This window comes from bacterium, from assembly GCA_037143175.1.
Taxonomy (GTDB): Bacteria; Verrucomicrobiota; Kiritimatiellia; order CAIKKV01; family CAITUY01; genus JAABPW01.
The window spans coordinates 56,326-102,615 of the sequence record JBAWZF010000006.1 but is presented as its reverse complement, the minus strand read 5'-3'; the positions used below and the strand labels follow the sequence as shown (position 1 = coordinate 102,615).

The window sequence follows — 46,290 nt, the reverse complement described above, 5'->3', positions numbered from 1 at the left end:
GCGAAGCGGACGCTTCATGGGTGAAAGTTGGAACAATAAGCGGCGATCCGAACGGCCCTTTGAAGCGCCTTGGGTCCATAGGGTGTCAATAGAGAGTCCGGAGGCCGCGTAGCGTAGCTGACGGCGCGGCACCTGGCCTTTTGAAGCAGGTGCCGTGACGGAGGCGTAGCGTAGCGGTATGGTCATTGAAAAGACAATAGAGTGACCGAAGGCCGCGTAGCGGTTTGAGCGCCGGTTCCCGGCGCGCTGAGATGGAGCGGTGTTGAATCCGACCGGGGCGAGATCAGCGCGGTACGCGCCTCGACCCGGACGGATTGAACCCCGCACACCGGTTTGTATGGCGGAGCGCATGGAGAGATGGCTGTGGGGGAGTGAGGACGGCATTTTCGGTTCCGACGATAGGAGGATCCGGGAATGACGTCCGAACGGCGGAACAGACAGCACTCCTTGCGCGTAGCTTTCCGCACCGGCTGTCCGGCGCGGTGTGATGGGGCTGCCTTGGTGTGACCGGTCCGGGTGGGGAGCGAGGAACGAGCGGAGACCCGGAACGGGCACACGAAGGCAGCACTCCGGTTTGTATTGTATGGCGGAGCGCAATGGAGTGGTGCTTGGGCTGGAGCGAGACGGGCGGCCAACCTGACGAAGGAAGGTTGTACGACCGGCGCGCGGAGGCGCAAGTGACACTCGATGCGCGTAGCGGTCAATAGAGAGTCCAACCTGGATCGAAGATCTATGGTCAATAGGGAGTCATGTGCTGAGGGCGGTCTGCGCCGGCCGCGTAGAGGCCGTCGCTGGCCGTCCGAAGCGGGTCCGGCAGGTCGTATTCACGGCGGAGGTAACGTGGTCGCCGGCATAGCCGGTGTCCGCGTTGCCGGATCCGTGTTGGACCACAGCGACCCCCTTTACGGGGGGAGCGGTTTATGTAAGGAAGCGTAGCGCTTCCGGTTGAGCGGAGCCCTGGCGCGGAACCTGGCCTTTCAAAGCAGGTTCCGTGTCAGGGCGTAGCGGTATTCAATTCGGATTTATCATCCACAGAAAAACAGTAGACCGACACTTTATCTTGGCATTATAGTGCCGACAAACCCAAGGCATTGTGTCTCAATGTTGTTTTGAATTATGAAAAAGGAAGAAGAAATTAGACGGCAAATTCTGCGGGAGGCATGCAAAATAGCTGAAGGCACCGCCCTCGGTTATCATGAAGACCGCTTGGCGAATGAACTTGCTGTTGAGTTGCTTGCGAAAGGCCTGGTGATGGGCTCAGTTTCCGAGTACGGCACGGCATGCATTACTGGCATTCGCGACGCAGGCCGTGAGTATATTGATAGCCAAAAACCGCACAAAAGAGTTCTCGCAATCAGCAAGAAGATTTTTTTCCTTCTATACTCGATCTTGCTCGTGGCGTTAGGTTACATCTTGAACTTGGACTCGGTAAAGGGGTTCCTGTCCGACACCATTGGCAAAATGCTCAAATGAACAATGTTCCGGCCGTCTGACCGCACACGCTAAAGCGTACCGGTCAACATCAAAGTTGTGCAAAAAAATGAATCCGATGAAAGCAACACACCACAGCAATCTGGTCTCAATCATCGGTGCAGCATACCTCCAACCCATTGCAGAACTTTTGGACACACTTTTTTCAAAGCCGAGCAGAAAATCCATCAACCAAGTTCAGACCAGCGAGTCCGAAAACGGATACTCGACGGCTATCTGCCTTCTCATGGTCGCCTGTTTCGAGTCGTATTCGATGCGTGCTAGGTATCTCAACCGCAACACCCCAATCGCTAATGATCCGGCAAATCGACATGCATTGAAGTTCCTGCATGCTTTGTACCCCACTTTCAGATGCTTTACAGCCCTAACCGAGGTTTATGTACTTAGGGATTGTATCATACACAACCATCTTTGGGAAATTGACTATTACTGGAATGACCTCACACCAATGGCTCTGACGAGTGCAAAGAAGGCACCATTCAGTGGCGACAAAAAGAGATACCCGCAGTGTGTCGATGGAAGAACGCGCAGAACAATAAACTTAAAACTTCACGTCGTGCCGATTCGAGTCGATCGAACTGATGTTCTCAAGGTTTTGGACACGGTCTGGCAAGGCCTGCAGTTCCTCGAACAGCAGAATCTGAACCAATGTCAGGTTTCAGAATGGACCGTTGGGTTCCGGGGCAAACATGTTTTCTTCGTGGATCTGATCCGAAGGATGAAGAGACAACAGACGAAATGAACTTCGGCACAAAAACGCGTCGATCCCAATTTGCAGTTCGGAACCGGCTGCTCAAGGAAGAACGCCAACGTTGGGCACATTGAAAGATAGAGACATAAATGGATACATTCATTGACATCATCGGGAAAGTCGGGGGAATTCTGGCGTTCATGGCAGCCACGCTGGGGTTCATCTTCCGTGAGTATATCAAGGCGCGGGTTACAGACGTGTTTGCCAAACGGATCGAGAAGCGTCGCCATGCACGGGAAGATGCCTTTCTTCTGTCAGAGGTAATCGCGCACACGCGCGGAGCAGTCGTGGAAAAGCTGGTGGATGCTCGTCTCAAAGCAATCGAGAAAATGGCGGAACGCGCATCGTTACTGAGCGAATCCGCGACATCGCTGCACTCATCTCGAGGAGTTGCAGACAAATTCGGCCCACCAGGCGAGAAGCAGTACAACGAAGCCATTCTGGCATCTAACGCAGCCTATGATTCCTTTTCTCATATCATCGCTTGCAGCATACCGCATCTACCGGAATCCGTGGTCGACCGAGCCCGTGAATTCCAGAGCAAAGCGATTGCTTTGATCAAGAAGTTCGCGGATGCGTCACAACCTCACGCCCCGACAGACTTCTCGGAAATGTGGTCCGCTGAACATGCCCTTCATGAGGCATTGAAGACGGCGCTCTTGTCAACCATCAACATGCCTGAGACGATCGCAACACAACACACGGGGAAGTTCACGGTGGGCGTTGGGTAAAAAAGTAATGGAAAACTATGGATATTTTCTAAGCCTTCATAGGTACTATATTTGGGCAACCCGACTGAAAGGGTTGTTCACGGAGGCAATCAATAAAAACCAAGTGACGGACGAGATCACTTGGGCGAGCGATCTGGGGCTCTTCATGTCCCATTGGTATGGAGCACTCTTTGTCGTCGTCGAAGGTTACCGGGAGCTTGGGCTCCATGATATCAAGGTCGATAATCTGCTTAAGTCAGAGAACGTTGAGTTGCTACGTCGTTTTCGTAATGGAACTTTCCATTTCCAGAATAATTACTACGACAACCGTTTCGTTGATTTCTGGAGGGATTCACAGGACACTGCGCAGTGGGTCCATAATCTGAATCTGGCGCTCGGCGAGTTTTGTTTGAAGAAAATCGAGGAAGAAAAAGAAAAAAGGGCACACCAAGGGGGATGAGAGGAATGATCGTAAACTCGCGACCCTTACCGCCCGCGCAGGTTACTCAGCGCCCGTATTAGTTCCTCAGTGTTGGTCATCTGCATGCATCCACCCGCAAATTGGTAGGCGAACCGCCCATTTCAATTGCAAAGGTGCCCCAAAGAATAGCCAACAACCTGTTCGCCCTCCCGTTGATTTTCACCCATCTATCAGATGGCGTGATGAAATATACAACAAGGGTGGATAATGATTTTCGAATCAGGACAATCAGGCAACCCCGTAGGGCGACCCAAAGGGTCGTATGGCGGACGTATTATGGCTCTGGCGAGCCTGGATAAGTTGCTGGCCAAGAAAAAGAACCAGAAGGCGCTGATGGACGCGCTGGAGAAAGATCTGCTGAAGGATCCGGTGTATTTCTTCAAGACGGTGGTGATGCCGCTGCTCCCCAGGGAGGCGAAGCTGTCGCTTGACCGTGAAGGGGTGATCCAGTGGAAGAGTCTGCTCGGCGTGTTGCCGGTCAACCCTCACCCCAGCCCTCTCCCCTCCCAGGGAGAGTGTGCAATCATTGACGCCAAGGCCGTTGAATCCACAAAGGTGACATAACCTATGGCCTTCGTGTTCAATTATCTCCCCCACCCTGCACAGCAGGCGATTCATAGGGCGCGTAAGAAAAGGTTCCGGACGGTGTGTACCGGGCGGCGGTTTGGGAAGACATTATGTCTGGCGGCAGAGTTATTGGATCGTGGCGGGTGTGAAAAAGCCGGTGATTATGGTTGGATCGCACCAACCTATAATGTCGCCGACCGTGGGATTGAGGCGTTTCGTACCATTGCCGATGGATTTATCCAGATATCCGGTCGTGCCCCGACACGGGTTGAGTTTACCGGGCATGCAGGGCCGGTCCGGATCTGGTTTCTGTCCGCCGATAACCCGGATAATATCCGTGGGTTCGGATTCCAGGGTATTGTAATTGATGAGGCGGCTATGATTTCGCCGGATGTGTGGAATTATGTGCTTCGTCCAACCATTGCCCAGACCTTAGGCTGGGCGGTATTTGTCAGCACGCCGAAAGGCCGTAACTGGTTTTATGACCTATACACCCGGGGCATGGATCCCCATGAAGAGGATTACGCGAGTTTCACGTTCCCGAGTAAGGAATCACCATATTTTCCGGCAAAGGAATGGGATGAGGCACGCCGGACCCTGCCAGAAGATGTATTCCGACAAGAATACATGGCTGAATTTATGGAAGACTCAGCAGGCGTCTTCCGGAACGTCGACGCCTGCACAGTGGGCAGTGAACAGTGGGCACTGGACAGCAAGGCGTATCACCGGCATGTGGTGATTGGCTGCGACGTGGCCAAGCATACGGATTGGACTGTCCTTATTGCCATGGATGCAGAGACGGGCCTATGTTTCGCGATGGAGCGGTTTAATCAACTGGACTGGCCTATCCAGAAAGAACGGATACTAGGCTTCGCTCGTAAATACCGGGGCCGGTTGATTTTAGACGCCACAGGCGTCGGGGATCCGATATATGACGACCTGAAACAGAAGTATGCTGATATTGAGGGGTTCAAGTTAACATCGGCAAGTAAGACGGCGATAATTCAGCGATTGATTGTCGCAGTTGAACAAAGAAAAGTTTCCTGGTCGGGACCGAGAAAAGAGTTTGCACGAGAAAACGCGAAGGATTGGGATATTCTTACAGCCGAAATGAAGCGGTATGAGTATGAAATCTCACCGTCAGGCGGGATCACATATAATGCCCCGTCGGGGTATCATGATGACTGCGTGATGGCCTTGGCCCTGGCTAACCATGGCCGGTGGGAGGCGGAAAGTAGTGGGAAGATGATGGCGATTGGCGGTGGGCGGATTAGGGCAAAGGGAAGACAGCGGGAGCGGGTGTTGGTTGGGTGAAGGAGAAGATTCAATGAAACTGAGGGACTGCATTGGCGGAGAAGTCATGATCCACGCAAAAAGCGGACGGTCAGTCCGTGTCGCTGCACCGCGCAAAACGCATGGATCGCCGTCCGGGGTGAACGTCATGTACTGGCACACCGACGGAAGTAATTCTGCCGCGCTGTGCGACGGCGAGTTGAACAAGGCGACTATACGACAACAGCGCGACTTCTGGCGCGAGGCGTATGAGAACCTTGCTGAGGAAGTCTGTCGTCCTGCGTGAGCCGAGATCCACCAGCCACGGGAGGCAAGTAGACATCACACACTTGTTCGCACCTGTCTTCATTCTGGCGCTGCGAGCCGCGCGAAAACTTCCTTTGCCTCGAAATGCGCAAGCACCTTTTTCAACTGAGTCTTGAACAACTCCGGATCATCGTCCTTTGCTGAGTGAATTGCATCGCTCAATGCACAGTAGACCGGCTTCAGAGATTGGTAGCGCGCATTGAAGTCCGCATGGATCGTCTTTGCGTAGGCGTCCGTCAATTCGTCGCCAGTCATCTTTTTATCTCTGGCGTCGACTGCACTGCGCATTTGTTGCTCAATGGTCGTGCGAAGCATAAAGATCGCGGGCAGGTGTGCTCCGCAGTTGAAGGCGAGCACGGCACCCCTGTAGAACTTGCGGCACTCCTTTGGAACGAATCGTGGTACTTCGATCTCCTCGATGGGAGATCGACCGGTTAGGGAAAGTTTCAAGCCCTCTCTCTTAACGAGGAAGGTGACGGGGTCTTTCTTGCAGTTCTGACACTGATAGCGAAGAAGAAACACCTGATGCAAGTCCGTCCCCGACAGGGACGCAGGAATGAGGACGGATGGATCATGACAAGGATTGTGAGGCCATAAGCCACCGCACCCTTGGTGAGAGCAGAACGTCCTGACAGTCTGCACGGAAACTACGATATTCGCCACTCGATTGGTATCTGGCTTGCCGAGCGGATTGGTTTTTTCCTGCATCATCAGGTAAGGAAGCCGACGCAGACACCCTTCCGCTTGATGCGTGAACTCACGGATGATCTCTTCCTTGGACTGCGGTCGCGAAGTTCTTCCTCCGCCCCCTAGCGAAGGCATAACTTGGGCTTCCATTTTCCGTCGCTTCTGTGCCAATTGTTCGATGAAGTCGGACATATCCGCAACGGCGAGATCGACCGACTGATACAGGTGCTTCTCCTCAAGTAACGTCTGGAACGCCTTCTCGATTAGCGGCACTACGGCTGACTCGAATCGCGCTAGTGCCTCTCTTACGTCGTTCATATCATCTCCCATATCCGAGCATATATTGAGCGCCATGACGGGATTTCCGGAATCATAAACCAAAAGACCGTCCGGCTCTTGTTTTCATCAGACATCTGCCTGACTGAATGTAGTCTAGAAATCGTCTTCGTTGCCGTCAATGCTTTCCCTTTAACTATCATGTGACTGTGTTGATGAAGTCAGAGTGGTTACGGCCTTGTCGGGGTAGCATGATGACTGTGTGATGGCCTTGGCGCTCGCCAACCATGGTCGGTGGGAGGTGGCGAGTAGCGGGAGGATGGTGGCGTTTAGTGGGAGGTGTGAGGCGACAAGGGTACGGGTGGGGCAAAGAGAGAGGATGTTAGTGGGGCGATCGATACGCTAAAAATGCGCAGTTGCGTTTCGTGGCAGACCGTTTGGGCAGTTCTGATATTCACTCAACAGGGACATACCGGAGAGGCCTACCGTCGCCCAGATTACCACGTAACTGCCCTGCGACGGCCTTTTCATTCGCCGCTTTGTCAGCGAGATCGACATACAAGAAAACGGGATAGGGAGCGAACCTCGACGGTGGAATGCTCACAGAGAACTGATGGTTAGAGGGCATACCGTTGTACTCAGCGAAGTAACGGGACACGATGTTGGTAGCGAAACCCGAGTCGTCGGAGTATAGGGCTGTCACGATTCCATTCGTCTCAAACCGCAAAATTTTTGGCGGGGGCCTACGAGGCGCCGTGAACGGCGATTCGTTGAACATAATTGTCTGCGACCACGACCCCGCTATGTAACGTCTGATCTCATCGGTGCGAGCATCTGGCACTGACGATAGACTCGTTTTCACCGCAGTTTGGGTTTCCGGGGTGGTTGCCGGAGGTGCGACATACGGTCGACCATTACTTGCATCTGGCACTGCCGCCTGGCTTGTTTCCTTGGCAGTTTGGGTGGTTGCGGGAGGCACGACATACGGCCTTCCATTACTTCTAATCACGATTCCGCCCTGACGCAGACTGTCGATAATCTCCTGTTTCGTTTGACTGGCATGACCACCGACTTCTACAAGAGGGTCTCCGTCACTTTCCCCCTTTTGGATTTTGCCTACTGAACCCGTAGGCCGTGAATTTCGCATTGCCGTTGTACTAGTTTCCTTTCTTGTTTTCATGGGGGGTAAGTCACCTCTTGGAGGTGTCGTTTGAGGTTCTTTATAACCATCAACGGTGGCTGCGAGTTGGCGGGCGTAGCTCGGATCGCGAGGTGCTATTTCGGCAATAATGCCGTGTTGTAATGCCCCTATTCCGGAGCTAATCTCGGTGGATGGAAGAAGCCGGATATCGGAAAGCATTTCCATCATTCGGCTCAGTTGTGCTTTTATAAAACGTGAATTTTGCGAGGAATTCCACTGAGACGCCATTGAGCCAAGTATGACTCCGGCAAAGATGACTGTTGCTGCCGCTGTTTCCCATCGGATTCGTGTGCTGCCGATTATGAAGTCGGCCTTTCGGCGATTGATCCAACTTGCCACAAAGGACGTCAAAGCGGCGGATGCAATGATAGCTACCCAGTATATTATCATATTTGGCCCAAATACTTCATTTTGGTTTCCTATTTAGCACCTGCACCCGGAATGACTAACTCAGGAGAGAGATAGCAGACCGATTACACAAGGTCAATCCGACTTGATCTCGTCTGTGATTAACGATAGATGGTTTATTGGGCTTTCTTCTTGCCTTCGATTTACTTCCCCCCGTTGATTCCCACCCTTTCTTGGAGGACATCAACATGAAAACTTATCTATTCGTCGGTCTATGTTCCGGGTTCTTGGTTTGTGGTGGGTGCGCGTCAGCCTTCAAGAAGGTGGACGTCAATAAGGGGCTGGACAGTTATTACAGTCAACCCCGGACGGTTGACTTGGTCACGATCAAAGGATCGAACATGACCATTTCTGCGACTGGGGTCAATGAGATGAAGGTATCGTCTATCCTGCCGCCGCTGAATGCGATCCCCAGGGAGCCGGGGGTGCTGGAGAAAGCAATTGGCGGAGCGACGGATGTCGCCAAGTTCGGACTCGGGTTCTACTACGGGAACCAGATGCTGGGCAAGGCGCTGGAACAGCCCCGGACGGTAAGCCCGGAGATTGTAAGGCCGGAAGTGATTCAAGCCAGTGGGCAGTAAGCAGTTTGCAGCAAGAAAGCCAGTAGGCAGTCAACAGTGATCACGGCCTACTGGCTACACCAGCGTGGAGCAGCACTGATCATTGAGCCAGTGTTGAGTTTCGGTATTTTCGGCGTCCGCGTCCGTAAGTAATGATCATGCTACTTTAGGTTCTCGCACCTCAACGGCAAGTCGAAGTCCGATATTTTTCAGGATAATTGCGAGGCTGGACAGTTGGGGATTGCCCTTTCCGGAAAGCATGCGATACAGGCTCACCCGATTCAGGTGAGCCTTCTTGGAAAGCCGTGCCATGCCCTTGGCGTCTGCGATATCCCGAAGGGCCATCAGAAAGACCTCTTGAGACCCCTCTTCGAGCGCAGCATTGAGATAGGCTGCCGCTTCTTCAGGGTCGGCAAGGTCCTTCATCAGCCCCTCGTGATAACTGGTGGTTATTTTGCTCATGATGTCCTCCGTTTATAAGATTGCCAATACTGTTTCGCGGTCGCGATGTCCCGCGATTGGGTTCGCTTGTCACCGCCACAGAGCAGAATGACCAGTGTGTCACCTGCCTGCCCAAAATACACCCGGTATCCTGGCCCGAAATCCAGACGAAACTCCATGACACCCTCGCCCACTGCCTTGCAATCGCCGAGGTTACCGAGACGCACCCGATTAAGCCTGACGCGAATCCGCGCACGGCCCTGCACATCCCGCAGGGAGTGAAGCCATTCCCGGAAGGGGTTATGCCCCGCCTCTGTCAGATATTCTCGGAGTTCCCGCTCTTTCATTGGTTTAAATGTAGCTTATACGCTACAAACTCGCAAGAAAAATACAGAGGCTGTCACACTGCCCCTGCTCACTAACTCAAAGCGTTGATTTTTCAACTATCTCAAAGGAATTATGATCACGGCTTACAACATCAAAAACCATACTTGGCGGGATCAATACAATCCCCTGCGGGGATTGAGCCTGCCAAAGTTGATTTCTCTACTGGAGGCCGGCGAACGTGGCGCCTACGCCGATCTGCAATGGTTTTACCATTACATGGAGCGGTCGGATGCCATGATCCACGCGGTTATTCAGCGCCGGCGGGCAGCGTTGCTGGCATGTGACTGGGATATCCGCGTCAACGCGGATGAGTGGATTGACAAGAGCCTCGCGAAGGAACAGGCCGCTTTCCTGCGCGAGGCCTATGACCGGATCGACAATTTCCGGGACGCGGTGTCTTTTATATTTTCCGGGTTATTCAGGGGGTATGCTCATCTGGAAAAGCATATTGCGCCGTCGGGCATGGTGACACGGCTGGAGCCGGTGGAGCAATGGTTCTGGGTTCGTGATGGGTTATTTGGGGCTTGGGAGTACAACCAGGATGCGAAAAGTGGGGTTGGCCGGGGTGAGTCCGTTGATTTTCAGAACTTTCTGATTTTTGAATCCGTGCCCTTGAATAGGATGCTGGCGGTGCTGTATTTACGGAAGAATTTGAGTCAAAAGGACTGGGATTCCTTCCTGGAGGTTTATGGGATCCCGTCCATATTTCTGGTCGGGCCGCCGAATACACCGGAGACGAAGGAGGCGGAGTACCACGCCGTCGCCCAAGAGATCATGTCGAATGGCCGGGGGTACCTGCCCCACGGCAGTGATGTGAAATTTGTGAATGGTGGTGGGAATAAGCCTCCGTTCCTGGAGCACATTGATTATATCGACCGTCAGATTACCCTGGCCGCCACAGGTGGCCTGTTAACGATGTTGGCGGAGTCGGGATCCGGCACCCTGGCCGGCAATGCTCACTCGGATACCTTCCTCCAGATCGCCCGGAGCGATGCGGCGCTGCTGAGCGGGTTATTCCAGGAGCAATTCGATACTCCGTTGCTGAGAGAGTATTTCCCCGACCAGCCGATCCTGGCCTATTTCGAGTTTGCCCCGCCGGCTGCAGATGAGGTGTCACGGGTGGTCAAGGATGCTGTGGAGTTGGCGAAGGCGGGGGTGAGGATGGATGTGGAGGAACTGTCCGAAAAGACGGGTTATCGACTCGCACATACGGCAGATTATTTCCCGAAAAATGAAACGATTCCCACCCCAACATGAAACGATTATGGAACGATTATGTGAGTCAAAAGAGTCATTTATTAGGCGTTTCTCAATCTTCTCAATCTGCGCAATGAAATCAGAATTTGAAATCAGAATTTGGTTGCGCATTTCTGCCGAGTAACGCATCATACTTTCCGTCGGGTGAAACATTGAGTTTGATGTGGTGAGCCAAGCCTGACAAAAATTAAAAAAGGTCCCGCCTTGATGACAAGAACCCATGGGGTTCTCCCGCGAGGGTAGTCAAGGCGGTCGTTTTTTCAGGATCCAGCATTTACCCCTCTGACGCAAATTGCCGCTCATGGCGAATAAGCCGCTGAATCGTATTATGACTTCTGGCGTCGCCAGACTGCCATTTTCGATAGATCGCCCAGTTGCAGTAGTCGGCGACCTGTAGTCCCATACAGGATGCCGAAGAGTGATGATAAATGCGGTAACGTGTTCCCGCTGATAATGCTGCTGCGAGTGTCTGCTTGATGCCCTTTTCAACCGCTTTGCGGCGTCTATCCACCGGCAGTGTATCCGTGATCACTATCACCTCTGCATAAAGCCCAAGGTTATAGTTGGGCAATACCAGTTCTTTCAATAACTGGGTAAGCGCGACCGGATATAAATGTTCTACCTTTTTCATGCCGTCGGGGAGTTGTGTCTTGTCCACAATTATGGAATCCACATGAATCTGACCATTGTGGGCAAGAATTGACTGAAACACCTGATCGCGGACAACTTGCCGATCCTCGGCGGCATGAAACCGGGGCATATCGAGCCCAGACTCAATTAGGTCGTACCGCAGTTCAATCAATGGCGGATCAAAGAAAAAAGGGCGGACGGTAGAAATGGAACTGAGGGATAGATATTGAGTTCCACTAGGGGAAAAATCAAGATTGCCCCCCTCATCAAGAAATACATACAGGCACGGTCGCCTTGTCGGCAACAAGTCACCATTGTCCGGCAATGTAACACTATCAGTCATGTTCCTCTTTCCTGAAAATACCCACGATATGGATCGTGGAACTCTGCTGCCCAATCCCCGTCATGTTTCGCCTTGAACCCTACAGTTCGAGAAGGCGCGGGCAATAATTCGCGCCGAGTATTGCAAAGCTTTTCAAGGTCGACAAGCGGAAGCGCAACTACTTTTGACCGGCAAGCCGTTGATTTCCGCCCATCTATTGGAGGCCCATGAATTATTTAATTTTGAATCGAGATTATCGACTGCCCGATGACCCATGCTACGCTCAGAGGGCTTCCGCCGTCGCCAAGGCTATGGCGGACAGGACGCAGGGCAGGCGGGTGGTTTCATGAATACACTGATCCTCAATCGGGCCTATGCATTGCCTGAAGATGGTTGGTACCAAATTGCGCCACTTGGCGAATTCCCCCATGCCGGGGCCGGCATAACTCAAGTAATTGACCAAGAGGCCTGTATTGCCATGGCCGCCCGGTTTGCCGCAGATGCCAATACCCCCAACTTCCCTGGACTGTTGATTGATTTTGACCATTTCTCCCTCGATGGGGAGAAACGGTCAGAGGCTGCGGGATGGATTCTGGGCCTTGAAAGCCGGGGCCAATTCATTGACCAAGAAGGTGGCCCGGCTACGCCCGTTGAAGGGGCTACGCCGCGGCACAATCCGGCTGCTGCCGGATTGTGGGCACAGATTCGCTGGTCGGATTTGGGCGAAGAGGCCGTAAAGGGCGGGCGGTATCGGTTTCTGTCACCGGTTTGGGCACGGTCGGACTGCGTTGACCTGGGTGACGGCCGTGTAAGGCCGGTCCGGATCCTGAACGCGGCGGTGACAAATGATCCGAATCTCAAGGGGATGGTGCCCTTGTCGAACAGTGGGCAGTCGGCAGTGGGCAGTAAGCAGAAAATCGAAGAACCCACCCCCACCCCCTCCAAGGAGGGGAGCAATTTCAATTCCGTTGATTTTCAAACTATGAATGTACGGGCGAAAAATCATCAGGGAGCAAACATGAAAGCAGTGATTGAAAAGTTGGTGAATCATTTGGGGTTGGCGGCGGACGCCACTGAGGCGTTGATTCTGGAGAAGATGGGCGGATTGCTGACTGCGGTCGCAGTAACTGAGTTGCAGAACTCGCTTACGGCGCTCCAGGGGAAGCATGACGCTCTGGTGACGAACCTGAAAGCGGTCGAGGGTGAGCTGGTGAACCGGCATCTAGCCGATTTCGAGGGAGTTATCAGCGAAACGGCAAAGCCGTTCTGGACTGAACAGTTGATTCAGAACCGGGCGGGGACCATCGCCGTACTCGGGGACCTCGTCCGGCTGAATGATGAAGGTAAAAGTATGAATGATGAAAGGAAAGAGACACCTCAAACCCGGAAGCCGTTGCACAACCGGGTGACGGCCCGGCCGGTGCCGCCTAACCAAGGTGGCCAGACCGGGGCGGATGGCGACAGCAAGGCCGTGAAGATCAGGAACCGGGCTCATGAGATCGTCGCCGCTGAGAAAATTCCGTTCGGGGTGGCATTCAGGCGCGCGGAGCGGGAGATCATTGGCCAGTAGGCCGGGTCAGTGGGTGTGATTAGGATTACGATTAAGATTACGATTACGAAAGGGATAAAGACATGAGTCAAAGTAATACGAGGGTTGGGGATATTCGGGTTAAGGCTGGTGGAGATCTGACGGGGAAGAATGGGTTCCTCGCAAAGATGACGGATGTATTTGGACCGGCGGTTGATCTCGTTAAATTTGCGGGTGAACGCCCGTTGTACGTGGTGATTGAAGGTGTGGCGCCTTCGCAACTCGCGTCTGTTCGCCCGCTTGAACCGAACCGAAATGTTCGGCTGGTTCTGGTGGGTACCTGCAACCCGGGGGACACCTTGGTTGCCATGGTGGGTGCAGGAGCGAACAACGGCAAGGTTCAGGCGTTGCCGGCGGAGGCTGGGACGTATCTCGGGGTGGCGGTCGCGGAGGAGGCGGGGGTTGACGGGCAGCTGGTGCTGGCCCGGCCGGCAGCGATCGGGAATGTCGTCATCGCGGTAGCGTAACGAGTCAGTGGGCAGTTGGCAGTAGGCAGATAAAGAGGGAGTCGCGGCACGGAGTGCCCCTCCCACATTGAAGAAAGAAGGAGTGAAGGATGAGCAGATTAAGTGATTTGAGTGCGTCCCCTACCCTGCGGGAGTTTGCCCAGGGTGCGGCGCAGAGTGCGATTATGCCGGTGGCGGATTTTCTGGCGCCGACGATCGAAGTGGCAACGAGTGTGGGCCGGTTCAAATCCTACACGGAGAAGAATCGGTTTCATCTCCCCAATACCCTGCGGACAATGGGTGGTCGGGCGTCGGAGTTGAGGTTCGAGGCAACCGATGCCACCTATAACTGCGAGCCGCATGCCTTGGATTATCCGGTGGATAATCTGGAGCAATTGGAGGCCGAAGGGCTTGAGAATATGCTCCGGGAAGGCGCCACAGCGGTTGCTGAAGTGGCAGCTCTTTCTCATGAGAAGGCCGTCATTGATGCGGCCCTGGCGGCCGTAGGAGCAGGAACGGGGTTGACTTGGAACGACGCTGCGGACCCGATCATGGACGTGGATGACGCTATCCTGTCGGTGATCAAGGCGGCGAAGTACGGCAGCCTCATGGGGGTCGGGATCCTGTTTGGGGCGGCTGCCTGGAAGATCTTTAAGAATCAGGCCAAGGTGCGGGGACGATTCGTCGTGGGAAATGGACGCAGTAAGAGCGATCTGGGTCTGGCGGTACCGACGGAGCAATCGGCAAGTCAGATGTTCATCGGAACGCCGGATGTCCGCACATCCTACATGATTTATGATGCCAACCCGGCGGGGAAGGCGGAGGACATCAACTTCCTGCTGGACACCGCAGTGTTGATCTTCGCCCGTAAGGATGCGCCGAGTCGCCGTGATCCGAGTTTCATGAAGACGTTCCGTCTCATGAACAAGTTCATGGTGCCGGGCTCCTACATGCGGGACGACGGCCGTGTCGAGGTGGCAAAGTTCGACTGGTCTGAAGACGTGAAGGTCACGAATAGCGCGGCTTGCGTGCGCCTGAACGTTGCCGCGGCGTAGGCGGCAACGAGACTTCAGACCTCAGACTACAGACCATAGACCGGGAGAGGAAAGCGACCCTCACCCTGACCCTCTCCCCTCCCAGGGAGAGGGAAAGGCAAAAACAGCAAGCGCGGGGGCTCGGGTGATGCCGAGTCCCCGATTTTGTTTACGGGAGTGAACAATGAGCGGGTGGAAAGAATTGACGAGCGAGACGGTGCTGAATGCGTTGCCCACTGATATGGGCAACCTGTACCGGTCTTGGGTGGATGCAAACCCGACCAAGACAAACCGTCTCGGCGAGATCGTGGCTGAAACCGTCAATATGTTCCGCGAGGTCATTGAAGTCTACCCCTGGTATGTGATGGATCCGGATCTCACCAAGGTGCCGGTGTCTGGATTCCGGCACGCCCTCGACATGGTGATCTTCAATCTGGGGATGGAGATGGGGGTCCAGTTCGCGCCAGAGGTCTACAGCCTCATTACCCAGGCGAATGTTTGGTTGCGGATGGTGCAGACAGGGAAGATCCGGGCGGTGGATACGATTGGAGATGGAGGAACGCCGCGGTTTCAGCCGGCGGCGGAGAGAGCGATAGAGGATTAATAGCGATGAACGTGAGGGAAACGGAGTTTTGGATGAAAGTCAAATTATTGGCCTTGTGCCTGGTGGTTGCGTTCGTAAGCGGTTGTCTTGCTGGGTGGCTGAACCCGACACAGCAGGGATTTGTGATTCAGACTTTCACGACTTATGAGCCTATGAGCGGGAACAATAGCGGAACCATTGTCACGAATGGAAATTCCTACCAATTTGCCGGGGACAATGCGGGCTGGATGTGGATTGGCGGGCCGGGCTCGCAGTTCCGGGGGAAAAACGATGGGCAGATATTCCTGAACGGCGAAGGGGCCTTCATCCTTGGTTCCTTCGGGCCGCTGGCGACCGTGACGAACCGGGGAAAAGGCTCTCTTCTCCTGGGGAACCTATCGGGCGGGCAGAAGGCGGTCATCACGGATGTCGCCCACGCATCAATCCTCCTGGGGGCCGGGACAGTGAGCAATAGTCAGTCCATTGTGGTGGGTGATGATCTTGGGTCGCACGGGACGAAGTCAGTAACGGCTGGCGCGTTCTGGGCGATGGGTGATGGATTCTTCGGAAATGCGTCAGGATTGACGGGTATTCCCCTGCCCTTTGGATACGGGGTAACCGAGGAGACCACTGCGCTCGGGCGTGAGGCTAACGGGTCAGAAAGCGGCACAGCACTGGGCCTGATTGCCGATGGATCCTCTTACGGGGTAGCGGTTGGTCAGGAATCCGTTGGAGCCTTCTCCGGGGCAGCCGTGGGGTATTCCGCCGACGGCACTGCCGGCGCGGCGATCGGTTATGGCGCCCTGGGGGCATATGGCGCTGCAGTTGGTTCCTTTTCCGCCGGCAGTGCTTACGGCGTGGCCGTCGGGGTCTCGGCCAGTGGGTATTCCTACGGGGTCGGGATCGGGGCTTATGCCGTTGGTAACGGCCTTGGGAATGTCGCCCTGGGCGGAGGTGAGGAAGGCGGGGTGGTTGCCGCCATACCTGCGGGCTTTACTGACACGGTTGAATTGGGCCGGGGAACGGCCGTCAGCAACGGGTGGCTCCATTTCCATGGGCACCCGGTAGTCGACGGCAACGGCGGAATCTATCCCGGCGCCATCAAGGGTTTTGTCTCCACGAACGATGCACGGTACCGGGCCACCGTCACAAACGGGACTAGTCCCGGTTTCCAGACCGTGACCGCGAATGAGTATGCCCTGGGAGCGGTTGGCAAATTCGTAATCTTGGGCGGAACGCAGTTGGTTTTCGTGGCCGGCAGCGTGACAAACGTGCTGGATCCGGATGTTAGCCGGCCGTGAGGCGTTGATTTCTGTTTTCTATTGGAAGGCCGGTCATCGGCAGGAGGCAAAATGAAAAACAGCATCATCGCAATCTTGGGTTTTTTGTTCTTAACCGGTGCAGCCTACGCGGCACCCTGGGCGCAAACCTATCCCCTGAACGGCTCTCTCATCATGCTCACGAACCAGCAGGTTAATACTGTATGGATGCCCGTGACGGTTCTATGGAAGTTTCCATCGAACACGAACGCAACCCTGACGGTTTCCCGGGTGAGCCAGGGAAACACCTACCTGATTGGAAATCTCCCTGTAACGAATGCCAGTACGGTCATCTGGGTACCCGAAGTTGAATACCCTTTCGAATTCGGGGATGTCCTGCTGTTAACCAGTTCGGTGACAAACGCCCAGGTGCAGATCATCAGGAAAGGGAACTGACGTGAAATACGCGGCGTTGATTTTTGGCGGACTGATTCTCGCCTCGATTCTTTGCTTTGCGGAAGCCGGCAAAAAGCCCAAGCAGGAACATTGGGTGATCGATGGCGCACCTGCAGAATGGGCGAGCGATTCGATCTCATTTAACTGGCTCACCAACCTTCCAATCCGGGCCGGCGAGAATATCAGAGTGACATCAACCCCGACGGGTACCGTAGTGGCGGCGACCCTGAGTGGCGTAACGAACCATTACTGCTGGATCCCGGCCGACTATCTTTACTCCTGCCCGAAAGAGACGTTGACCAATCCAAACGGTCAGGCGGTTTTCACAAAACATGACAAGACCCGCACTGACTTTGCCGGGCCGATCTCAAGCCCAACGCCCCAGGGTTATACCTCGAACATGACTTTCCGGTGGTACACATACCACACTTCACCCGGCACCTATGCCATGGCCTGCCGGTGGCGTGCGGGTGGTTTGAAAGCCTGGACAAGTGTCACGAGCGGATTATTCCAAGCCAGTACCAGCCTGACAAACCTCTCGACGGCTACCCTTACGGCATATGTTCCCGCTCCGGATGATTGTCTGATCGACATGGAATACTGGGTAATTCCCACCAATGCGCCCGGAGGGGGCACAGCGGGCGGCATTGGATATGTGAGGGGAATGAGGTTCGAGTATGAGGCTCGATTTTAGGAGGGCATGAAGATGATAGGAAAAATTGAAGCGTTAGTGGCGGGCGGTGCGGCATTGGGGGCGACCACGGCGGCCGCCCTGCCCGATTCCGAAAGCCTCGACGTGATCGGTCGCTGGCCGCTGGTGGCTATCCTGGGCGCCGTGTGCTGTTTCTGCGTCTGGATCATCTACTGCCAGGGCTGCCAGTTCGGGAAACGGCTGGATAAATTGTCGGACGCCATCATGAAACTGGCAGCCAACCTGAAAGAGCGCCCGTGCATCCGGCATAAGGAGAACGATTAAGGAAAGGATGAAGAATGAGTTATGAGGGATGAAAACAAATCATGTGGATGCGGGGGCAAAAGGAAACAGTGCCAAGATGCCACTGGCGGGGCGAAAGATGGCGGGTTGAACCGTGCGACCGAGTATCACCGCATTATCGAATCCTTTGATGTTCTGAGTGTTCCCCATGACATACAGGTCCTGATCCGGGAAGCCTTGGATTCAAAGCAGTGGGACTGGTTTGAAAAATGCGATGGCTGCACCTGCGTGTCCGAAATGTACTGGCCAACGAAATACTTTCCGCCCTGCCTGCGGCATGACTTCGACTGGCAAACCGGCAACGGCGGTTGGGAAGCAAATGCCCGGTTCTACAGAACTCAGCGCGCCTACCGGATGTCGGCCCTGCAGGCAGGCACCCGGTTCATTGGCGTCACGGCCTCGTGGTACACCTGGTTTAAGTGGTGGCAATAGAAGCAGACCGGACGAACGGAACATCGAATGAGGTCGCAGGAAAGAAAGAATCAATGAAATTCACCTTATCAACAATTGAAATCATCAAGGCCACGGTAAAGGCTGACCCCCAAGCAACGCCAGCCGACAGAGCCAACCTCCTCGCCTTCTTGCGAAACGGCGGGAACGTTGAAACCACACCTGCCGCACCAGCGGAGAATCGGTTATTGAGACGAGTTGAAGCCGCCCGACTTCTGGGGCGCTCGGCACGAACAGTGGACGAACTTGCCCAGCAAGGGATCCTTTTCAAGGTGAAGTTGCCCGGCCGCAAACGGGCCGCGGGGTTCCGGTACACTGATGTTGTGGCACTGATTGCCTGAGTTCGGGCAAAGCCCTGCACTCAATGAGTAGATCAAAGTAGATCATAGTAGATCATGGTAGATTGAAACCGAGATCTTTTCTTATGGTTACTTTATGATTACTTTGTCGACCTCAAAACGTACTCCCCGGAAAAAGCGGATAAGAGCGAAAAGCGGCGAAAGCCAAAATCCTTCAATCTCGCGAAACTATTGATTTCATTGATCAAAATGCATGTTCAGAAGGGTTTTTAAGGTGGTGCCGGAGCACGGACTTGAACCGTGATACCCGTGAAGGTGGTAGATTTTGAGTCTACTGCGTCTGCCATTTCGCCACTCCGGCCTCGAAGAGAGGGGGACTTATATACTACTGGCTCACCTTGTTCAATCTGAATTTTGACAAAATTTATTCTGTCTCTATAGTAACCCCATGAACTTCTTTGAATATCAGGAAGCTGCGCGGCGGCAGACAAGCCGCTTGATTGCGTTTTATTTGCTCGCCGTGGTGCTCATCATTGTTTCTCTCTACTTCATCACGGCCTTTATATTTCATTATGACGCAGCCGCCGTTCCTGATCAACCTTTCAATTGGATGGCCCTTTGGGATCTCAACTTGTTCGGCATCGTGGCTCTGGGCACCGGGGCCATCATTCTTTCCGGCAGCCTCTATAAAATCGCCTCCCTGTCCGCAGGAGGTGCGGCCGTGGCCGAAATGCTGAACGGCCGACCGATCGCGCCTGACACCACGGATTTCCAGGAAAAGCGCCTGCTGAATGTTGTCGAGGAAATGGCGATCGCCTCCGGCACCCCGATTCCCAGGGTATTCGTCATGGACGGAGAAGAGGGAATCAATGCTTTTGCCGCAGGCTTCTCGACCAAGGATGCCGTGATCGCCGTGACCCAGGGTACCCTCATGCAACTCAATCGAGAGGAATTGCAGGGAGTCATCGGCCACGAGTTCAGTCATATTCTTAACGGCGACATGCGCTTGAACATCCGACTGATCGGGGTGCTTCACGGTATTCTTCTGATCGCCATAACAGGCTATTTCATGTTCCGGATCCTGGGCAGCACCACTTCACACGGCAGTTCCCGTGATAAAAAAGGGAATCCCCTCGTCGTTCTAGTGCTTCTCGGGCTGGCCATGATGATCATCGGCTACATTGGCGTCTTTTTTGCCCGCCTCATCAAAAGCGCCGTGTCGCGCCAACGGGAATTTTTAGCCGACGCCAGTGCCGTTCAATTCACCCGCAATCCGACCGGTTTATCGGGCGCACTGAAAAAAATCGGCGGACTTGCCACAGGCTCCCGATTAGTCGCCCCCTCAGCGGAAGCCGCCAGTCATCTCTTTTTCGCCAATGGCATCGCGTCCCCATTTCTTGGCCTGCTTGCAACCCACCCGCCCCTGGCGGAACGTATCCGGCGACTTGACCCCCAGTTTACAGGCGAACTTACCAGACCTTCCAGCGACGCCCAAAACGAGACCATCTCCGCCTTCAGCGCTTCTGACTCGGCACTCCCCGCTCTCAACTCCCCGCTTCCTACCCCACCCCCGCTTCCGCCCATGACGCCCGCTCAGATCGTTAAGCAGGCGGGGACACTTTCCTCTATGAGCCTGATTCATTCCACTCAAGCACTCGACGCCATCCCAGCCACCTTGCGAACAGCCGCCCATCAGCCCACGATGGCTCAAGCCGTGATATACGCCATCCTTCTGGATACCAAGCCGGAGATACGTCAGCAGCAGCTCGTTTATCTGGCTAAACGGATTCCGACTGAACTCAATTTTGACATCGAAAATATGGAGGGAGATTTAAGAACGCTGTCGACCGGGTTGCGTCAGCCACTCGTGGAAATTGCAGTTGGCAGTCTTAAGCATCTGGATCTTCCTCAATATCGGTTCTTCCGTGAGACCATTATGGAACTTGTGGCGACAGACTCCGAAGTCTCTCTTTTCGAATATATGTTACTTCGCATGGTTCTGCGTCACTTGGACACACAATTCGGCCTGGCCAAACCGTCAAAGGCGCGCATCACTTCTTTTAATACCCTAACCAACGAGGTGACCACCGTCCTGTCCGCCCTCGCCTGGTTTGGGTCCACCACCCCCGCGATGGCGGCGCAGGCATTTCTGGCAGGCTGTCAAGAACTGGGCGCCATGAACCTTCGCCTTCTTCCCGCCGACTCAGCCTCACTTAAAGATATGGACAAGGCTTTGGACCGACTGGTTGACACCATCCCGCCGGTGAAACAGAAACTGGTAGCCGCCTGTACCGCTGCTATCAACACCGACGGGACCATTACCACCGATGAACGCGACGCACTGCGGGCCGTCGCCGATGCCCTGGATTGCCCGCTGCCGAGGCTTTGAGAAGAAAGTTACTGGTTATTCGTTCATGGTTATTGGTGTCCTCATAACAAATAACTTCATAACTGATAACCTTGGATTTTTCTGACGCTATTCCCTTGCATCCCGCTTTCTTATCTCTATAATCATAAACCGTTTTTGATTCTAATCATGGCTGAAAGCTAAGGAGAATATTATGCGATACATTGTGTGTATCAAACAGGTGCCGGAAACGACGGATGTAAAAATCAATCCGGCCACAAACACCTTGATGCGTGATGGTGTTGTTTCCATCATTAACCCTTTCGACATGTACGCCATTGAAGAAGGCTTACGGCTCAAAGCCCTGCACGGCGGCACGGTCACCGTACTTTCCATGGGGCCGCCTCAAGCCGAGAACGCTTTGCGCGAAGCCATTGCCATGGGTGCTGATGACGGTATTCTGGTCTCTGATCGCGCCTTCGCTGGTAGCGATACCTGGGCCACCAGCTACACACTGTCCATGGCCATCCGAAAGATCGGCACCTATGACCTGATTATCTGCGGAAAACAAGCCTCCGATGGCGACACCGCACAGGTGGGCCCCGGCATCGCCGTCCATCTGGATCTCCCTCAGATCACCTACGTCCGTAAAATTGAATCGCTGGACGAAAAAACCATCGTGGCGGAACGCCTCATGGAAAATGGTTATGAAGTCATTCAGTCCCCACTGCCTTGCGTTCTCACCGTGGTCAAAGAAATCAACGAGCCGCGTCTGCCTTCCCTAAAGGGAAAGATGGCCGCAAAAAAAGCCGTGATTCAGACTTGGAAGGCCGCCGACATCAATGGCGACCCAAAGTGCCTCGGGCTGGACGGATCACCGACCAAGGTTGTAAAAATTTTCACCCCGGCGCCAAGGAAGGGTGGACAAATTTTTCAAGGAGACCCGGATGAGTTTATTCCGGAAATCGTAGCCAAAATGAAAGACGCCGTTTTAGGCGCCGCGCAGTAAGGACTATCATCATGAGCGATCCCATCAAAATTACCGAAAAATGCGTTTTCTGTGGTGCCTGCGTCAAAGCCTGCCCGTTTGGAGCCATTACCCAGGCCGAGCGAAAAACGGCCCCCGTCATCGACCTCCAGAAGTGTACCCTCTGCGGAGCCTGCGTGGTCGCCTGCAAATTTGACGCCATCTGGATGAAGGAAAAAGCCAGCACCGGCATCGACTTAAACGCCTTCAAAGATGTCTGGGTTTTCGCAGAACAACATGATGGCGATATTCAGTCCATCACCTACGAATTGCTCGGTGAAGGCCGTAAACTGGCTAACTCGCTGAACATGAAGCTCTGCGCCGTTCTTCTGGGAAGCAACATCCAGGGCAAGGCCCAGGACTTGATTGCTCGCGGTGCGGATAAGGTTTATCTGGTGGATCGTCCCGAACTGGCCTATTTCCAGGATGAATGCTACGGAAACGTCCTGATTGAATTGGTGAATCGGCACAAACCCAATGTCTTCCTGTGCGGGGCTTCGACCATCGGCCGCAGCCTGGTGTCACGTGTGGCGGTCAAGGTCAACGCCGGTCTGACGGCCGACTGCACCGAACTCGCCATTGACCCGAAAACCTTGAATCTGCTTCAGACCCGGCCTGCCTTTGGTGGCAACATCATGGCGACCATCGAGACGCCGGCGTCCCGACCCCAGATGGCAACAGTGCGGCATAAAGTCATGAAGGAATCCGTTGCGAACCCCACCCACAAGGGGGAAATCTCAATGGAAGCTATCGCCGAGGTGCTCCTCCAGTCGAAGGCACACCGCCTGAAATTCATTCCCGAAGTCGAATCGACAATGAATATCGCGGAAGCCAATATCATCGTGTCGGGTGGTCGCGGACTTCAGAGCGTGGAGAACTTCAAACTCTTGCGGAACCTGGCTGATGTGTTGGGCGCAGGGGTTGGCGCCTCGCGCGCCGCGGTGGATTCCAATTGGATACCCTACTCACATCAGGTCGGACAAACAGGAAAAACCGTGTGCCCTAAAATCTATTTTGCGGTCGGTATCAGCGGCCAGATTCAGCACCTTGCAGGAATGCAGTCCTCTGATATCATTATCGCTATCAACAAGGATCCGGACGCCCCTATTTTCAAGGTGGCAACCTATGGGATCGTTGGAGATCTGTTCACGATTGTTCCCAAGCTCACGGCAGAGTTTAAAAAAATCCTGGGCAAATAGGATTGCGTTCACGTGGCGGGATAGATAGATTTGATCGTATATGTATTTATGGAAGGTGCCTAACAATGAGAATGAATAAATTATTGAGTTCGGGTTTGATTTTGTTGGCCGTAGCGGCAACCAGTGATTGCGTGTGGGCAGGGTCCGCAACCCCGGAGTCCATTATGGTGGTACCCGCCCGCAAACGCATGGTCCAGTTGGCCTTCGAAATCTCCCGCTGTAAAGAGATCGGCCTCGTGACCTACAATAACAGTCCCTCCCTTCCCGCTCCGCTTCTTCATGCGTGGAATGGTCAGGAATGGATCCAAATCAGCATGGATGATTATGTGGAAGGGCGCTTCATGTCAGGCGATCCCAAACACGTCTTCCTGCTCGGTGACGCGTCCTCATTGCCACTCAAAATGATGGATGGTCCCACTTGGTATAAGGACCTCAACCGGATCACCACACTGGATATCGCCACCATTATCAACCAAGTTGGTAATGTGTTGCATTTCAGCACCTATCAATGGAAGTGGCTGGCCGAGACGTACGGGATGAAGATTGAGGACAAAAACACCGAACTCCGCCGCTATGGTCGCTGGGGTGCGCCTGGTAAAGAAAAGGATCTGGCACCCAACAAGCTCGAATCGGTGGTGCTTCCCCCTAACCCGCCAATCGCAGACCCCATCATGATCAAGGCCGAGGAACCCAAAGCGAAAATCGAACCTGTTAATTGCGAAATGCCCTTGCCACCTAAGGTGGATGTCCCTGTGGGCGAAAAGCCAGCGGTACCCGTGACCGTGACCATCACTCCTGCGCCCGCAAAGGTCGAGGCCCCAAAAGCTGAAGCACCGGTCGTGGCCGCCCCCGTTGCCCCAGAGCCGCCCAAAGTGGCACCGTCCGCGCCTGTCGCGACACCGGCCGTGAAGTAATAAATGTAAGGTTATTGGTCAGCAGTTATCGGTGATTGGAGATTTCCCTGATAACCTATAACAATTAACCAATAACCTGTTTCATCCCAATTTCCTGCACCGCACACCGCCCTCATGCAGCAGTGACCGAGTCTGAGTGCTAAATTCATACTCATTCTCGTAGACCACTTCCAGAATGCCAGCATTGATGATCATTTTGGCGCAGGTCAGACAAGGGCTCAAAGTCGAAAAAATGGTGGCGCCCCGTAATGCAATGCCGTGGTAAGCCGCCTGGGTGATGGCATTCTCCTCGGCGTGACAACAGATACAATCCCCCAAAGCAGTCCCGGAAGGCGCCGTCCCGGCACATCGTTCACAGCCCCCTTCAAAACAGTTCTTTACCCCCCGGGGCGTGCCATTATACCCAGTTGAAATAATGCGCTGATCCTTGACGATGACAGCCGCCACTTGACGCCGGCAACAGTTCCCGCGGGTGGCAACCACCTGGGCGATATTCATGAAATAATGATCCCAATCCGGACGAGAAAAAGAGTCTGTTTTCATGTCCATTAAAATGCCTGCCTCACCCCACTATGGTCAAGCAGATAGAATCCCAAAAATTTAATACAATAAATAATGCAATTATCCGTTTAGAGGTATATAGATCACCAATTCATGAATAATTATTTATCATTGAGAACTCTCTTTCTGCCCCTCCTGATCGTGGGAAATGCGTACTTTACAACTGGCTGTGCAACCGTAAAACACGCGCGCAATATTCAAAAAGGGGAAGGAGCGCTTCCTGGAGAACGTCTGCTGCAACCTGCCGAAGTCGGACTTTCGTCCAATACAACCTTAACCATGGTGCGCGCGCTGGAAATTCCCCTCACCTACCACCCCCAGATCTTTCAAGCCGAGCAAAGCCTTGCCGCCGCAACCGCCCGCGTCTATCAAGCCCGAGCCGCCTATTGGCCTAAAATCAGCACAGGCATAGGGGAAACCCGTTCCACAGCAAACACGACAGGCCAGCCGGGGAGTTCCAGCAGGCACAACTCATTTAATGGATCGGTGGGGCTCGACCTGCTGGTGTATGATTTCGGCAAAACCCCTGCGGTAGTCAGACAGGCCTATGCCAACCTGATCTCGGCTACAGAGAATCTGAGGGCAACACGAAGTGATATCGCCTTCTTGACCCGAAGCGCTTTTCTAAACCTTGGGAAAGCCCTCGAATTAGAACAGGTGGCCATTGAGGCCGTCCGCCAGAATCAAGTCCATCTGGATCAGGTCCAGGCATTCATAGAAGTCGGGCGACGCACCCGATATGATCTGACCAAGTCCGAAGTGGATCTGGGAAATTCGAAATTGACCCGAATCAAAGCCCATAATGAGGTTGTGACCGCCCGCGGTTCGCTGAACCGGAGTCTCGGATTGGCAACCGACCCGGGCTATAAAATCCTGCCGGACTTGTCTGGCATTTTTACAACCTGCCCCGCAGATCAACTCATGGGGCGCGCGCGGCAGTTCCACCCCCGATTAAAGGTTTTGCAGGCCAAGGAACGTGTTACCAGCGCAGCGGTGGATGAGGCCATTGCCGCTCTGTATCCTGACATCGGATTGCAGGCAAAATATGGACTCAGCGGTTCATCGTTCCCGCTGGTATGGAATTGGTCCGCCGCCTTGCAGGGCTCACTCCAGCTCTTTACGGGACGGCAGCAGACGTGGCGGATCAATGAAGTCGTCACCCAACTCCGTTCCGCACGAGCCCAAACGGTTGAATTTGAGCAACTCCTTTACGAAGAGCTCCAGACGGCATTAAGCCAACTCGACAGCTCACGGCAACTCCTCTCGCTTACAGATCTAATTGCCAAGCAAGCTGCGGAGAGCCTGGAACTGATCAGCGAACGCTACCGCCTTGGTGCCGCCTCTTTGGTGGAGGTCACCGACGCTCAGGTGGCCCTGACCAGCGCGCGCGCCGAACAAGTTAAGTCCAAATTTGATTATCAGGCGGCAATTGCACAACTCAAACACGCCTGCGGAGAGGAATAAGCATGAAACGATGGATCCTAGTAATAGTCGTCTTGTCGGCGATAACCGGTGGGGGTTTATGGTATTGGATACACGTAAAGGATAATAACAATAAAGCACATTATCGAACCACCACGTTGGAACGTGGCGACATCATCCAAACCGTCAGAGCCAGCGGGCTGATCGCCCCCATGCGATTGGTGGATGTCGGCACACAGGTTAACGGCCCCATCAATAAGTTATATGTGGACTTTAATTCCGAGGTTAAGGCCGGGGATCTGGTTGCTCAAATTGACCCCACCACCTATGAAGCCAAACTCGCACAAGATCAGGCGAATCTGATGGCGGCCCAGGCCAACGTGGAACAAACGACGGCGAAACTGGTTCAGGCTGAAAAGGAATTGACTCGCACTAAAAAATTAGCGGAACAAAAAATGCTCTCTGAGACCGATCTGGATGCCGCCATTTCCCTCCGCGATTCACTGGCCGCCCAACTCAAGGTGACCATGGCCTCTGTAGACCAGTCAAAAGCCGCACTCCGACTCTCTCAAGCCAACCTGGGATATACCACCATCCGCTCCCCTGTGGATGGCGTGGTCATTACCCGGAATGTCAGCCAGGGCCAAACCGTTGTGGCCAGCTTGAACGCCATGACGCTTTTTAAAATTGCCACCGACTTACATACCATTCAGGTGGAAGCCAGCATTCCGGAGGCTGACATCGGACGTATCCGGGAAGACCAGAGAGTCACCTTTACGGTTGATGCATATGACACGACGTTCACCGGTAAAGTCGCTCAGGTTCGGATGTCTGCAAGTACCATGCAAAACGTGGTCACCTACCCCGTCATGGTCACGGCGGAAAACCCTGACAACAAACTGTTCCCGGGAATGACCGCCATCATTATCTGCGAAGTCGCCCAACGCACCAATACCCTGAAGGTTTCCAACGCCACCCTGCGATTTAAACCGGTAGAAAAAATCACGGATAATACAGAAGTAAAAACGAAACGAAAAGGACCCCGGACGGAAACGAAGCCGAAGGTTTGGATCCTGGAAAGCGCAAATTCGGAACTCAAACCCGTCGTTGTGACACTGGGAATTTCCGACGGTGCTTTCACTGAAATTATGGAACCCTGTAATTTGACCGAAGGACAAGAACTGATCACGGGGATAGATGCCAGCAGTGCCAGCGAAAAAACTGTCAACCCGTTCGCTCCTCAAATGCCGGGGCGGTCCGCTCGCAGCGCCACCCGATAAAGCCATGCTTATTACTTTACGCCAGATTAATAAAGTCTACCACATGGAGTCGGTGGATGTGCCGGCCTTGAAAAATGTCTCCACCGACATTGCGGCAGGTGAATTTGTAGCCATCATGGGGCATTCCGGATCAGGGAAAAGCACGCTCCTGAATCTTCTAGGCTGCTTGGATACACCTGATAGCGGGAGTTATCATCTGGATGGCGAAGAGGTCAGCAAACTCGATAGCGACGCTCTGGCAAAAATCCGTAATCAGAAAATCGGGTTTGTTTTCCAGAACTTTAATCTGCTTCCCCGGACAACGGCTGAAGAAAACGTGGAACTCCCCCTCTACTATGGAGTCCACATGCGGAGCGCGGAGCGCCGTAAACGCGCCCGTGAGCTTCTGACCAGACTCGGACTGGAAGGCCGTATGCAACACCATCCCGGCCAACTTTCCGGCGGTCAGCAACAACGTGTGGCCATTGCACGAGCCCTTGTCAATCAGCCTCCTCTGATTCTGGCCGATGAGCCGACGGGAAATCTCGATAGCCGTTCTGCTGATGACATTATGGCGCTCTTTCAGGAACTTAATAAAGAAGGCATCACCATTGTCATGGTCACCCATGAACCTGATATTGCCCGGTTCGCCAAGCGAGTCATCCAGATGCGGGATGGAGAAATCGTATGAACGGGCTGATGACGATCAAAATCGCCCTGCGGGCGCTGGCCCGAAATAAAGGCCGCTCACTGTTGACGGCACTGGGAATTATTATCGGCATTGCCGCCGTCATTGCTGTAGTCGCCGTCGGCCAGGGGGCCTCCACCAACATGCGCGCCCAAATCAACAGCATGGGCAATAATCTCCTGATGATTTTCCCGGGAAGCCAGAATGCAGGTGGATTTCGGGGGGGCTCCGGAACTCAACAAACCCTGACCGCCGAAGATGGGGAAGTCATTCTGCGTGAGAGTCAATTTGTCGTGGCCATGACTCCACTGATACGGTCAGGCGGCCAATGCATCTACCGTGAAAATGATTGGGCTACAATGATTCAGGGTGTCAATATCCAGTTTCCCGAGGTGCGAAGCTGGGATATCGCTTCCGGTGATTTCTTCACAGAAGCTGATATCAAAAGTGCAGCCAGAGTCTGCGTATTGGGTAAAACCGTTGCAGATCAACTGTTCCAGGGTGAAGACCCACTCGGCAAAACGATTCGTATCAGAAACATGCCCTTCAGAGTGGTCGGAGTAATGGCCTCCAAAGGTTCTGCTGCCTGGGGGCAGGATCAGGATGACACCATTATCGCGCCGTGGGTCACCATTCGGAGGGTCTTGGAAAGATCCAAGTTTAATAATGTCAATCAACTGATTTTTAGCCTCAAATCGATGGACAACCTGCCCCTGGTCAAGGCAGAGGTTTCCGCGATACTCCGCCAACGGCATCGGATCGGCGGAAATGAAGATGACGACTTCACCATCATGGATATGACGGAAGTCACGCAGATGATCACACAGGTATCAAGCCTCATGACCATCTTGTTGACGGTTATCGCCTCCATTTCGCTTCTGGTAGGTGGCATTGGGATTATGAACATCATGCTGGTAGCCGTCAGTGAGCGCACTCGCGAAATCGGCTTGCGTCTGGCACTCGGCGCCCGGCGCCATGACATCATGATGCAATTTCTGGTCGAAGCCGTGGTGTTGTCAGGTGTGGGTGGCATTATTGGCATCGGGCTTGGGGTAACCGCAGCAAGCATTCTGGGGGCGGCAAACCATTGGCCAGTTCTGATTTCCCCGGCCGCCGTCCTCCTCGCCCTCACCTTCTCGGCAGGCGTCGGGATCTTCTTTGGTTTCTATCCCGCCTGGCGGGCCGCCCGATTGAACCCTATTGAGAGTCTGCGACGGGAGTAAGGGAGCAGAGTTGATAAGTTGTCAGGTTGCTGAGTTGTTAAGAAATAGGCACAAAGGCAGCTCCGGAACAACTCGACAACTTAACAACCTAACAACTTCTTCAGCGCGACAAGCAAGCGGTCAATCTCCCCATCCGTACCAACAGTTATTCGGAGATAATCGCCCGTTCGCGGACCTGGGAAATAACGGATCAGGATTCCGGCCGCCTTTAAGGTGTCAAATATCTCCCGGGCATCACGACTCTCGTGTCGCACCCATAGAAAATTGGCATCTGAAGGGCATACGGCAAAACCGAGCTGATTCAGCATGATCGTCAACCGATCTCGAGTCGCAAGAATTCGGTCCACATTAGCACGCATGTGGGCTTGGTCGGAAATGGCTGCGGTGGCAGCTACCTGAGTCATCCGGTCAAGATTATAGGAGTCCTTGATTTTGAATAACGTTGCGATCAAAGGCTTTGACCCCACGACATATCCGCAGCGCACACCAGCCAGGGAATAGGATTTCGAGAGGGTTCGCATGACCAGGACATTCGGAAGTGTCTTCGCCAATTCCATACAATGCTCATGGGCAAAATCCACATAAGCTTCATCCACCAGCACTACGCCGGGAAAGGACTGACAGAATTGCTGCACTCGTGCGGTGGCAAACAACATGCTGGTGGGAGCATTGGGATTAGCCAAAAAGAACAGCGAAGCAGGTTCAGGATCCTGTTCCGCCCATTCGAAAGATTCCGACAATTCACAGGGTACCCCCCGGACATTCCGGATGGCCGCTAAAACCGGGTAAAGAGAGTAAGAGGGGTGGAAATACCCGATAGTACCGTCATCCTCAACAAACGCGCGGGTGCAAAGCGCAAGGATTTCATCGGATCCATTCCCGGCGAAGACATGGTCAAGCGCGACACCATGCAAGTCGGCGATAGCCTGGCGCAACACCGAACTTACAGGATCCGGATAAAGCCTTAACGATTCCGGAGCAATGGCAGCCAATACCTCCGCCACTTGAGGCGAGGGCGGATACGGATTTTCATTAGTGTTAAGCTTGGTAAGCCCCTGCCGTTTCGGCTGCTCACCCGGGGTATATGCGTCCAATGCCTGAACAGATTTCCGGATTAATTTATTCATCGTTAAACCTCAAATCTTACCCGAGCGGCCCGGGCATGGGCCTCCAGACCTTCAACACGTCCAAAAGCCTCAATCACGGGAAGTGTTTCCTGCAAATCGGCACGGGTAAATGCCATAAAACTTGTTCGCCGCCGGAAGTCATCCACCGTCAGACCAGAGAACATGGTCGCGGTCCCCCCCGTAGGCAGAACGTGACTGGGCCCGGCCACGAAATCACCAACGGATTCAGGCGTCCACATGCCAAAGAACACCGCGCCGGCAGTCCTGACTTTTCGCAACCAACTCCGTGGCTCACGAACCATGATTTCAAAGTGTTCAGGTGCAAACTGATTGCATAGATCCATTCCTTCATCCAACGTGTTGACAATGACAAGCAATGTGCCTTTATCGAGCACTTTATGAATGGCATTTTTCCGGGGTAATGTTTCCGCCTGCGAGAGTAGTTGCTCCGACACCTTCGTGGCGAGCACACTTGAAGTGGTCACCAAAATGGCCTTTTCCAGGCCCGTTCCATGTTCAGCCTGGGAAAGGAGGTCTGCCGCCACACATTCAGGATGTGCCGTGTCATCAGCCAGAATAGCGATCTCGCTCGGGCCAGCCACAAGGTCCAGTGCGACCTCCCCGTAAACCAATTTTTTAGCAGCCGTCACATAAGCTCCGCCCGGCCCCACAATTTTCTGTACACGTGTAACAGTCTTGGTGCCATACGCCATCAACCCGATGGCCTGGATGCCCCCCACGCGATAGATTTCCGTAGCCCCGGCCATTTCAAGTGCGAAAAGAATATAGGGATTCACCTTGCCATTGGCATCAGATGGCGTACATACCACAATTTCCTGTACACCCGCTACCCGGGCCAGGGTAACGGTCATAAATACAGTTGAAACCAAGGGGGCCTGGCCGCCGGGGATATACACCCCTACCCGATCCAACGGAACAAATTGCTCGCCGAGTTCACCACCCTTGGGGCTGAAAATCTTCCAGTCTTTTTTCATCCCGGCACGTGAAAAAGTGGTCACGCGTTTATACGTTTCGCGGGCCGCACTTCGGAATTGGGCATCAACGGTTTCGCGAGCCTCCGCCAGTTCGGCCATGGTTACCCGCATTCGTGCGGCATTCAATGACACGCCGTCAAATTCCTTGATCGCTTTAAGCACAGCAGAATCCCCGTTCAATCGGATATCCTCAAGGGTGGCACGGGCAGCGGTTTCAGCACCGGGATCAAACGCCGGACGTTTTAAAAAAGAGGTCACGATGGCTGACGGTTTATCCGCCGCCCATTTCGCGATTTTGATTTCCATACCTTACTCCTTCTGAACTGGACTATTCTTCCAATAAAAAAACTTTACCTGCCCCCATGTGTTGGAGGTGCCAGGCTGCCCCCGGCCAGTACGCAATCCCCTTACAATCATCGAATCAACCCCGGAGATACCAGCTGGCTGTTCCAGCAGTACATGTTGCACCAGTCCCTGTTTATCAAGTTCAACAGCTGCCGTCACCATGATCGAAGCTTTATCATCCCCATTCGAAAACGCCATCTGCAAATCAGGGAACTCATACAGACGATAGCGTAACGGCTCCTGAATCTCAAACCGGAATACATTGGCGGCCCGGGACCCCGCATCCGGGGTAATCGATTTTTGCGATACCTCCGGATCAAACTCCACCGGCTGCAGGAAAGAAATCCGGGGCGAGGCTGATATCACCCCGTTTCCGGGTTCCAGAGTCATATAGACTGGCCCCGATATCTTGGGTTTCAACACTGAAACAAGGCTTTTATTGGGCAATTCTTTTAATGCCGCCTTTTTACTGAAGCCATCAGGAGTGGGCAGCGGCATTAATACTGGAGACCATGTCGAACCATCCAACCCCTGAGCGGCCCGGATGTACCTGAATATCGGAGGTGAATGCCGCTCCGTTTTTGCCACCGTCCGGTATGACGAGGGAAAAACCAGCCAGGGCACCAGCCACAGAGTAACGCCTGCAGCAAACACCAGCGTAACATTGCGCCAGGATAATGGGATGACGTATTGATTGCTCACGCCCGTTACCTCTGGGATGGCCTTGTCGCCAGGTTAACTTCACGAAACCCGGCCTCCGCCGCCATCTCAAAAAGTTTCACAACGGTGTCATGCCGTACCATCCGATCGGCCTCAATGACCATCGGTAGATTTGGTTTCTGTGTCCAGGCCGTGGCGAGGGCTCCGCGCAATGCATCCATCTCCGCCGGTTCACGCCCCAAATATCGCTGATCGTCAAAAAAGAAAATTTCGTCCCGTTCCGTCCGCCCCGCCATAGGCAGGGAAAGCACCGCCACATTATGTCCATAATGACGCCCATCCGAAAAGGGTGCCACCGGAAGTTGCAAAACCATGCCCGGTTGCAGAACATTCGGAGCTAGCAGATAGAGATATAATGCAATTAACAACGTGACACTCATCCAGGGTGCCGTTGCGACCAACCCCTTATTTAAACGGTTTTGAGGGTGGTAATGCCGGAATCCATGTACCGTCCAGCCAATCGCCTTGGGTTCCTCTCGTTTGATCATTCGTCCTTCTCCATTCCAGGATCATCATGAACGATAGGCATGCCAGACAGGAAGGCAATCATATCCGCGGCAGCGCGTTCCATATCGATAACAATTTTCTCCACCTTACCCGTGAGAAAATTAAAGGCCACATAACAGGGGGCCGCCACGGCGAGACCCACTGCGGTGGTGACCAAGGCCTGCATCAAGCCTCCCATCACGTCACCAGGCTGAACCAGGGGGGCCGCCGCCTGCATGATCTGGAGGGATTTAATCATTCCGACCACCGTCCCAAGCAGTCCGAAAATCGGAGCGACCTGGGCGATCGTTACAAAATTCGTCAACCGCCGTTCCATACGGGAAATTTCCGTGCGCCCGGCATTTTCCATCGCCGTCCGGATGGCATCCTTTTCGGCCCGCCGATTGAGAATGGCCGCCCGCACAATGACCGCTACCGGTCCCGGGGTATCATCACAAATGGCGAGGGCTTCATCAACGTTCCCCCGTCCCAGATTGTTACAAATCCCGGCAATGAAATCCTCGGATTTGATACGGGCCCGATGTAACATCAAAAGACGCTCCATGAAAAGCATGAAAGCAAAAACACCGGCACCTGAAATGATCCAGGCAATCAATCCACCTTCATTCAAAAGATCGAACATAATTCACTCCTTACCAAACCCAGTGTTCTGAACGGATCTGTTCAATTCGCTTACGGGCATCAGCACTGGCCGGTATCTGAGCCCCCTCAACCCGCTCCAGCACCTTCATGGCTCGTTTCCAATTTTTTTCCAATTCCAGAATATCTGCAGCAGAAAAAGCCGCCTTGGTAAACCAGACAGCGGCCGCGCTGTCCTTCTGCTTGTCCGCCAGATATCGGCAAACCACCCGTGTATAGTATTGCTCAAAGGCTTCGCTCAATTTTCCCATCTTATCGTAACACCGGCCGATTTTGTATTCCGCCTGAAGCTCGAGATCAAACGGTGTTCCCGGGGAACGACTGACCGCCCGATACGAAGTGATAGCCTCGGCATAGCGTTTTGGATCCGTTGCCCCCAGCGTGAAATGACAGTCACCACGACGTCCCCAGGCGGCGCTGACCAACGGCGAGTTTGGGAACTTTTCAATCAGTTCATCAAACACCAGAATCGCCCGTGAAAATTCCCCCAGCTCACTCAAGGCATCCGCCTGCAAAAACCGCGCCTCTGCCATGTGCAAACTAGTCGGATAGGTCCGTGTCATCCGGGATAACGACTCCACTGCCCGCAAGTACTCTTTCTGCATCATGGCTGACCGACCGGCCCAAATCAGTGACTGATCTGCCAGGGCATCCTGCGGCGATTTGTCGGCCAACTTGATAAACCGGGCTTCGGCATCGGCATAACGCCCATGATTGAACGCATACTCGCCGATCCAGAAGATGACACCCGGCGTCCATTCACTGTCCGGATAACGTTCGACAAAGGCCTTACAGACCTTGAGCGACTCCTCTTCCTGCCCGCGCATATAGAGTGCCCAGCCCCGCATGAAGTAAGCCTGGGGTGCGACCCGACTGCCGGGAAACTCCTTGACGACCCTTGAAAAATCGCTGAGGGCAACATCAATATCCCCCATCTGATAGGCCGCCAAACCATGCCGATGAAGCGCCTCTGCAAAGAGCGCCCCTGCCGGATAAACGGACATCACTTCAAGATAGGCGGCCAAGGCCTCCCGCACAAACGCCGGCCCCTGTTCCTCTTTCATCTCGGCAATTCTCATTAACGCCCGCTCGGCCAGTGGACTGGAGGGCATTTTGCGCACCAATTCACGGAAACGCCCCTCCGCCTCCCGCCGCAGGAGTTGCCGGGCAAGACATTCACCCAACTGATAGAGAACTTGCGGGTTCAATGCCGAGGCAGGGTATCGGGTTAAAACATTTTCGTAAGCGGCCTCCGCCAATGTATATTGGGCATTGGCAAACAACGCATCCGCCGCCTTGATCAGGAGGGGCTCACACAGGGCCGGATCCGTCACCAAGCCTGCCGCTTTCTCAAACATCGTAGCGGCCTCGGCATAACGTTGCAGTTCCCACAAGGCGAGCCCGCGCCCCTTAAAGGCCACCAAACGCCCGTCGGGAATCTTAAAAGTTTCCAGATAGTATTGGAATTCCTGGGCCGCTTTTTCGAATTGTTTCAAATCATAATAGCCTGCCGCCAATTCCAACTGCAGTTCGCCGGAAACCGGATCATCCGTGAGTTGAGCGATCACGGGACGCAACAACTCCGCCCCCTCGGCAATTTTCTTTTGTCGAAGTAACCACTTGCCCCACAAGGCTCGGCCTCTATTTTTAAGACCCGTGGTGGGCGCCAAATCAACGGCTTTTGACGCCGAGGTTACCGCTGCCGCATAATTAGTTTGGGCGGCATTCACCTCGCTGATAGTCAACAATGCCAACGCCCGCCGATCCAGTCGCACCATCGGATCGCCCGCCATCAGCGTCAGGATATTCCAGGCCGACTCCCATTTCCCATCCACCACCAGGGCTTTCGCCAGCAACAACTTGCCATCCTGAACAGACGCCAATTCTGCCTGTCGTGTAACCAATCTTTCCAAAATGCCCCGTGCCGCCGTGACGTTCCCAGAATCGAGCAAGGCTTGTCCCCAGTCCAACAAATTGTCAGACCCCTCGTCGGTGACTCCAAACTGGCGATCAAAGCGTTCGAATACCGCCAACGCTTCGGCCTGGCGGCCTTCCTTAAGATTCGCCCAGGCCTCGAGACGGGATGCTCTCGAAATCAAGGGACTGCCGGGGAATCGCCCTTCAAAATTGCGAAGTTCATCGAGTGCCAAACGGATATTGCCGGATTCATACTGCGCCACAGCATGCCAATAAACCATGGCCCCCGCCTGTGTAGCAGGTAAAGTCAGGCCAGCCGCTTCGATTTGTGCGGCCATCTCCTTGAACCGCCGTTGGCCATATAGAGCCCGAGCCAAAACGATCGTCGCCTCCCCCCGCAGTGAAGGCGGCAGCGCCTCATCTTTCAAAACGGCTTCAGCCTGCTTTTGAGCCAACTCGCAGAAGCCGTCTTCCAACGCGGTCTGGGCTGCACCCAGGGTATCAAAAGGAGAATTGGAGTGGGTCTGCACGGGGGCCGCCCCCCCCTCGGCCAACACCCCTCTCGCGACCAATACAAAAGCCACCACCAACAGCGAAAGCGAATTAATTAAATTCTGTTTCATGATCATTTCAAGTGGAGTCGTAATGCCTGCCCCGTGTGCGATGCATCACACCGGGAAACTTCCTCGGGGGTGCCCTCTGCAACAATCTGGCCCCCGCCATCGCCCCCTTCAGGACCGAGGTCAATAATGTAATCGCTCCGTTTTATCACGTCGAGATTATGTTCAATCACCAATACGGTATTGCCTGAGGCTCGCAACCGCTCCAACACATGCATCAACCGCTGAATATCAGCGAAATGCAGACCGGTCGTCGGCTCATCCAATAAATAAAGCGTCTTGCCAGTCGCTTTCCGGCTCAACTCGGAGGCGAGCTTCATGCGTTGCGCCTCACCTCCGGAAAGGGTGGTTGCCGACTGCCCAAGCTGGATATACCCCAGACCAACTTCGGACAACGTACGGACCTTACGTTCAATGGCAGGAATGTGTTTGAAAAAGTCCAGGGCTTCATCAATGGTCAAGGCCAGAACATCAGAGATGCTTTTGCCGTTATAATGGACCTCAAGCGTCTCTTTGTTATAACGCAAACCGTGACACTGCTCGCAGGGGACATACACATCCGGCAGAAAATGCATCTCCAGGCGGATAATCCCATCGCCTTTACAGGTTTCGCATCGCCCCCCCTTGACATTAAAACTGAATCGGCCAGGCCCGTATCCCCGCACCTTCGACATGGGCAAAGAAGCAAAGATGTCCCGAATCGGGCCAAAGGCACCCGTATAAGTCGAGGGATTGCTCCGCGGAGTCCGCCCGATCGGGGACTGATCAATCACGATCACCTTGTCCAGTTTATCCGCCCCGAGCAGGCGGCGGTGCGCCCCGGGAATCTCTTTTGAGCCATAAAATTTACGAAATAAGGCGCGACGCAGAATATCATCGACCAGCGTGCTTTTGCCGCTTCCCGAAACCCCTGTAATGCACACCAGTAAACCCAGCGGGATCCGCACCGACAGATTCTTGAGATTGTTTTCCGTGCACCCCATCAGCTGGAGCCAGTGCTCCCCCGGCTCTACACGTTTCTCGGGCACGGGAATCGTCAACTCACCATTCATGTATTGGGCAGTAAGCGATTTGGGGTTGGCCAGTAATTCCGGCACCGTTCCCTGATGTATCACCTGTCCGCCGTGACGCCCGGCCCCGGGGCCCAGATCAATGACATAATCGGCAGCTCGAATCGTTTCTTCATCGTGTTCCACCACGACCACTGTATTGCCCAGATCCCGCAGTTGCTTCAAGGTGTTGATCAACCGCTCATTATCACGGTAATGTAACCCGATACTGGGCTCATCCAGTACATACAATACCCCCACTAAACGTGAGCCGATTTGCGTTGCCAGACGAATGCGCTGCGCCTCACCGCCCGAGAGCGAACCACTTTCACGATCCAACGTGAGATAATCCAGCCCGACATCCGCCAGAAACTGGAGCCGTTCCTGAATTTCCTTGATCACATCTCCCGCAATCTTCTTCTCCTGCTCCGACAAAACCAGCGTCTTGAAAAATTCCAAAGCATTCCTGACAGAAAGCCGGGTCAGATCCACAATGGATTTTGCAACGACCGTGCAGGCCAGCACTTCCGGACGCAAGCGCGCCCCGCCACAGGTTGGGCAGACCATCTTGCTCATGTAGTCGCGCAGCCGCTGCCGGACAAAATCGCTATCCGTTTCCTTATAGCGCCGGGCCAGATTTGGAAGAACTCCTTCAAATGGTTTCTCGTAGTGGCGTCGCGCCCCACCACGCCAATAGCCAAACGTCATGTCCTTGTCACCTGAACCCTGCATCAACAGATTTCGAATATCTTCAGGAAGATCCTTGTAGGGAGTATCCAAACTGAACCCGCACTCCTTGGCTACCGTACGAAGTTGGGCCTTATAGTAGATCAGCAAGCGGCGGCCACCCCGTCGCCAGGCCGTAATCGCCCCCCCATCAATAGAGAGTTCCTGATTGGGCACGGCCAGTTGTTCATCAAAAATCATCTGGGTTCCCAGGCCGGAACAATCCGGACAGGCCCCATACGGATTATTGAATGAAAAATGCCGGGCGGTGAGCTTCTCGAAACTGACGCCACAATCGGCACAGGCGTGCTTTTCGGAATACAGGCGTTCCGCCCAGACTGTGGCTTCGTTTCCTGCCTGCGTGAGGGCAATCAAAACCCCGTTTCCTTCCTTCAATGCCAGCTCGACCGAATCCGTCAGACGGGACCGGATCTTATTTCCCATCACCAGGCGGTCGATCACCACATCTACATTGTGGGCTTTTTTCTTATCCAGCTTGGGGATCTTGTCGATTTCGACCATTTCACCATCCACTCGGACACGCACGAATCCCTGCTTCTGGATTTTCTCAAAGACGGCCTCATGCAGGCCTTTCTTACTTCGCAAGAGCGGAGCCAGCAACGCCACCTTGGACTTCTCCGGAAGAGTCAACAACTGATCCACAATCACTTCCGCAGATTGCCCTGAAATCGGCTTGCCGCAGTGCGGGCAATGCGGATGGCCTACGTTGGCATAAAGCAAACGGAGATAATCGTGAATTTCAGTCGTGGTCGCCACAATCGAGCGGGGATTGGAGCCAGCCGTCCTTTGTTCGATGGAGATAGCCGGTGACAACCCTTCCACATAATCGACATCCGGTTTTTGCATCTGGTCCAGAAACTGGCGGACATAGGCTGAAAGGCTTTCGACATACCGGCGCTGCCCCTCGGCGAACAGGGTGTCGAAGGCTAAAGAGGACTTTCCCGAGCCGCTCAGCCCGGTAATGACCGTAAAACTGTCACGGGGGATGCGGACCGTGATGTTCTGCAAATTGTGCTCACGGGCACCTGCAATAATAATGTGATCACGACTCATAAGGGCATCTAGCGTACGAATTCCTGCAGCACGCGTCGAGTTCGGATTTCCCGGAGTTCGGAACTGGCGACCAGAGCCACGTTCAACGCGGCTCAGGCAAGCTTCGCCCTCCAAAAAGAAAGATCGAGAAGCTAAAGATTATTCTGCTGGAGGGCGAACCTTGCGTGAGCCGCGTGGGCAGGCTTGCGGCCGAATGAGAGACAGAGTATTCTGATGGCATTGGAGAAATATGAAGGAAGCCGCCCATAAAGCCCGCAGTGCCTTGTGCGGCGGAGGGGTATGCTGTTTATAGGATCACTGGCCATAACACGCGGCAAGTCGTTGACTGATGACGCGATGCCCTCTTAACGTCGAGTGGAGAAAACGCAGACATGCCGGAAGAATTGAATCAGATTGCCGAGTTTGCCCGGAAGTATATCAGCACCACAAAAAGGCATATTTTCTTAACCGGGAAGGCTGGCACTGGCAAAACCACGTTTCTGCGTAACATTGCCCGATTTACACACAAGAACACGGTGATAGCGGCCCCAACAGGCATTGCGGCCATCAATGCCGGCGGGGTGACATTGCATTCGCTGCTTCAGCTCCCCTTTGGCGCCTTCCTGCCCGAAGACAACCCGCAGCTCGAAGGCGACATCACCACGCAACTGAATACGCCGAAAAGTATGATGACCAACCTGCAGATGAACGGCCGGAAACGCGAAATGATCCGGGCCATCGAACTTCTGATCATCGACGAGGTCAGTATGCTGCGGGCCGACCTGCTCGACGCCATCGACACCGTACTTCGCAAAATCCGCCGCAAAGACAGCCCCTTCGGCGGCGTGCAGATGCTCTTCATCGGCGACCTGCTCCAGTTACCACCCGTCGTAAAAGATGACGAATGGCCTTACCTTAAGAAATATTATGCCAGCCAGTATTTCTTTGCTGCCCGTGTCATCAGTAAAGTCCAGCTGGTTTATCTTGAACTGAATAAAATCTACCGGCAGAGCGACCCCACCTTCATCAGCCTGCTCAACAAGCTGCGCGATAACCGGATTAGCAAGGAAGATATCGCCCTCCTGAACCGTTACTACAACCCCGATTTCCGGCCACAGTCAGGTAAGCCGTACATCAACTTGACCACGCACAATTACAAAGCCGACCGCATCAACAGTTCAGAATTGGCTGAACTGGAGGGCAAAACCTACGAATACCGGGCGGAAGTGGACGGCGAGTTCCAGCCCAACAACTACCCTGTTGAAGAAATCCTCAAGCTGAAGAAACATGCCCAAGTCATGTTTATCAAAAACGATCCGAGCGGTCAGGGAGGTTTCTTCAACGGCAAATTAGGCACCGTTTCAGAATTGGACCTGAACAACATTACCGTCAGATTTTCTGACGGCAGTCCCGACGTGACTGTCGAGCCGTATGTGTGGGAGAACAAACGCTTCAAGCTCAATGCAGAAAATATCATTGAAGAAGATATTATCGGTACTTTTAAGCACTACCCCATCAAGTTGGCCTGGGCTATCACCATCCACAAAAGCCAGGGCTTAACCTTTGAGCGCGCCATTCTGGATGTCTCCGGGGCATTTGCGCCCGGACAGGTTTACGTGGCACTTTCACGGCTGACAGGCTTGGGAGGCTTGGTTCTTTCTGCACCTTTTGGCGCGCAATCCTTCAACACGGATACAGCGGTTACCGACTTTGTCCAGGACAAGCAGCTCGAAACAAGCGCCATCATGAGCGATCTCCGCATGGCGGCCTCGGAATACCTCGGCAGTTATGTCACGGAGGCCTTCGACCTCAGCAATTTTGAGTGGCAGCTCAGCAACCATGCGATGACCTACGACAAAGACGAATCGATTTCGGCCAAACAGAAATTTGCCCCCTGGGCAAACGATCTGGCACAACAGGGATCCGAAACGAAAGCCGTAGCGGACAAATTTGTGGCCCAACTGAGAAAAATCACCGCACAGCGGCCCATCGATTTCAAATTTCTTACCGACCGGCTCAAAGCGGCCCTTCACTATTTCGATCCGCTTTTTGCGCAGTATCGCCGTAAATTTGAAGTGCAGCTAGGGACCGTGGCGGCCGTAAAAGGCACCAAGGCTTACCAGACCGAACTGAAGGAACTGGCCTCCGTATGCGCCGCCGCGCAACAGGGCATGTACAAATCGCTCGCCATGGTGGAAGCGGTCATCGCCGACAAGGAATTTACCCGCGAGAGCATCAAAGAACTTAGTCTGCCCCCCCAGCTGAAACCGGTGATGCCCATGGCGATCAAGAAGCCAAAACCGCCAAAAAACCCGAAATTACACAGTTCCCTGCTATTCCTTACAGGAGAGAGCATTGATCAGATCGCCCTCAAGCAGGACATAAAGGTTTCGACCGTACAAGACCATCTTACCTGGGGTATTCGACAAGGCCTCGTACCAATCCATAAATTGATGCCACAGGCTGATGTGAATGAAATTATTGCCTGCTCCGAGAAACTGGGCACGGAGTTGCTGTTGCCCATCAAGGAGGCGTTCGGTGAAAAATACGACTACCGCGCCCTGCGCATGGTCATGGCTCACAAACACTCTCTCAAGCAGTAGATCGCGGAGACGTGTACGCGCGAAAAGGAGATTCATCGCATCTCCCGCTCCAGTTGTTGCAGCACACGCCGAACGACTTCAACCGCCCAAGCCCGGTCAAAAATCAAATATTATGGTTTGACAAACTCGTCCTTGGGCTTGCTTTTACATTTCTATTTTGACAGCATTCCTTAGGAAATTGTTGTTTCAAAGGGGGTTACAACGGGCAAGTGTCCGTGCCGTCCGAAAAGAGACTTCTTATCCATATAATTCCATGCACGAATGGATCGTGTGCAAAACCGTTCGTTCCGTGCGTCTTCGGAGAAAATCGCCATGCATTTTGTCACAAAAAAGATTGCGGCCCTGTTTTGCCTTGTCAGCCTCGGCGCCGTAATGTCACTCACGGCCGCCATGGACAAGACGGCCACCAAAGCGGTGGATGACTACAATTTTGCCGTCTGGCTGTATAACAGCGGCAAGTATGACATGGCTGCGGATTCCTATAATGCGTTCCTGAAGAATTATCCTGACCATGCACACAAGGCTGATGCGCAGTTTGGCCTGGCCCAGGCGCTGTTCCATACCGACAAGTTTGAACAGGCCGCCAAAGCGTATGAGCAGGTCCGCACCGACAGTCCCAACTTTCCGCAATCCGCCGAAATGCTGTTCCAACTCGGCCAGACCTATGTGGCGCTTGGCAGATTCAACGATGCGGTTGCACTGTTCGCGCAGATCCGCGAAAAATATGCAACTCACTACCTTGCTGATTGGGCCATGGCCCGCCAGGCCGCCTGCCTAATCAGCATGGAGAAGAACAAGGAAGCTGAAGACCTGCTAAAACTGTACGTCGACAAGTATGAGGGAGACAGCACACCGGAAACGAAGGCCATGCTGCAAAAGCTTGATGCCGCCGGGATCAAGGCTGGTGAGGCCTTTCTGAACCTCATCGAACGCAGCCTCTTCAATTATGCCTTTGCGCAGTTCAATCAGAATCGTTTCAGCGAGGCGCAGAAATCGTTCGAGCGGTTCCTCGCGAAGTATCCCAAAAGCGAACTGCATGAGGAGGCGCGTTTCCGCCTGGCCCAGTCACTCTACAGGCAGGATGCCTATGCTAAGGCCGCAGCGGCCTATGAATCGGTCACGGAGGGAAGTGGAAAATTTTCCGAGGCCGCCGGGTATGAACGCGGACTGGCCCTCTACAAGGCTGGCAAACTGAAAGAGGCTGCCGTCGCATTTGAACAGCTGGCCAGCCGTTTTCCACAGAGCCCACAGGCGGCCAAGGCGCGGCTGTACTCCGGCACCGCCCTCTTTGAGGCCGGCGACTACAAGAATGCCATTGAGCGGCTTGACCCCGTGCGGAAAAACAAAAAGGAATTGGCTGACGAGGCTTCGTACTGGGTCGCGATGAGCCTGCTGAAATCTGACAGGGCTGAAGAGGCCGAAAAGGTACTGAGCGATTCCCTGCATGATTTTCCGCAGTCATCCATGGCAGGCGACATGCACCTCGGCCTGGCGGATGCCCGGCTGGCAAGGAATAAATTTGAGGAGGCGGCCGGGGCCTTCAAGGAGTATGCCGCGGCCTTTGAGAAAAACGACCAGGCGCCGCGCGCCCTGTATTCAGCCTGTGCCGCACTGCATCGCGCCGATAAGTATGCCGATTCCGACGCCCTGTGCGACTCCTTCCGCGATAAGTTCGGCAAGAACGATCTGCTTCCTCCAGTGCTGTTTCTGAGCGGTGAAAACCGGTTCCTGCTCAAGCAATACGCCCGCGCTGCTGAACGTTACCAGGAGTTCCTGCAGAAAGGGGACAAGGCATTGGATCGCGTGGCCCGCGCCCACTACCGGCTGGCCTGGGTGCACCACTACGAAAAGCGTAACAAGGAGGCACTCGATGAACTCAAGATCATCGACGCGAAGGCGGCCGGCGCTTCGATTGCCTCCGAGATGCTTTATCTTGAGGGTCTCTGCCTGTTCGAAATGGCAAAATACGATCTGGTGGGCAAGGCCCTGACCGCCTACCTCGATACCCCGGAGCATAGCCGGTTCGGTGATGATGCCCTCCTGAAACTGGCAGTGGCCGACATGAAGCAGGACAAAAAGGCTGGCGCCGCCAAACACCTGGAACGTTTCCTCAAAGACTATCCCGCCAGTGAATTGCTCCCCCAGGTTCAATATCAACTTGCGGAGTGCTACTACGACCAGAAAGCCTATGAGAAGGCGGTGGATAAATATACACTGGTGGCCAGTCGCGAAAAAGCGGATGAGCTCACCCCCTACGCGCTGTTCGGCATCGGCCTGTGTTACTACGACCGGGAACAATGGAATGAGGCGGTGCAGGCATTCGACAAAATGGCCGCGAAATACCCCGCTGCGGACCTGACCGCGCAGGCGTTATATCGCAAGGCCAGAAGCCTCATCAAAATGAAAAAATGGTCTGAGGGGGAACAGGCCGCCACCGCAGTCCTCACCGCCTTCCCGAAACACGATCTCGCGCGCACAGCCCTGTTAGCGGTTGGCACCTGCCAGCAGGAACAGCAGAAATGGGCGGAAGCAGCGGCAACATACAAGACGCTGGATGAAAACTACCCTGCGGCAGATGACAGGGTCCGCATCCTGTATGAGCAGGCCTGGTCCTGGCGGCAGGCAGGAAAGGATAATGACGCCCTCCGTGTGTTCCGGCAGCTCGCCGATATATTCCCGAAGGATGCGCTAGCCGCAGACGCCTATTTCTACCTGGCCGAGGCCACATACAAAATAAAGCCGGAGGAAGCCGCCGGCGAAAAACCTGAAGCCCGCACCAGGCGACTCGACGGGGCTCTAGACCTTTACGGCAAGGTGCTGGACACCTCCAAGGACAAACGCCTCGCGGACAAGGCCCGTTTCCGCATGGGCTGGTGCTATTGGCTGATGGACCGCTATGCGAAGGCGGCCGTGGAATTCGACTGCATGGTGAAGGATTTCCCTGATAACGAACTGTTCCCTGATGCCCTTCTGCAGGCGGCGCAGGCCCATGCCAGGAACGGACAGACCGCGCTGGCTATTGAGCGCTTCCGCCAGTTCATTGTCGACAAGCGGTCGGCGACACATGAATTCTTGCCCGATGCCTGCCTGGGGCTGGCCAATTGCCTCATCATCACTGACAAGTATGCGGAGGCGATCAATCCGCTCGAAACCCTGATCAGGAAAAGTCCCGATGATCGCATCCTCGTCCAGGCCCATTTCCTGCTGGGGAAAGCCCGGTTCAACCTCGGTAAATACCCGGACGCCGAGGAGAGCTTCCTGGAAGTGACTAAGCGCACCAAGACTGAAACCGGTGCGGAAGCACAGTTCTGTATCGGTCAGATATCGCAGGCCAAGAGCGATTATAAAGCTGCCATCATGGCTTACCTGCGGGTCATTGCCCTCTACCGTGAACATCGCGAATGGGTGGCGGGGGCCATGTTTGAGAGCGCCAAATGTTATGAGGCGCTGGGCGATAAGGCGCAAGCATTGAACTCATACAACGATATTATCAAAAACTTCAGCGACACGAAATGGGCCAAACCCGCAACGGAACGGCGTAGCGCAAAATGACCCATTGACGTGTCCGAATCTCGATAACTACAAGAGGAGTGTTTCATGACCAAGTACAGGTTTGTTTGTGTGATGGGTATCATTATGTTGTGTGCGGGCGTGACCATGGCGCAGGCCGATAAACAGCCAGCGCCACGAGCAGCGACCGGCATGGGGCAACAAACCGGAACGGTAGTGACGAGCAAGGAAACAACAGGCACCGCCCCTGACATGCGTGACCTGACCATGATTCAGCTCCTGCAAAAAGGCGGACCTGTCATGTACCCGCTCTATCTCTGCAGCATTCTTGCGCTGGGATTCGCTTTTGAACGCCTCTTCACCCTTCGCAACCGGGTGGTGTCGCCACCACAAACCGTGCTGCAACTGCGCACAGCCTTGGACCAACCCGGGGACACCTTCAATGCCCAGGCCTTGCAGGCACAACTGGAAGGTGCGACAAGTCCCCTCGCACGCATCGTGGCGGCTGGCATACGCCGTGCAAACCGCCCCATCATGGAAGTGGAAAAGGCCATGGAGGACACGGCCGCCAAAGAGGTCTCCAAGCTCCAGCGGAATAACCGTGTGCTGTCCGCCGTGGCGAGTGTGGCTCCGCTGCTCGGGTTGCTGGGGACGGCCACAGGTATTATCCGCACGTTCATGACCGTGGCCGCATCGGAAGACGCGCTGGGCCGGACGGAACTCCTTGCCGGGGGCATTTATGAGGCCCTTGTGGCAACGGCAGTGGGGTTGACGATCGCCATCGCGGCCCTGGTCATGTATTTCTTCTTCCAGGAACGGGTAGAGCGGCTGGTGAGCGAAATTGACTATACCGCGACGGAACTGGCTGAAAAACTGGCTTCCAAAAGCTGAGACTGGGCCCCACGATGCGAATAAAAATTCCCGAACATGATTTTTTCGGCATCAACGTGATCCCCATGATC

The 46,290-nt window shown here is 54.2% G+C and carries 46 protein-coding genes and 1 tRNA gene (1 of these 47 only partly in view); 31 read left to right on the top strand and 16 right to left on the bottom strand.

Annotation, left to right across the window (positions count from 1 at the left end; all coding sequences use genetic code 11):
• Nucleotides 1-384: hypothetical protein (locus WCI03_04165; GenBank protein MEI8139044.1), on the bottom strand; the 384-nt coding region annotated here is incomplete at its 3' end.
• A gap of 363 nt (nt 385-747) precedes the next feature.
• Nucleotides 748-891, bottom strand: a complete 144-nt coding sequence (locus WCI03_04160) for a hypothetical protein (protein MEI8139043.1) — start codon at nt 889-891, stop codon at nt 748-750.
• A gap of 225 nt (nt 892-1,116) precedes the next feature.
• Between WCI03_04160 and WCI03_04155 the strand changes: the two genes are divergently transcribed.
• From WCI03_04155 to WCI03_04125, 7 genes are all read left to right on the top strand, one after another.
• Nucleotides 1,117-1,473: a hypothetical protein gene (locus WCI03_04155; GenBank protein ID MEI8139042.1), complete on the top strand. Its 357-nt coding sequence runs from the start codon at nt 1,117-1,119 to the stop codon at nt 1,471-1,473.
• Nucleotides 1,474-1,540: 67 nt separating this feature from the next.
• Complete coding sequence (locus WCI03_04150) at nt 1,541-2,233, top strand: hypothetical protein (protein ID MEI8139041.1); 693 nt, start codon at nt 1,541-1,543, stop codon at nt 2,231-2,233.
• A gap of 98 nt (nt 2,234-2,331) precedes the next feature.
• Nucleotides 2,332-2,973 (top strand): hypothetical protein, encoded by a 642-nt coding sequence (locus tag WCI03_04145; protein ID MEI8139040.1) that lies wholly within the window; start codon nt 2,332-2,334, stop codon nt 2,971-2,973.
• On the top strand, nt 2,966-3,412 hold the full coding sequence (locus WCI03_04140; protein MEI8139039.1) for a hypothetical protein: 447 nt from the start codon (nt 2,966-2,968) through the stop codon (nt 3,410-3,412). Before WCI03_04145 ends, WCI03_04140 begins: the two co-directional genes overlap by 8 nt.
• 228 nt (nt 3,413-3,640) lie before the next feature.
• The gene (locus WCI03_04135; GenBank protein ID MEI8139038.1) at nt 3,641-3,997 is read left to right on the top strand and encodes a hypothetical protein; all 357 of its coding nucleotides are present in this window, start codon (nt 3,641-3,643) and stop codon (nt 3,995-3,997) included.
• A gap of 3 nt (nt 3,998-4,000) precedes the next feature.
• On the top strand, nt 4,001-5,314 hold the full coding sequence (locus tag WCI03_04130; GenBank protein ID MEI8139037.1) for a terminase family protein: 1,314 nt from the start codon (nt 4,001-4,003) through the stop codon (nt 5,312-5,314).
• A 13-nt stretch (nt 5,315-5,327) separates the two neighbouring features.
• Nucleotides 5,328-5,579 carry a hypothetical protein gene (locus WCI03_04125; protein ID MEI8139036.1) on the top strand — a complete coding sequence of 84 codons (252 nt, stop codon included), beginning with the start codon at nt 5,328-5,330 and terminating at the stop codon, nt 5,577-5,579.
• Between the two features lie 59 nt (nt 5,580-5,638).
• Here WCI03_04125 and WCI03_04120 read toward each other — a convergent pair whose 3' ends face one another.
• Nucleotides 5,639-6,604 carry a hypothetical protein gene (locus WCI03_04120; protein MEI8139035.1) on the bottom strand — a complete coding sequence of 322 codons (966 nt, stop codon included), beginning with the start codon at nt 6,602-6,604 and terminating at the stop codon, nt 5,639-5,641.
• A 412-nt stretch (nt 6,605-7,016) separates the two neighbouring features.
• Nucleotides 7,017-7,742, bottom strand: coding sequence for a hypothetical protein (locus WCI03_04115; protein ID MEI8139034.1), 726 nt, complete (start codon nt 7,740-7,742; stop codon nt 7,017-7,019).
• 617 nt (nt 7,743-8,359) lie between these two features.
• On the opposite strand from WCI03_04115, the gene WCI03_04110 reads away from it, so the two are divergent.
• Nucleotides 8,360-8,752 carry a hypothetical protein gene (locus tag WCI03_04110; protein ID MEI8139033.1) on the top strand — a complete coding sequence of 131 codons (393 nt, stop codon included), beginning with the start codon at nt 8,360-8,362 and terminating at the stop codon, nt 8,750-8,752.
• A gap of 135 nt (nt 8,753-8,887) precedes the next feature.
• Here the strand turns inward: WCI03_04110 and WCI03_04105 are convergent, their stop codons facing one another.
• Together WCI03_04105 and WCI03_04100 are read right to left on the bottom strand one after the other, a co-directional pair.
• The gene (locus WCI03_04105; GenBank protein ID MEI8139032.1) at nt 8,888-9,193 is read right to left on the bottom strand and encodes an addiction module antidote protein; all 306 of its coding nucleotides are present in this window, start codon (nt 9,191-9,193) and stop codon (nt 8,888-8,890) included.
• Nucleotides 9,190-9,519 (bottom strand): type II toxin-antitoxin system RelE/ParE family toxin, encoded by a 330-nt coding sequence (locus WCI03_04100; GenBank protein MEI8139031.1) that lies wholly within the window; start codon nt 9,517-9,519, stop codon nt 9,190-9,192. The genes WCI03_04105 and WCI03_04100 overlap by 4 nt, the downstream gene beginning before the upstream one ends.
• A 112-nt stretch (nt 9,520-9,631) precedes the next feature.
• Between WCI03_04100 and WCI03_04095 the strand changes: the two genes are divergently transcribed.
• Entirely contained in the window at nt 9,632-10,816 is a 1,185-nt protein-coding gene (locus WCI03_04095; GenBank protein ID MEI8139030.1) for a DUF935 family protein, read from the top strand.
• Between the two features lie 274 nt (nt 10,817-11,090).
• Here WCI03_04095 and WCI03_04090 read toward each other — a convergent pair whose 3' ends face one another.
• Complete coding sequence (locus WCI03_04090; GenBank protein MEI8139029.1) at nt 11,091-11,789, bottom strand: DUF3800 domain-containing protein; 699 nt, start codon at nt 11,787-11,789, stop codon at nt 11,091-11,093.
• A gap of 253 nt (nt 11,790-12,042) precedes the next feature.
• Between WCI03_04090 and WCI03_04085 the strand changes: the two genes are divergently transcribed.
• The 10 genes from WCI03_04085 to WCI03_04040 all read left to right on the top strand — a co-directional run bounded on the left by WCI03_04085 (nt 12,043) and on the right by WCI03_04040 (nt 18,919).
• Nucleotides 12,043-13,338, top strand: coding sequence for a phage protease (locus WCI03_04085; protein ID MEI8139028.1), 1,296 nt, complete (start codon nt 12,043-12,045; stop codon nt 13,336-13,338).
• Between the two features lie 62 nt (nt 13,339-13,400).
• Nucleotides 13,401-13,823 (top strand): hypothetical protein, encoded by a 423-nt coding sequence (locus tag WCI03_04080; GenBank protein ID MEI8139027.1) that lies wholly within the window; start codon nt 13,401-13,403, stop codon nt 13,821-13,823.
• An 89-nt stretch (nt 13,824-13,912) separates the two neighbouring features.
• Nucleotides 13,913-14,857, top strand: coding sequence for a hypothetical protein (locus WCI03_04075; GenBank protein MEI8139026.1), 945 nt, complete (start codon nt 13,913-13,915; stop codon nt 14,855-14,857).
• A gap of 163 nt (nt 14,858-15,020) precedes the next feature.
• Nucleotides 15,021-15,440, top strand: a complete 420-nt coding sequence (locus tag WCI03_04070) for a hypothetical protein (GenBank protein ID MEI8139025.1) — start codon at nt 15,021-15,023, stop codon at nt 15,438-15,440.
• A 32-nt stretch (nt 15,441-15,472) separates the two neighbouring features.
• Nucleotides 15,473-16,720 carry a hypothetical protein gene (locus tag WCI03_04065; protein MEI8139024.1) on the top strand — a complete coding sequence of 416 codons (1,248 nt, stop codon included), beginning with the start codon at nt 15,473-15,475 and terminating at the stop codon, nt 16,718-16,720.
• 51 nt (nt 16,721-16,771) lie between these two features.
• On the top strand, nt 16,772-17,134 hold the full coding sequence (locus tag WCI03_04060) for a hypothetical protein (GenBank protein MEI8139023.1): 363 nt from the start codon (nt 16,772-16,774) through the stop codon (nt 17,132-17,134).
• A gap of 1 nt (nt 17,135) precedes the next feature.
• A complete protein-coding gene (locus tag WCI03_04055; protein MEI8139022.1) occupies nt 17,136-17,828 on the top strand; it encodes a hypothetical protein in 693 nt (230 codons plus the stop codon).
• A gap of 6 nt (nt 17,829-17,834) precedes the next feature.
• Nucleotides 17,835-18,110 (top strand): hypothetical protein, encoded by a 276-nt coding sequence (locus WCI03_04050; protein ID MEI8139021.1) that lies wholly within the window; start codon nt 17,835-17,837, stop codon nt 18,108-18,110.
• Nucleotides 18,111-18,131: 21 nt separating this feature from the next.
• Nucleotides 18,132-18,560, top strand: coding sequence for a hypothetical protein (locus tag WCI03_04045; protein MEI8139020.1), 429 nt, complete (start codon nt 18,132-18,134; stop codon nt 18,558-18,560).
• 53 nt (nt 18,561-18,613) lie between these two features.
• Complete coding sequence (locus WCI03_04040; GenBank protein ID MEI8139019.1) at nt 18,614-18,919, top strand: hypothetical protein; 306 nt, start codon at nt 18,614-18,616, stop codon at nt 18,917-18,919.
• 233 nt (nt 18,920-19,152) lie between these two features.
• On the opposite strand, the gene WCI03_04035 is transcribed toward WCI03_04040, so the two are convergent.
• Nucleotides 19,153-19,238 (bottom strand) — tRNA-Leu (locus WCI03_04035).
• Nucleotides 19,239-19,325: 87 nt separating this feature from the next.
• Between WCI03_04035 and WCI03_04030 the strand changes: the two genes are divergently transcribed.
• The 4 genes from WCI03_04030 to WCI03_04015 all read left to right on the top strand — a co-directional run bounded on the left by WCI03_04030 (nt 19,326) and on the right by WCI03_04015 (nt 24,364).
• The gene (locus WCI03_04030) at nt 19,326-21,266 is read left to right on the top strand and encodes a M48 family metallopeptidase (protein ID MEI8139018.1); all 1,941 of its coding nucleotides are present in this window, start codon (nt 19,326-19,328) and stop codon (nt 21,264-21,266) included.
• Nucleotides 21,267-21,438: 172 nt separating this feature from the next.
• Nucleotides 21,439-22,233 carry an electron transfer flavoprotein subunit beta/FixA family protein gene (locus WCI03_04025; GenBank protein MEI8139017.1) on the top strand — a complete coding sequence of 265 codons (795 nt, stop codon included), beginning with the start codon at nt 21,439-21,441 and terminating at the stop codon, nt 22,231-22,233.
• Nucleotides 22,234-22,244: 11 nt separating this feature from the next.
• A complete protein-coding gene (locus tag WCI03_04020; protein ID MEI8139016.1) occupies nt 22,245-23,450 on the top strand; it encodes an electron transfer flavoprotein subunit alpha in 1,206 nt (401 codons plus the stop codon).
• Nucleotides 23,451-23,521: 71 nt separating this feature from the next.
• A complete protein-coding gene (locus WCI03_04015) occupies nt 23,522-24,364 on the top strand; it encodes a hypothetical protein (protein ID MEI8139015.1) in 843 nt (280 codons plus the stop codon).
• An 81-nt stretch (nt 24,365-24,445) separates the two neighbouring features.
• On the opposite strand, the gene WCI03_04010 is transcribed toward WCI03_04015, so the two are convergent.
• Nucleotides 24,446-24,907, bottom strand: coding sequence for a dCMP deaminase family protein (locus WCI03_04010; GenBank protein ID MEI8139014.1), 462 nt, complete (start codon nt 24,905-24,907; stop codon nt 24,446-24,448).
• A gap of 111 nt (nt 24,908-25,018) precedes the next feature.
• Here WCI03_04010 and WCI03_04005 point away from each other — a divergent pair, with 111 nt between their 5' ends.
• The 4 genes from WCI03_04005 to WCI03_03990 are packed head-to-tail and all read left to right on the top strand — an operon-like array spanning nt 25,019 to nt 29,517.
• Nucleotides 25,019-26,389 (top strand): TolC family protein, encoded by a 1,371-nt coding sequence (locus tag WCI03_04005; GenBank protein MEI8139013.1) that lies wholly within the window; start codon nt 25,019-25,021, stop codon nt 26,387-26,389.
• A gap of 2 nt (nt 26,390-26,391) precedes the next feature.
• A complete protein-coding gene (locus WCI03_04000) occupies nt 26,392-27,627 on the top strand; it encodes an efflux RND transporter periplasmic adaptor subunit (GenBank protein MEI8139012.1) in 1,236 nt (411 codons plus the stop codon).
• A complete protein-coding gene (locus WCI03_03995; GenBank protein MEI8139011.1) occupies nt 27,545-28,297 on the top strand; it encodes an ABC transporter ATP-binding protein in 753 nt (250 codons plus the stop codon). The genes WCI03_04000 and WCI03_03995 overlap by 83 nt, the downstream gene beginning before the upstream one ends.
• Nucleotides 28,294-29,517: an ABC transporter permease gene (locus tag WCI03_03990; protein MEI8139010.1), complete on the top strand. Its 1,224-nt coding sequence runs from the start codon at nt 28,294-28,296 to the stop codon at nt 29,515-29,517. Before WCI03_03995 ends, WCI03_03990 begins: the two co-directional genes overlap by 4 nt.
• Before the next feature lie 80 nt (nt 29,518-29,597).
• Here the strand turns inward: WCI03_03990 and hisC are convergent, their stop codons facing one another.
• The 7 genes from hisC to uvrA are packed head-to-tail and all read right to left on the bottom strand — an operon-like array spanning nt 29,598 to nt 39,236.
• On the bottom strand, nt 29,598-30,644 hold the full coding sequence (gene hisC, locus WCI03_03985; GenBank protein ID MEI8139009.1) for a histidinol-phosphate transaminase: 1,047 nt from the start codon (nt 30,642-30,644) through the stop codon (nt 29,598-29,600).
• Nucleotides 30,645-30,646: 2 nt separating this feature from the next.
• Nucleotides 30,647-31,945, bottom strand: coding sequence for a histidinol dehydrogenase (gene hisD / locus WCI03_03980; protein MEI8139008.1), 1,299 nt, complete (start codon nt 31,943-31,945; stop codon nt 30,647-30,649).
• A 3-nt stretch (nt 31,946-31,948) separates the two neighbouring features.
• Nucleotides 31,949-32,686, bottom strand: coding sequence for a hypothetical protein (locus WCI03_03975; protein MEI8139007.1), 738 nt, complete (start codon nt 32,684-32,686; stop codon nt 31,949-31,951).
• A gap of 5 nt (nt 32,687-32,691) precedes the next feature.
• Nucleotides 32,692-33,192, bottom strand: coding sequence for a biopolymer transporter ExbD (locus tag WCI03_03970; GenBank protein ID MEI8139006.1), 501 nt, complete (start codon nt 33,190-33,192; stop codon nt 32,692-32,694).
• A complete protein-coding gene (locus tag WCI03_03965; GenBank protein MEI8139005.1) occupies nt 33,189-33,833 on the bottom strand; it encodes a MotA/TolQ/ExbB proton channel family protein in 645 nt (214 codons plus the stop codon). The genes WCI03_03970 and WCI03_03965 overlap by 4 nt, the downstream gene beginning before the upstream one ends.
• A gap of 10 nt (nt 33,834-33,843) precedes the next feature.
• Nucleotides 33,844-36,390 (bottom strand): tetratricopeptide repeat protein, encoded by a 2,547-nt coding sequence (locus tag WCI03_03960; protein MEI8139004.1) that lies wholly within the window; start codon nt 36,388-36,390, stop codon nt 33,844-33,846.
• Between the two features lie 2 nt (nt 36,391-36,392).
• Complete coding sequence (uvrA, locus tag WCI03_03955) at nt 36,393-39,236, bottom strand: excinuclease ABC subunit UvrA (GenBank protein MEI8139003.1); 2,844 nt, start codon at nt 39,234-39,236, stop codon at nt 36,393-36,395.
• Nucleotides 39,237-39,607: 371 nt separating this feature from the next.
• On the opposite strand from uvrA, the gene WCI03_03950 reads away from it, so the two are divergent.
• The 4 genes from WCI03_03950 to WCI03_03935 all read left to right on the top strand — a co-directional run.
• A complete protein-coding gene (locus WCI03_03950) occupies nt 39,608-41,818 on the top strand; it encodes a helix-turn-helix domain-containing protein (protein ID MEI8139002.1) in 2,211 nt (736 codons plus the stop codon).
• Nucleotides 41,819-42,208: 390 nt separating this feature from the next.
• Nucleotides 42,209-45,370: a tetratricopeptide repeat protein gene (locus WCI03_03945; GenBank protein ID MEI8139001.1), complete on the top strand. Its 3,162-nt coding sequence runs from the start codon at nt 42,209-42,211 to the stop codon at nt 45,368-45,370.
• A 45-nt stretch (nt 45,371-45,415) separates the two neighbouring features.
• Entirely contained in the window at nt 45,416-46,219 is an 804-nt protein-coding gene (locus tag WCI03_03940; GenBank protein ID MEI8139000.1) for a MotA/TolQ/ExbB proton channel family protein, read from the top strand.
• Nucleotides 46,220-46,233: 14 nt separating this feature from the next.
• Nucleotides 46,234-46,290, top strand: partial view of a biopolymer transporter ExbD gene (locus tag WCI03_03935; GenBank protein ID MEI8138999.1) — the 5' portion only. It continues 357 nt past the right edge of the window; the window shows 57 of its 414 coding nt (coding positions 1-57); it begins with the start codon at nt 46,234-46,236; its stop codon lies beyond the right edge, outside the window.

Coding starts and splice junctions, on each gene's coding strand:
- WCI03_04155 (MEI8139042.1), top strand. CDS start 1,117: ATGAAAAAGGAAGAAGAAATTAGACGGCAAATTCTGCGGGAGGCATGC.
- WCI03_04150 (MEI8139041.1), top strand. CDS start 1,541: ATGAATCCGATGAAAGCAACACACCACAGCAATCTGGTCTCAATCATC.
- WCI03_04145 (MEI8139040.1), top strand. CDS start 2,332: ATGGATACATTCATTGACATCATCGGGAAAGTCGGGGGAATTCTGGCG.
- WCI03_04135 (MEI8139038.1), top strand. CDS start 3,641: ATGATTTTCGAATCAGGACAATCAGGCAACCCCGTAGGGCGACCCAAA.
- WCI03_04130 (MEI8139037.1), top strand. CDS start 4,001: ATGGCCTTCGTGTTCAATTATCTCCCCCACCCTGCACAGCAGGCGATT.
- WCI03_04125 (MEI8139036.1), top strand. CDS start 5,328: ATGAAACTGAGGGACTGCATTGGCGGAGAAGTCATGATCCACGCAAAA.
- WCI03_04120 (MEI8139035.1), bottom strand. CDS start 6,604: ATGAACGACGTAAGAGAGGCACTAGCGCGATTCGAGTCAGCCGTAGTG.
- WCI03_04115 (MEI8139034.1), bottom strand. CDS start 7,742: ATGAAAACAAGAAAGGAAACTAGTACAACGGCAATGCGAAATTCACGG.
- WCI03_04110 (MEI8139033.1), top strand. CDS start 8,360: ATGAAAACTTATCTATTCGTCGGTCTATGTTCCGGGTTCTTGGTTTGT.
- WCI03_04105 (MEI8139032.1), bottom strand. CDS start 9,193: ATGAGCAAAATAACCACCAGTTATCACGAGGGGCTGATGAAGGACCTT.
- WCI03_04100 (MEI8139031.1), bottom strand. CDS start 9,519: ATGAAAGAGCGGGAACTCCGAGAATATCTGACAGAGGCGGGGCATAAC.
- WCI03_04095 (MEI8139030.1), top strand. CDS start 9,632: ATGATCACGGCTTACAACATCAAAAACCATACTTGGCGGGATCAATAC.
- WCI03_04090 (MEI8139029.1), bottom strand. CDS start 11,789: ATGACTGATAGTGTTACATTGCCGGACAATGGTGACTTGTTGCCGACA.
- WCI03_04085 (MEI8139028.1), top strand. CDS start 12,043: ATGCTACGCTCAGAGGGCTTCCGCCGTCGCCAAGGCTATGGCGGACAG.
- WCI03_04080 (MEI8139027.1), top strand. CDS start 13,401: ATGAGTCAAAGTAATACGAGGGTTGGGGATATTCGGGTTAAGGCTGGT.
- WCI03_04075 (MEI8139026.1), top strand. CDS start 13,913: ATGAGCAGATTAAGTGATTTGAGTGCGTCCCCTACCCTGCGGGAGTTT.
- WCI03_04070 (MEI8139025.1), top strand. CDS start 15,021: ATGAGCGGGTGGAAAGAATTGACGAGCGAGACGGTGCTGAATGCGTTG.
- WCI03_04065 (MEI8139024.1), top strand. CDS start 15,473: ATGAAAGTCAAATTATTGGCCTTGTGCCTGGTGGTTGCGTTCGTAAGC.
- WCI03_04060 (MEI8139023.1), top strand. CDS start 16,772: ATGAAAAACAGCATCATCGCAATCTTGGGTTTTTTGTTCTTAACCGGT.
- WCI03_04050 (MEI8139021.1), top strand. CDS start 17,835: ATGAAGATGATAGGAAAAATTGAAGCGTTAGTGGCGGGCGGTGCGGCA.
- WCI03_04045 (MEI8139020.1), top strand. CDS start 18,132: ATGAGGGATGAAAACAAATCATGTGGATGCGGGGGCAAAAGGAAACAG.
- WCI03_04040 (MEI8139019.1), top strand. CDS start 18,614: ATGAAATTCACCTTATCAACAATTGAAATCATCAAGGCCACGGTAAAG.
- WCI03_04030 (MEI8139018.1), top strand. CDS start 19,326: ATGAACTTCTTTGAATATCAGGAAGCTGCGCGGCGGCAGACAAGCCGC.
- WCI03_04025 (MEI8139017.1), top strand. CDS start 21,439: ATGCGATACATTGTGTGTATCAAACAGGTGCCGGAAACGACGGATGTA.
- WCI03_04020 (MEI8139016.1), top strand. CDS start 22,245: ATGAGCGATCCCATCAAAATTACCGAAAAATGCGTTTTCTGTGGTGCC.
- WCI03_04015 (MEI8139015.1), top strand. CDS start 23,522: ATGAATAAATTATTGAGTTCGGGTTTGATTTTGTTGGCCGTAGCGGCA.
- WCI03_04010 (MEI8139014.1), bottom strand. CDS start 24,907: ATGAAAACAGACTCTTTTTCTCGTCCGGATTGGGATCATTATTTCATG.
- WCI03_04005 (MEI8139013.1), top strand. CDS start 25,019: ATGAATAATTATTTATCATTGAGAACTCTCTTTCTGCCCCTCCTGATC.
- WCI03_04000 (MEI8139012.1), top strand. CDS start 26,392: ATGAAACGATGGATCCTAGTAATAGTCGTCTTGTCGGCGATAACCGGT.
- WCI03_03995 (MEI8139011.1), top strand. CDS start 27,545: ATGCCAGCAGTGCCAGCGAAAAAACTGTCAACCCGTTCGCTCCTCAAA.
- WCI03_03990 (MEI8139010.1), top strand. CDS start 28,294: ATGAACGGGCTGATGACGATCAAAATCGCCCTGCGGGCGCTGGCCCGA.
- hisC (MEI8139009.1), bottom strand. CDS start 30,644: ATGAATAAATTAATCCGGAAATCTGTTCAGGCATTGGACGCATATACC.
- hisD (MEI8139008.1), bottom strand. CDS start 31,945: ATGGAAATCAAAATCGCGAAATGGGCGGCGGATAAACCGTCAGCCATC.
- WCI03_03970 (MEI8139006.1), bottom strand. CDS start 33,192: ATGATCAAACGAGAGGAACCCAAGGCGATTGGCTGGACGGTACATGGA.
- WCI03_03965 (MEI8139005.1), bottom strand. CDS start 33,833: ATGTTCGATCTTTTGAATGAAGGTGGATTGATTGCCTGGATCATTTCA.
- WCI03_03960 (MEI8139004.1), bottom strand. CDS start 36,390: ATGAAACAGAATTTAATTAATTCGCTTTCGCTGTTGGTGGTGGCTTTT.
- uvrA (MEI8139003.1), bottom strand. CDS start 39,236: ATGAGTCGTGATCACATTATTATTGCAGGTGCCCGTGAGCACAATTTG.
- WCI03_03950 (MEI8139002.1), top strand. CDS start 39,608: ATGCCGGAAGAATTGAATCAGATTGCCGAGTTTGCCCGGAAGTATATC.
- WCI03_03945 (MEI8139001.1), top strand. CDS start 42,209: ATGGACAAGACGGCCACCAAAGCGGTGGATGACTACAATTTTGCCGTC.
- WCI03_03940 (MEI8139000.1), top strand. CDS start 45,416: ATGACCAAGTACAGGTTTGTTTGTGTGATGGGTATCATTATGTTGTGT.